Genomic DNA, 57671 nt, shown 5'->3' on the forward strand with positions numbered 1-57671 from the left:
ATCCTGCATAACGCCAGTAAATTGATTCATAGAGCTTTAGATAAAATTGATTGTGGTAGATAAGAGCAGAGCGACCACTGCTACGGGGCGGGAATACGCCTAAAAAAGCCCGCCATGTTGGGGCGGGCTGGGGCTACGAAAGCCTAAATAACCTTACGGGCAAGCTCAGCCTATGGTTATTGGTTATCCTGCTGAGTATCTGCGAGTCAGGGCTTGCAAGGCGGGCTACCAAACCCACGCTCACACCCAAACCAACCTTTTGCCGTATCAAAAAGGCGTCTGGCGGACCGATTGGCGACTTCGTTAGTTTAGAACACCCTCACCATTACCCAGTAATATGCCCAAAGAGCGCATTGCCATTGATATGGACGAAGTCATTGCCGACGCCGTGCAGCGGTTTACGGAATGGTACCACCGTGATTTCAACGTGCTGCTCACCCCCGAGCACCTGCACGGCAAACGCCTGCTCGAGGCCGTCGCGCCGGACCACCGCAAGCCCCTGCGCGAGTACCTCGATACCGTGGGCTTTTTCCAGGATTTGCCCGTAATGCCTGATAGCCAAGCAGTACTGCGCCAAATGGCCGACCGCTACGAGCTGTTCATTGCCACGGCCGCGATGGGATTTCCGTTGTCGTTCGGCGAAAAGTTTGAATGGCTCCGCACCCACTTCGACTTCATCCCGACGAGCCACGTCGTATTCTGCGGCGACAAAAGCATCCTCAACGCCGACTACCTCATCGACGACAACGCCTACAACTTCCGCGATTTTCGCGGGGAAGGCATCTTGTTTACGTCGCACCACAACGTACACGAAACCCAATACCGGCGCGTAAATAACTGGAAAGAAGTTGCCGAGATGTTTTTATAAGTATTTAATAATCAATTATTTACATCCTAATAGCAGCCATCATCCAGAGCGCCGCGCAGGATCTCGCTCGCTTCATTGCATTGCTATTCAGCTAAACACGCGAAATCCTTCGCTGCGCTCTGGATGACAAACGTTTATAATGACAAACGAAGTGGCCAAAACCATTTTCTGAAGAGCAGTACAACCGCCGCTTTCTCCGCTGGCAACAATGCCGGGCCAATTGCGCCCGGCCGGCCTTTCTACTAACTTGCAGCCCCTTCGGGAGCGCCGGCCTGGACTAGCGCTTCGGAGCACCTGAGTTTTCAACCGTTACCACCCGCATTTAGCTACTACATACTATGGGAAGAGCTTTTGAATTCCGCAAAGGCCGTAAGATGAAGCGCTGGGACCGTATGTCCAAGGACTTTACCCGCATCGGCAAGGAAATCGTGATGGCCGTGAAGGAAAACGGCCCCAACCCCGACACCAACGCCCGGCTGCGCACGGCCATGCAGAATGCCAAGGGCGTGAACATGCCCAAAGACCGCGTGGAAGCCGCCATCAAGCGCGCCAGCAGCAAAGAAGAAAAAGACTACGAAGAGGTTGTGTATGAGGGCTATGCGCCCCACGGCATTGCGGTGGTGGTAGAATGCGCCACCGACAACCCCGTGCGCACCGTGTCCAACGTGCGCATGTACTTCAACCGCGGCGGCGGCTCGCTCGGCACGGCCGGCTCCAGCGACTACACGTTCACCCGCAAAGGTGTGTTTAAGCTGGCGGCCGAAGGCCTCGACCGCGACGAGCTGGAACTGGAGCTCATCGACTTTGGCGCCGAAGACGTGTATCTCGACGAGGAAGAAGACGAGCACGGTGCTACCAAGGAAATCATGGTGATCGAAACGGCTTTCACCGATTTCGGCCAGATGCAGAAAGCCTTGGAAGACAAAGGCTTACACCCGCTCAGCGCCACGCTTCAGCGCGTACCCAATACCACTGTCACGCTCTCAGATGAGGAGGTAGAAGAAGTAATGAAGCTCATCGACAAGTTCGAAGAGGACGACGACGTGCAGGCCGTGTACCACACAATGGGCTAGTCGCTATTGCAGCTTTTAAAAGCTATTGAAAGGCGGGCCGCTCCGGTTGGGGCGGCCTATACTTTTTTAGCTATACTCATTTATACTTAAATAAATTATTAATAAGTAATCATGGTTGTTACTTTAAATATTTTAATAAAATCATCATAAAGAATATCATTAAATAAAAATTTGCAAATTAATCCTCTAAATTGGAATTAACCATTTCATTAAAGAATGAAAAATATAAAATTATACGTTTTTGTTACTAGTATATTATTCTATTTGATTGCATTAACCCAAGATGCTTTCTACATTGATAGGGTTGATTACAATGCTTGGTCATCATCACTTGGGCTTCTTTTAATTGGTTGGTTAGGTATTCTGCTAGGAAGCGGGGCAGCATTAACTTGGCTGGCTAATCCCTTATTAATCTTTTCGTGGATCATGCTTTTTAATGATAAAAGAACAGCAATAGTCGCTAGTTCTATAGCCTCTTTATTCGCAATAACTTTTCTTCTATTTGACAAAGTAATCACTAGTGAAGCACCTACATATTCTAACATAACCCATTATCGTTTAGGTTATTGGCTTTGGCTAACAAGTTGCATTACAATGATGGCTGGTTCAATTATAATATATTATTTAGCTAAGCAAAAAGGCAATCCCCACTGATGGCGCGGGGCTCTGTCTGGGTGACTGTACACAATTTTAGAAGTTATAGAAAGGCGGGCCGCTCCAGTTGGGGCGGCCCGCTTTCTGTTGTACACCTGGGCAACTGCACTGAGCTTCTCGCCATCTTGCCTGTGAAAGCCTATTTAAACTTGCGGCCCTTATTTCCTAGTTCATGAAAACCTGCCTTGCCTTCCTAGTGCTTTTGCTTCAGGCCCTTACCGCTTCGGCGCAGCAAACTGAATTAGCAGCGCTGCTCAAAAAAGCAAATGTGCCGGGCATGCAGCTGGTGTACACCAAGGACGGCAAGGCTACCGCGTATACTCTGGGCTTGCGTAAAGCAGGCTCGCCTCAGGTTCTTGACGCCCAGACTATCTTTCAGGCCGCTTCTTTGGGCAAAGTCATGCTGGCTTACACGGCCCTGCGGCTTCACGACAAGGGCCTGCTCGACCTGGATAAGCCCCTGCTGACCTACTACCGCTACCCACGCCTGGCCCAGCAAGCGGACGCCGAAAAAATCACCGCCCGGATGGTACTGGGCCATACTTCGGGCCTGCCGAACTGGGCGCAGAACCCTCTGGAAGCCGGCTGGAAGACCTCTGCACTATCGCTCAAATATGCTCCGAGCGACTGCTGGAATTACTCCGGCGAAGGGTATGTGTTTTTGCAGAAAACCTTGGAACATATCACCGGCAAGTCGTTTGAAGTACTAGCTCAGGAAGAAGTATTTAGGCCCTTGCACTTAGCCCACAGCAGCTACGTGTGGCAAGCTAGTTTCAACGCCAACGCCACCAGCGGCCACAACAGCACGGGCCAGCCCACAGAAATTAAGCGGTTTGCGGAGCCCAATGCAGGCTTCAGTTTGCTCACCACGGCGGCCGACTATAATGCTTTTTTGACGGCCGTAATGACCGGCAAAGGCCTAAAGCCAGCTACCGCCCGGTTGCTGACCACGCCCGCAAATGCCGCGAACCGATGCAGCACACCAGCCACAGCTACCGACCCGTACATCGATTGGGGCTGCGGCCTCGGTCTGGTCATGACCAGCCGTGGCCCAGCGCTGTGGCACTGGGGCGACAACGGCGACTTCAAAGGCTTCTTTCTAGCTTTTCCGGATCGGCGGGAAAGCGTGGTGTTTTTCACCAACAGCGCCAACGGCCTGACCATCACGGACGACGTGCTGCGGCTGTTTTTCGGTCCGGGCGACTACCGGGCCATGCAGTGGCTAGCTGAGGCCAAATAAGCAATAGGTTTCGGAGCCTACGTGGCATAGCTGGCTTTTGGGAAGGGTCGAATTTATAGCTAGGTTTAACACCTTGCTGGCACCGATTCTTTCACCGCGCTTTTCCCACCATTATGCTGAAAAAACTACTGGGCTCTGCCCTGCTCCTCACGCTACTCGGTGGAGCAGCTTGCACCCCACAGACCAAAAGCGAAGCCTCGGCGGTAGCTTCCGAGCCTAGTGTATATTTTGCCGGCGATACCAGCGCGGTGAAAGACGGCGGCGTGCAGGTCATCCCGATTTCGACACCCAAAGGCAAGTTTAACATCTGGACCAAGCGCTTTGGTAACAACCCTAGAATGAAGGTGTTGCTGCTCAATGGCGGGCCCGGTGCCACGCACGAGTATTTCGAGTGCATGGAAAGCTTTCTGCCCAAAGACGGCATCGAGTTTATCTACTACGACCAGCTCGGCTGCGGCCTTTCCGACAACCCCAAGGACACGGCCATGTGGAGCCTGCCGCGCTACGTTGAGGAAGTGGAGCAGGTGCGCAAAGCCCTGAACCTCAACAAAGACAACTTCTACTTGCTCGGCCACTCCTGGGGCGGAATTTTGGCGGCGGAATACGCGCTCAAGTACCAGCAAAACCTAAAAGGTCTCATCATTTCCAACATGATGATGAGCGTGCCCGCCTACGGCAAATACGCCGACAACGTGCTGGCCAAGCAAATGAAGCCGGAAGTGCTGGCCGAAATCCGGCAGATCGAAGCCAAAAACGACTTCGAGAATCCGCGTTATATGGAGCTGCTCATGCCCAACTTCTACGTCGAGCACATCTGCCGCATTCCGCTGGACAAGTGGCCTGAGCCGCTTACGCGCTCACTTGGCAAGATGAACCAGTCGCTGTACGTAACCATGCAGGGACCCAGCGAGTTTGGCGTAGCCGGCAAGCTGCTGCACTGGGATCGCACCAAGGACTTGCCGAAGCTGTCGGTGCCCGTGCTTTCCATCGGCGGCAAATACGACACCATGGACCCCGAGCACATGCGCTGGATTGCCACGCAGGTGCAAAATGGCACTGCGCTTATTTGCCCCAAGGGCAGCCACATGAGCCTCTACGACGACCAGCAAACCTACATGAACGGCCTAACCAAGTTCATTCTGGCCGTGGACAAAGGCGAGAAAAAAGTGGCGCTGTAAGGAATATTAACTGATTAATAATCAAACAATTACACAATACCAGAAAAGACGCACAACTCGGCTTTATTTTCACTGCCATAACGCGCCGCATTCTGCTCCCTGTTTGCTTCTCCGTACCTTGCGGCCCGCTTCGCAGCCTTTGGCTTCGGCGGGCCGCTGCTGTTAGCAGCGGTTGCCAACTTTCTCATTTGCAACATCATGGCTGATACTACCTTAACCCGCCTCAACAAATACATCAGCGAGAGCGGCGTTTGCTCCCGGCGCGAAGCGGACAAATACATTGAGCAGGGAAACGTGCTGGTCAACGGCAAAAAGGCCAAAATCGGCGACCAGGTTTCGAGTAAAGACCGCGTGGTAGTCAATGGCAACCTGATCGAGCCGCGGGCGGCCGAAGACGCGATTTACATTGCTTTCAACAAACCGCCGGGCATCACCAGCACCACCGAAACCAGTGTCAAGGACAACATCATTCGCTACATCAAGCACAGCGAGCGCATCTTCCCCATTGGCCGCCTCGACAAAGATTCGCAGGGGCTGATCCTGCTGACCAGCAACGGCGACATCGTCAACAAAATCCTGCGGGCCGGCAACAAGCACGAGAAAGAATACATCGTGATGGTCGATAAGCCGATCACCAGCCAGTTTATCGAGGGCATGCGCGGCGGGGTGCCGATCATGGGCATCATGACCCAGAAATGTGAGGTGCAAAAGGAAACCAACTACATTTTCCGCATCACCCTGATTCAGGGCATGAACCGCCAGATCCGGCGCATGTGCGAGCATTTCGGCTACGAAGTGGTGCAGCTCGAGCGCATTCGGGTGATGAATATTTCGGTAAAAGGCTTAGGCGTAGGCGATTGGCGCGAACTGACCGAAAAAGAGCTGGCTGACCTCATGGCCATGACCGAACACTCAACCGGCACCAAAGAAGCTTCGCTGCCAAAGCAACGAGTGTCGCGCACGCACGATTTCTGGAAAGACAAGCGCACCCGCCCCGACGAGGAAAACGCCGAAAAACCGGCGCGCAAGTCGGGCAGCCGCGGCGAAAAATCGTCCGGCAAATCGGAAGGAATCTATCCGAAGTCGGCGCGTAAACCGGCCGGCAAGCCGCGGTCGGCAGCGGGCCAAACACCTGCAGGCGAGGGCAAACCCTTTAAAAAGCCCGCAGGCCGCACCGGCAGCCCACGCGCCGCGGGCAGTGCATCCGGCAAATCGGCCGCGCGGCCTCCGCGCAGCCAGCCCCAAACCAAGGGTCGCAGCCGCTCCACCAAGCGCTAGGGCGGCTTATGTTATAAATCTTGCCGTGGAGGGCCGTTTCAAGTGATATTGAAGCGGCCCTTCGCGGTTAGTATCTGGTCGCGCCTCAAAAGCAAATGGAAGCGCAAAACTGATAACTACTACTGCATGAGCACCTTAACTGAAAAACAAAAGATGGTGGCCGGCGAGCTGTATTATGCCAACGACCCGGAACTAGTAGAAGCCCGACGGACAGCCAAGGCCCTTTGCTTCCGCTACAATCAGCAGCCGGTCGATTTAGATAAAGATTTGCTAATCAAGTTGTTGGGATATGAAGCAAACGCTCATATTGAAGCCCCGTTTCGCTGCGATTACGGCTTCAATATCTCCCTCGGCCAGAATTTCTACGCCAACTACAACCTTATTATTCTGGATTGCGCCCCCGTCAGCATTGGCGATAACGTGTTCATCGCGCCCAACGTCGTACTCACCACCGCTGGTCATCCGATAGACGCTGCTACTCGCATTTCGGGGCTGGAATTTGCCCACCCCATCACGATTGGCCACAACGTGTGGCTGGGTGCGGGCGTGATCGTATTGCCCGGCGTCGAGATTGGCGACAACGTGACGATTGGCGCCGGCAGCGTCGTGACGCGCTCGATACCCAGTAATTCGGTAGCCGTCGGGAATCCGTGCCGCGTCATCAAGTCTTTGTAGCTCATCTGGTGACTTAGTCGTGCAGAATTGCCGCCTGAAATGGCGCGAAAGGACTTCTCGTGTATCTTGCGAGCTGCTTACCTTAGCGCCCCTCACCACAACCAGACCTCACTGCCCCGTTATGCTCCGTACCGACTGGACTCTCGACGAAGTAAAAGCTATTTACCACCAGCCCGTGCTGGAACTTGTGGCCCAAGCGGCCGCCGTGCACCGCGAGCACCAAGCCACGGGCGAAGTGCAGGTGTGCACCTTGCTGTCGGTAAAAACCGGCGGCTGCCCCGAAGATTGCGCCTACTGCCCACAGGCAGCTCGCTATCACACTGGCGTTGAGACTCATGCGCTGTTGAAAGACGAAGTAGTGCTGGCCGCCGCCCAGCGCGCCAAAGACTCCGGCTCGACCCGCTTTTGCATGGGCGCTGCTTGGCGCGAAGTGCGCGACAACCGCGATTTCGACCGCGTGCTCAACATGGTGACGCAGGTCAATGATCTGGGTCTGGAAGTGTGCTGCACCCTGGGCATGATCAACGAGTACCAAGCCGAACGCCTCAAGCAAGCCGGCCTCTACGCCTACAACCACAACCTCGACACCAGCGCCGAGCACTACAGCGAAATCATCACGACCCGCACCTACGACGACCGCTTGAATACGCTCGCCAACGTGCGTCAGGCCGGTATTTCGGTGTGCTCCGGTGGCATCATCGGCTTGGGCGAAACCGACCAGGACCGCGTGGCAATGCTGCATACGCTGGCTACGCTGCCCGCCCACCCCGAATCGGTGCCGGTGAACGCGCTGGTGCCCGTTAAAGGCACGCCGCTAGCCGAGCAGCCACGCGTCAGTGTGTGGGAAATGCTGCGCATGATTGCCACGGCTCGCATCCTGATGCCCAAAACTATCGTGCGCCTCTCGGCGGGTCGCCAGGAAATGCCCGTGACGGAGCAGGCCCTGTGCTTCTTGGCGGGCGCCAACTCCATCTTCTCCGGCGAGAAGCTTCTAACCACGCCCAACCCCGACTTCGACGCCGACAAGCAAATGTTTGATTTGCTGGGTCTTACGCCTCGCAAAGCCTTCAAAGACGTGCCGCAAGGCGCTGCCGTACTGAGCAAGGTGGAAGCTTAGAACTTCAGAATCAGAGTATTACCAACGCGAGCTCCCCTTCTTGAAAAAGCAGGGGAGCTTAGTTTTTCGGCTTTATGGCACCTCCTAACCCGTTGCTGAGCCGCCTCGCGCAACACCTCACCAAACGCGAAGCCGAAGGCACCCGCCGCCACTTGACGCTTCCGGCCACCGGCTTAGTTGACTTCAGCTCAAATGATTACTTGGGGTTGGCGAAGTCGGAAACTTTGTCAGAAAAAATAAAATCATATATACTTGATAGTCAATTCCTTACAGGAAGCACTGGTTCTCGTCTGCTAACTGGTAATTCCGCTGCTGCCGAAGCATTGGAAGCGCATTTGGCCGAGTTTCACCGGGCCGAAGCCGCCTTGCTTTTCAACTCGGGCTATGCGGCCAACATGGGCTTCTTTACCGCTGTGCCACGCCGCGGCGATACCATTTTCTACGACGAAGCTTCTCATGCCTCCGTGAAGGACGGCATCAGGGGCAGTTTCGCTACGGCTTATAGCTTCCGCCACAATGACTTAGACGACTTAGCCCGCCGCCTGCCTCGCGCTACCGGTGCAGTATTTGTGGCCGTAGAAGCCCTTTATTCCATGGATGGCGACCAGGCGCCGCTGCGTGAATTAGCAGATTTTTGTCAGCAACACGGATTATATCTCGTTGTAGACGAAGCACATACCAACGGCATCTATGGCCCACGGGGCGAAGGTTTGGTGGCAGCACTAGGGCTGGAAGACCAGGTGTTTGCGCGCGTACTTACCTTTGGGAAGGCCTTGGGCAGTCAGGGTGCGGCTGTGGCCGGCGCGGCTGTGCTGCGCGACTATTTGATCAATTTCTCGCGGCCGTTTATTTACACCACGGCTTTGGCTCCGTTGAGCCTAGCGTCGTTGGCGGCGGCTTATGAGCTGCTGCCCGAGTTGATGGCTGAGCGGCAACGGTTGTTTGAGTTATCTAACTATTTGAAGGACAAGCTCAATTCCGTGCCGCATTTGCGTGTACCAGCTGCGAGCCACGTCATTCATCCGGTGTTTTTTACGCAAGGCAACAGCCCGGCACGCGTCCGGCAGCTGGCTTCCAGCGCCCAAGCAGCCGGCTTCGATGTGCGGCCCATTGTGGCGCCTACCGTGCCCGCCGGCACCGAACGCCTCCGCCTGATCGTGCACAGTTACAATACCACACAGGAAATTGATCAGTTGGCGAGGGTTTTGACTTCAAGCTTAATCAATTGTTAATCAAGCAATTATAATAAACCATCGAATGCCTTATCCCGAACGTCTTTTCGTAACTGGTATCGGCACGGATGTGGGCAAAACGGTGGTTGCCGCCATCCTGACCGAAGCTCTTGGCGCCGATTATTGGAAGCCGGTGCAAGCGGGCCTCACCCCTACCACCGACACCGAAACCGTGCGCGCACTGGTGACGAACCCAGCCACGCGTTTTCACCCCGAAGCCTACCGCCTGCACATGCCGGCCTCACCCCACGCCGCCGCCGCCGCTGAAAGCATCCTGCTCCGGCCCACCGATTTTCGGCTACCCCCAACCCCCAATCATATAGTAATAGAAGGCGCCGGTGGCCTGTTGGTGCCGCTCGCGCCGGGCTTTCTGATGGTAGATTTGCTGGCGCAATTGCAGTTGCAAGCCGTGGTCGTATCGCGTAACTATCTGGGCAGCATCAACCATACGCTGCTCACGCTGGAAGCCTTGCAACGGCGCGGCATTCCGGTGCGCGGCCTTGTGTTCAATGGCGAACCTACTCCGGCCACCGAGGAGTTCATCGAACAGCATACTGGCGTTCCGATTATGCCGCGTGTTCTGCCTGAAGCAGCGGTGACCTCAGAAGTAGTTAGCCAATACGCCACGAGCTTTCGACAGTGGCTCGAAAAGTAGTTCAGGCGCCGTAATCCCCGTTTGCCAAATTAGTATACCACCCACCAACGAGGCCGCGAACTACAAAGTCCGCGCTACCTTTGCCGCATGCCTACCCTTGCCGAACGCGATCACGCCATTTTGTGGCACCCGTATACCCAAATGCAAACCGCAGCCTTGCCCATCCCGATTGTGCGGGGGCAGGGTGCGTGGCTTTACGCCGAAGACGGCACCGCTTACCTCGACGGCATTTCCTCGTGGTGGGTAAACCTGCACGGCCACGCGCACCCGCACATCGCTGAGCGCGTAGCCGAGCAGCTGCGTACCTTGGAGCACGTGCTGTTTGCCGGTTTCACGCACCCCGCCGCTGTCGAACTGGCCGAGAAGTTACTGGCTATTCTTCCTGATAATCAAGGGCGTATCTTCTATTCTGATAACGGCTCGACGGCCGTGGAAGTAGCCCTGAAAATGGCGCTGCAATTCTTCTTCAACCAAGAGCAGCCCCGCCGCACCATCGTGGCGTTCCGCGACAGTTACCACGGCGACACCTTCGGGGCGATGGCCGTGAGCAGCCGCGGGGCTTTCACCGCGCCGTTTGCGCCGCTGCTGTTTGATGTGGCCTTTATCGACGTGCCCGTACCCGGCCGCGAAGCCGACACGCTCGCGCAGCTTGAAGCCATTGCGGCACAGGGCGATGTGGCCGCATTCGTGTTTGAGCCCTTGCTTTTGGGCACGGCCGGCATGCTCACCTACTCGCCCGCCATCCTCGACGAATTGATCCGCTGCTGCCACCGCCACGGCATTCTGGCCATCGCCGATGAGGTAATGACGGGCTTTGGCCGTACTGGGCAACTCTTTGCTAGTCATTATCTTATGGAAAGACCCGACATGGTCTGTCTTTCCAAAGGCCTGACCGGCGGCACCATGGCCCTGGGCGTTACGAGCTGCACGGCGGCGGTGTACGAGGCCTTTCTGAGCGACGACCGGATGAAGACCTTCTTTCACGGCCATTCTTACACTGCCAATCCCATAGCTTGCGCGGCAGGCTTGGCGAGCATGGACTTGCTGCTTTCCACAGATTGTCAAGCCAGCCTAGCTCGTATCGCATTGACGCACAAGCAGTTCGCTCAGGAAATAACCGGCCAGCCCGGCATACGCGACGTGCGGCACTTGGGCACAGTGCTAGCCATCGAATTTGCCGTTGGGGAGCACACCACGTACTTCAGCGGCTTACGCGACCAGCTTTATAATCTGGCGCTGGCGCGGCGCGTGATCCTGCGGCCGCTGGGCAACATCATGTATTTGATGCCGCCTTACTGCACCACCGATGCAGAGCTGGCGCTGCTTTACGACGTCCTCCGCGATATGCACCAACTGGTGCTTACCAACCAATAGCTCCTTGCTTGGCGCGCCTGATTTTTCCTGTTTATGCCTGACGAGCTGATTATTATCCGCGGCAGTGGCAGCACCTCGGCGCTGGGCGCGGGCGCTTCGGTGTATGCGGATGCCGCCCCGGCTTTCAGCAATCAACTGCTGGGCGCTTCTGCCCTGTCGGTGGGTGCGTTGCCCGCTTCGGTGGAAGCGGAACTGGCAGCACTGCGTAAAGAACACAGCGCCTACCGCCAACTCGACCGCACGGTGCTGCTGGCCTTGCTCGCCGCCCGGCAGGCCACTGCGCAGGCGGGCTGGAAATCTAATAACCAAGGAAATAAGCTGGCGGTCAGCATCGGGTCGTCGCGGGGCGCCACGGGCCGGTTGGAGCAGTTTTACGAAGAGTTTTTGGAAGAAGGCAGCGTGCCGCCGGCTACCTCGCCGCTCACGACGCTGGGCAACGTAGCCAGTTGGGTAGCCTTCGATGCGGGCACAACTTCCGGCGCAACTTTGAGTCATTCGAGTACCTGTAGCAGCGCGTTGCAGGCTCTGGGCAATGCCATGGCGTGGCTGCGCGCCGGCATGGCCGATCGCTTTTTGGCCGGCGGCACCGAGGCGCCGCTCACAGCCTTCACGTTGGCCCAAATGCATGCGTTGGGCATTTATTCGCCCTTCGAAGCCCCCGATTCCCCGTGTCGCCCCGGCGCTGGTCGCCCGTCGACGTTTGTGCTGGGCGAAGGCGCGGCGGTGTTTGCGCTGGAGAAAATCAGCCGCAAACAACTGGAGGAAGGCAATTACACAAGCGCTTCATTATCAAATACTTATATTTTAGAAGCTGTTGGCTTCGGGTTTGAAGCGATTGGCAGCAAAACAGGCTTGTCGCCCGAAGGCCATCACTTCCAGAAAGCCATGCGGCAAGCTTTGCAGCAAGCCCCATGCGCTCCTTCCGACATCGACGCCATCGTGTTGCACAGCCCCGGCACGCCCGCCGGCGACGCTTCCGAGCGCCGGGCCATCACGGCAGTTTTCGGGGAAGAAATGCCGGCGCTTACCTCCAACAAATGGCTTATCGGCCACACGCTGGGCGCCTCGGCAGCGCTGAGCCTGCACTATGCCCTGCACATCTTGGCTACGCAGTCGTGGCCCGCACCCGGTTTCGCTACCGACCTTACTCCGGCTCCTTTTCGGCCAGTACGCCGCATCTTAATTAATGCCGCAGGTTTTGGGGGCAATGCGGCCAGTGCCATCGTGTCGGCAGTGCAGATATAGGGCGCGTGCTGCCCAATCAGGGGCCTGCGTGTGGTTAGTTCTTCAACATTACGTTACTTGCTTTAGCGTAACCTAACTACACCTCAGCTCCTATGGTCTTTCGGTCTTCTCTGCTGCTTGCTTCTGCTTGCTTCCTTTCGCTTAGCCTCCACGCCCAAAATACGCCGCCCACCACTCCCGATCCGATGATCAAGAAGATGGTGGAAGACGTGTCGGCCAAAAACCTGGAGGATGATATTCGCAAACTGGTTTCCTTCGGCACGCGCCACACCCTGAGCGATACCAAAGACAAAAAGCGCGGCATCGGAGCGTCCCGCAACTGGGTGGAGCAGGAGTTTAAGAAGTACAGCAAAGCCAGCGGCAACCGCCTGAAAGTCACGCAGGATACCTTCACCATCAAGCCCGACGGCCGGCGCATCAACAAGCCCGTAGTGATGGCCAACGTGATGGCGACCCTGCCCGGCACCGACCCCAACGACACGCGCGTGTTTATCGTGAGCGGGCACATCGATTCGCGCGTTTCGGACGTGATGAACGCCACTGCCGACGCCCCCGGCGCCAACGACGACGGCTCCGGCACGGTAGCCGTAATGGAACTGGCCCGTATTATGTCGCAGCAGAAATACCCCGCGACCATCATTTTTGTGGCTGTGCAGGGCGAAGAACAAGGCCTTTACGGCTCGACGCATTTGGCTCAGCGCGCCAAAAAAGAGGGTTGGAACCTAACGGCCATGCTCAACAACGACATCGTGGGCAACTCCACCGGCCGCGATCCCGAAATCAAAGATGCCAAGCACTTGCGCGTGTTCAGCGAAGGCGTGCCGGCCGCCGAAACTCCCGACGAAGCGAAAGTGCGCCGTGTGCTGAGCAGCGAAAACGATTCGCCTTCTCGCCAGCTCGCTCGCTACACCAGCTTGGCCTGCAAGCAATATGTTGACGGACATGAAGTTGTGGTAGAATATCGCCCCGACCGCTTCCTGCGCGGCGGCGACCACACGCCTTTCAACCAGCAAGGCTTTACGGCGGTGCGCTTCACGGAGATGAACGAAGACTTCACCCACCAGCACCAGGACTTGCGCACCGAAAATAACATCAAATACGGCGACCTACCAGAAGGTGTTGACTATCAATATCTTCGCAAAAACACCGGCGTTAACCTCGCCACGCTGGCCAGCCTCGCTCTTGCTCCTTCGTCGCCGGAGAACGTAGGGGTGCTCACCGCCAACCTTACCAACCGCACCGAGCTGAAATGGGACGCACCCAAAGTGGGCGAAAAACCGGCCGGCTACTACGTGCTCATGCGCGAAACCAACGCTCCGCAGTGGCAGCAGAAGTTCTACGTCACCGACACCAAAGCCGACCTGCCCCACAGCAAGGACAACTTCATTTTCGGCGTAGTGTCAGTAGATGCCGAAGGGCACGAAAGCCTGCCGGTAATTCCGAAGCCGGTGCGGTAACAGCTGTCCGGAACACGGGTACAATAGAATGCAAAAAGGCTGCCCGGTAAGGCAGCCTTTTTGCATTTAACAACAGAAAGCAGCGCTTAAGCAGCCAAACTTAGCTCAGCGGCAACTTGGCGAGCTTGATCGATGGCGTTTTGGCGAATAGCGGGCGTTTCGGCAGCGTTCATAGCCAAGCCTTCAGCCAACACGAGCTGCACGTCGGTAATGCCCAAGAAGGCTAGAAAAGTAGTAAGGTAGCTGGTGGTATGCTCCATAGCTTGGGCAGGACCGCTGCTGTATATGCCACCACGGGCCTCAAACACAATCACTTGCTTTCCACCGGCCAGCCCGACCGGGCCTTCGGAGGTGTAGCGGAAGGTTTTGCCAGCTACGGCAATGGCATCGAGGTACGCCTTCACCATGGGCGGGTAGCCGAAGTTCCACATGGGCAAGGCGAATACCACTGTATCGGCGGCTAAAAACTGCTCAACGAGCACCGTCAGGCCCTGCACTTTACGGCTTTCAACTGGGCTAAGCTCCTGCTGGGTAGCTAGTTTGCCCCAACCACGCAGCACGTCCTCGTCAATTAGCGGCACAAAATCATGGTACAAGTCCAGCTCCTCTACCTGAGCAGATGGGTGAGCAGTTTGGTAGGTATCCAGAAAAGCATCCGCCATTTGCAGTGAAACCGATGCGTCAGCAGCTTTAGGATTGCCTTTTACAAGCAGAACGTTCATATCTCAGTTGTCTTTAAGTCAAGGTTTTATAAAAAGCAGAGAGTCTTCGCGTTTATAGCACCACTGCCTTTATATATGTACATACATAAAATGTATGTACATTAGTTCGTCTGGTTTGATAAACTTTATTCTACTTGACCAGATACTGAATTGGAATGGTTTGGCTGGCTCGCGAGCCACAATACTTTAAGAAAGGCCCTCAGCAGTAAATTTTTCTGCAAAACACTGTAATGAAGCGCCGCTTCAAGCGATTCATCTCCCGGACTTAGCATACAGGATGAACTGCCTGTTTTTATTCATAATAATTTCACTTTCAAGTAGTTAACTATCCTCATGAACTTTCTCGCAATTATCGTCATCATTGTTGTTTTTCTGCTGCTGGGCATTCGCATTGCGCAGGAATACGAACGGGCCATTGTGTTTCGGCTGGGGCGCTTTACGGGCACGCGCGGGCCGGGGCTGTACTGGATTATCCCGATCATCGAGCGGCAACAAACCATCGACATCCGCACGAAAACCGTGGATCTGGAGCAGCAGGAAACCATTACTAAAGACAGCGTAACCATCAAGGTGAACGCCGTGCTGTGGTTTCGGGTGGTAAATCCGGCGGATGCTATCATCAAGGTGGCCAACTTCAACCAGGCAGTTTACCAACTGGCCGTCACGGCGTTACGCAACATCATCGGGCAGCACCAGCTCGACGAAGTATTGCGCGGCCGCCAGCAAATCAACGCTACCCTGCAACAGCTCGTGGATGCAGCCACCGAATCGTGGGGCGTCAAAATTGAGTTGGTGGAGATCAAGGACGTAGAAATTCCGGAATCCATGCAGCGGGCCATGGCGCGCGAAGCCGAAGCCATCCGCGAAAAGCGTGCTCGCCTCATCAAAGCCGAAGCCGAGCTGGAAGCCTCCATCAAGCTAACGCAGGGCGCCCAACAAATGGAAAGCAGCCCCATGGCCCTGGAACTGCGCCGCATGCAGATGATATCGGAAATTGGCATCGACAACAATACCACCACCGTCGTGCTCATCCCGTCGGAATTCAGCCACGCGGCCACGAGCCTGACCAAGCTAGCGAATCAGCAGGCAGGCTGAGCCGGCCGGGCTGCAACTCCCCCTAGATTTCGCGATGGCAAGTAGTAACTAGCTCCGCTTTGGGCCGAGGGCATTCACTCAAATTGTTAAAGCTTATTTATCAAGAAAAATCATGGTTGAAGTATCACGCGAAGGCGAAGAAATCGTCTTCAACGTCAAAGGCTTGCACAAACTATGGGCTTTTAAGAGCCGGTTGCAGATTCCGCGTCAGCACATTCTGGGCGCCCGGAAAGATCCGGAGGCCGTGAAAGGCTGGTGGCACGGCTGGCGCGTTCCGGGCACTCACATTCCCGGCTTACTGACCGCTGGCACCTTTCTGCAAGACGAGAAACGCATCTTCTGGGACGTGCACCACGCTGACAAGACCGTAGTAATCGACCTAGATCACGAGGACTACAATCAGCTTATTATTGAGGTAGAAAACCCCGATGAAGTGGTGGCTCTGCTCTCGGCCGACAGCGCTTCTCACGCATCTTAAACGCTGATTTCGATAAGAGCACCATGCTAAGGCAAAGGGAGTTTCTGCACAAATCTGCGGGCGGGTGCTGGAAATTGCGCCAAGATGTTTTTACTTGCGAACGCAAAGCCCGCGTGGCGGGCTGACGGTCATTTTTGCATATGCGCTTCGCTGTTCCCTTTTCGTCGTTGGTTGCTCCGGGCCTTGCAGGCTGCGGCGTAGCTGCGTCAATGGGAAAGAAGATGGTCAAGGGAAGCAAATGCAAACCCGCGCTCAAACGCACCCCTGCCTGACCGTCGCTTTCGTTTCCAGCTTGCAACCTTGCCTTGCCTGAATCGCGCCGGTCTCACCAGACCGGCGCTTTTTTATTGCCTTTCGTCATTCGTTTTCATCTTTTCTACTCTCATGAAAGTTCTCAAGTTCGGTGGCACCTCAGTTGGCTCAGCGGAGCGTATGCGCGCCGTGGCCGAGTTGATTCAGAGCGACGAGCGCCGCATTGTGGTGCTGTCGGCTATGTCGGGCACCACCAACGCGCTGGTCAACATTGCGCGGCTGCTTTACGATGGCGATACCACGGCTGCCACGTACCAAACCGAGATTCTGCGCCAGCACTACCTGATGGTAGCTCGCGAGTTGCTGCCCAATGAGGCCCACGTCACCGATGCCATCACGCAGGTTGACGCCCGTTTTCGCGCCGTTTTCGACCTGATGCGCGGCCCGCTTACGGCCTCCGGCGAAAAGGTAATTCTGGCCCAGGGCGAACTGCTGTCGACGCTCCTGTTTCATCGTTATGTAACGCAAGTACTTGGTCAGCAAGCTGTTCTGCTGCCCGCGTTGGATTTCATGAAGATTGACCGCGACGAAGAGCCCGACGCAGCATATATCCGCGAGCACCTCGCCCAACAACTTGCACAATACCCTGACAATCAGTTATTTATAACCCAAGGGTATATTTGCCGCAACGCCGATGGAGGCATCGATAACCTCAAGCGCGGCGGCTCCGACTACTCGGCTTCGCTGATTGGGGCAGCAGCCGATGCTTCCGAAATCCAGATCTGGACGGACATCGACGGCTTGCACAACAACGACCCGCGCGTGGTGGAAGGCACTTACCCGATCCGGGAGCTGTCGTTCGACGAGGCGGCGGAGCTAGCGTATTTTGGCGCTAAGATCCTGCACCCCAGCTCAGTACTGCCTGCCCGTCAGCACAACATTCCGGTGCGCTTGCTCAACACCATGCAACCCGAAGCGCCCGGCACGCTCATCTCTTCAAAAACCGGCCCGGAGCCCATCAAGGCAGTGGCCGCAAAAGACGGGTTGGTAGCCATCAACGTCAAGTCGAGCCGCATGCTGCTGGCCCACGGCTTCTTACGCAGCCTATTTGAAGTATTCGAGCGCTACCGCACGCCCATCGACATGATCACGACTTCGGAAGTAGCCGTGTCGCTCACCATCGACGACGCCACGCATCTAGAGGAAATCCTGAACGATTTGCGCGGGTTTGGCACCGTGGAAGTCGATAAGAATCAGACAATTATCTGCTTGGTCGGCAACTTGGTACAGTCGACGCACGGGGCTGCCCGCTTGGCGTTCGGTGCTTTGGAAGACGTGCCGTTGCGCATGATTTCGTACGGCGGCTCGCCCAACAACATCAGCATTCTGGTCAACACCGCCGACAAAACGCGCGCGCTAAAAGCCCTCAATGCGGGCCTTTTCCAGAAAGCATAAGTCTCAAACCTTGGCTTTTAGTCAATACGTAACTATTTGAATATAAGATAGTTATGTAATAATATATTTTAACTGATCCTTGCCCTGTGCCTCTTCAACTGCCGGCGGATATTGCCTCCCGCTCCACTCCTTTTTACCTCTACGACCTGACTTTGCTCCGGCAAACGCTCACGGCTCTGCAAGCTGCTGCCCGCCCGCGTGATTTTCATGTGCATTACGCCCTGAAAGCCAACGCCAACGCCGAAATTCTGGCCCTGATCCGGGAGCACGGCCTCGGCGCCGACTGCGTAAGTGGCGGCGAAGTGCAACGGGCGCTGGACACTGGTTTTGCCCCGCAGGACATTGTGTTTGCCGGCGTGGGCAAGTCGGATGCGGAAATAAACCTGGCACTGGCCGCCGATATCTGGTGCTTCAACGCCGAATCGGTGGAAGAATTGGTGGTGCTGAATGAGCTAGCCGGCGCGCAGAACCGGCGGGCACGAGTGGCCCTGCGCCTCAACCCCAACGTGGACGCGCACACGCACCATTACATCACTACCGGCCTGGAAGCCAACAAGTTCGGCATCAGCGTATCGGAGTTAGCCGCCGTGATTGAGCTACTCAGCACCTTACATAACCTAGAGTTAGTGGGCTTGCACGCGCACATTGGCTCGCAGATCACGAACCTGACCGTGTTTGCGGATCTGAGTCAGAAGCTCAACGAAATCCAGGATTGGCTGTCCGACCGTGGCATCATGCTGCCTCACCTCAACGTGGGCGGTGGCCTTGGCATCGACTATCAGCGGCCGGAGGAAAACCCAATTCCGGATTTTGAAGCGTATTTCCGCATGTTTGAGGAAAACCTCGTGCGGCGGCCGGGTCAGCAAGTGCATGTAGAACTAGGACGGGCCGTGGTAGCACAGTGTGGCACCTTGATCAGCCGCGTTTTGTACGTAAAACGCAGCCAGCAAACCAATTTTGCGATTCTGGATGCCGGCATGACGGAGCTGATCCGTCCCGCGCTCTACGGCAGCTACCACCTGATTCAAAACCTTACCAGCCAGGGCTCCAGGCAGATATACGACGTGGTAGGACCCATCTGCGAGTCGTCGGACACCTTTGGCCGCGAAGTAGCTCTACCCGAAACTAACCGCGGCGACCTTATAGCGCTCCGCTCAGCCGGCGCTTACGGGGAGGTGATGGCTTCTAACTACAACCTGCGCGAGAAGGCGCCGGCCGTGTACGTCGGTTAAGCGCCTGCGACCAACAAAACGGCTATTCATCTCAAAATTAGCACCTTGTGCTTACCATAGAAGGAACGAGAAAGCGTAAGGCATCAGTAATACACCGTCCACTTTCCTAAGTGCTGATGCTGGGTAAAGGAACGCAGCATCCATTGGCGCTCAGGCTTCAGGCTGCCTTTCACCAGCAGCACAGGACGCTGCGCAAACAATTGATTAACAGCATCTTGCTGTTTGGCATCGTGGAGATAAATCAGTGTGTTGCGCCAAACAGCAGAGGGCTCGAACTGGGTTTCGCGGTCGAGGTTGTGGTTGCCATCGTTGAGCGATACCGGGATGCGGCCCGTTTCAAAGGCCAAAGCTGGCAGCAATTCATTGTAGACTAGCACTTTCCTGTTTTCCAGATGCCGTTGTTTTATGAAATAAGCAAGCGGCCGGGCGCCGTTGAAATCCAGCTCGTTCTGTTGCATCAGCGGCTTAACTGAAATCAAGAGGGCAACGGTAAACAACACGCTCGCTACCAATATTCTAGGCGCAATTCGAATCTGGCTCCAGAGCGTGAGCGTGAGGATCATAACCAGAATGCCAGCAGCCGGCCAGATGGCAGAAAACGGACTGGCCTGCAACGGTACGTCCGTGACGGTTACCACCACTGGCAGCATGCACAAGGTTGCCAGCACCGCGCCGTAAAACGCCACGAACCCCACATACCACCGATACAGTACGCCGTCGGTGAGGCGCCCCAGGTAGTAGACGGTAAGCAACGCCACGCCCGGAAAGATTGGCAGCACGTACAGCAGCAGCTTGGATTTCGAGATCGAGAAAAACACCAGCGGCAGCAACACCCAGAAGATGAGCACATTGCGCCACTGCTGCGGCACCGAAGCCCAACGCATCCGGATGGCATAGACCAAAAGCGCAGCGGCCCACGGCAAGCTCGTGGCCGGCGCCAGCACTACATAAAACCACCACGGTTTGGCACGGTTGAAAGTCGCCGCATTGGCAAAACGCTCTACGGTATGCTCAAACAGGAAATAGCGCAGAAATGCCGGATTCTCGATGATCAGATACAAATACCAGCTCAAACCCAGCAGCACAAACAACACAATGCCCACGGCGTGATGGATCGTAAACGGTCGGCGCGTTTGCTTCTGCCGGAAATAAAAGCCAATAACGGCCATCAGCGGCAACACAAAACCCACCGGGCCTTTGGTTAGGAACGCCAGGGCCAGCCCCACCCAAAATAGGTACAGCCCCCAGCGACGACCGTCGTGGTAATAGCGCAGGATGCCGTAGGTAGCAGCCAGTTCCAGCGTGGCCAGGTAAGCGTCAGTTGTAACATTTAGTGCCGAGATGAGCACCACGGGCAGTGTACCGTAGATGATCGCTGCGGCCAAGGCCCGTGCGCGGTCGCCCTGAAACAACAGTTGCCCCAAGCCATACACCAGCAGCACTTGCAGCAGCACAGCCAATACAGGCAGAATGCGTACGCCTTCTGCATTCGGCCCAAACAAGGCCAGCCCGGCAGCAGTGAGCCAATACGTTAGCGGGGGCTTGTGAAAATGCTGGATGCCCAGCAAGCGCGGGTGCAGCCAATCCTGGCCGACCAGCATCTCCCGCCCAATTTCGGCGTAACGGGCCTCGCTGCTTTCCAACGGCCCCCAGCTCCCGATGCCCACCAGAAAGGCGACGCCCAACACCAGTACAAACAACCAAAGCCAAGTACGGGACGTGAGGGGAGCAGGCATAACAACGGGAATCTTAGATGGCCAACGCAAAAGCGGTTGCAATGTTAGCCAAAAACCCGCGGCAAGCCGTCCTTACAACTGCGCCAGACTCCGCTTGTTCTTCTTTAGAAAGTCCTTGGCTTCCTGCAAAACATCCGACTTCGGATCGGCTTTTTCGCGCACCACTTGGTAATAGCGGCTGGCCGTACGCATATCCCGCTCGCGGGCGGCAAGACGCGCCAAATTCAGATTGGAATACACGTAGAACGCTCCTTTCAGCTCGCCGGTGGTTTCGGCAAACACGATGCAGCGCTGGAAATAGTCCTTGGCTTTGGCGTCGTCCTTGTAGTATTTCTGCATAAACGAGCCGAGGAAATACGTGGCATAGCGGCCGCTATTACCCTCATAACCAGGCATTCCCTGATTCAGCTTGTCTAGGATTTCTTTGCTTACCCGCTCGCATTCCCGGTCGCGTCCTTCACGAAAACAAAGCAACGCATACAACCGCTGGAAGTAGCCATTGTCCGGGTACATATCGACTAGCTTTTTGGCGATGGGCAGCGCGTTTTCCGGCTTGTTTTCTTCGTTGAGAAAAATGCGCATCAGAAAAAACTTCGCCTCGTTGCCGGTATAGAAGCCGTTGTCGGCCACGTTCTTGAGCTGCACCAAGCCTAGTTGCCGGTTGCCCTTGGGGAAGAAAAGTAGTACGGGTTTCAGCAGCGGGTAGGTTTCCGAAATCCAGACGGCGTAATAGTTAATAAGCGCTTGCCCGAACATAAATTCTGGACTTAATCCGTTGGCTTCCTGACACTTATTCAAATACGTCAGGGCGTGCTTGGCCCGAAAAGTGGCCTCGGTCCAGTTGCCCCGCTCCGAGCTTAGGCGCGCATTGAAACCGTAGGCTGCAGCCAGAAAGAAGCAGGCTTCGTAGTTTTTGTTGTCGCGCTTGTAGAGCTGCTCGCCTTTGGTGATGGCCGTGTCCATGTAGGCGAAAAAGATCTTGTCGTACTGCTTCGTTTGCAGATTCGTCGGTTGGATCTTCCACCAGGTGCTCAGGCCCAGCAGGAAGTAGGGCATCGGGTGCTGGGGGTAGCGGCGGCGCAGCGAGCGGAACTGCTTTTCGGCCTTGTCGTACTTGAAGTTGTAGAGGTTCTGCACGGCTCCCTCCAACTCCAACTGGATGTCCTTATCCATCAGCAGCCAACCGCTGATATCCACCGCTTCGGGCAGAATGTCCACGTTGTCCACGTCGATGTGCCGCATGGGCATCTCCGTAAGTGTGTCAGCCTGTTGGGCCCACACTGCTAGCGGAAACAAGAAGAATAATAGGATAAATTGTAATTTTCTTATCATAACAACGTCTTTATGCCACTCCATTTACCAACATAACCGGCGCTCCCCGCAACAGGACAAAAATATGAACTTCGCGCCTAATGCAGACGAAAAATTGTCTTTATCCGTCTTACAAAAGCATCACATAAACAATACCAAAATAATAATTACCTGATCATAAAATTGAATTATACTCATTAAGCTCTTTATAAATCTACGTGTGCTCTTCTGATAAGTCCGGTAGGCTTATGGGAAAAGCCTAGAGTTCAGCCGCTTACCGCAATCAATTATCATTGACGCCTTAACTACTGCGCAGTTAGGCGGTTCTAGTGGTACCACCATTTCAATGGGCCATGAAAATTCTGCTTACCGGCGCTACGGGCTACATTGGCCAACGCCTATTGCCGCTGCTCGTAAAAGCCGGCCACGATGTGGTATGCTTGGTGCGCGACGAGCGGCGCTTTGAGCTACCCGAGAGCTTGCGCTCGCGCGTGACAGTGGCCCAAGGTGATTTGCTACAGCCCGACTCGCTCCACGACCTGCCCCTGGACTTGGATGCCGCGTATTACCTCGTGCACTCGATGAGTGGGCACACCAAAAACTTCGTGCGGCTGGAGCAACAGTCGGCGTATAATTTCACGCAGTACCTCAACCGCACAACGGCGCAGCAGGTCATCTACCTCAGTGGCATTGCCAACGACCGCGCCCTGAGCGCGCATCTGCGTTCGCGTAGGGCCGTGGAGAAAGTGCTCAAAAAGGCCGAACGAGCAGCCCTTACCGTGCTGCGAGCCAGTATCATAATCGGCTCAGGATCAGCATCTTTTGAAATTATTCGGGATTTGGTCGAAAAGCTCCCCGTGATGGTGACGCCGCGGTGGCTCAACTCACGCTGCCAGCCCATCGGCGTGCGCGACATCATGTTCTACCTCACGGCAGTGCTCGCCAACCCAGCTTGCTATACTACTTCCTTCGACGTCGGCGGACCGGACGTACTGACCTACAAGCAGATGCTGCAAGGTTTGGCGGCCGTACGCGGCTATCGGCGCTACATTATCACGGTGCCTGTGCTCACGCCGCGGCTGTCGTCGTGGTGGCTGTATCTGGTTACCAGCACCACATTTTCACTAGCTCAGAGCTTGGTAGAAAGCCTGCGCAACGATACCATCGTGGCCCGCAAACGCAGCATTGAGGCCGTGGTGCCGCACGCGTGCATGAGCTACAGCGAAGCATTGAAGCTGGCCTTTTCGCGCATCGAGCAAAACGAAGTGGTGAGCAGTTGGAGCGACGCGCTCAGCAGCGGCGTGATCGAGAAGAACTACATGGACTTCGTGCAAATTCCTCAGAACGGCATGCTCACCGATCGGCAGACGTTGCGCTTCACCCGCGACCCCGACGAAGTGCTGCGCAACATCTGGAGCATTGGCGGCGACAGGGGCTGGTACAAAGTCGATTGGCTTTGGCGCCTGCGTGGGCTGATGGACAAGGCCGTGGGCGGCGTAGGCCTGCGGCGCGGGCGCCGCTCCCCCACCGACTTACGCGCCGGCGACCCCCTGGACTTTTGGCGCGTACTTGTCGCCGACCGCAAAAACCGTCGGCTGCTTCTCTATGCCGAAATGAAATTGCCCGGTGAGGCATGGCTGCAATTTCGCATCATTCCTAACCCCGATGGCACGCACACGCTGGAACAGTTGGCTGCTTTCCGGCCGCAAGGCCTAGCCGGTCGCCTATATTGGTACTCGCTGGTACCGTTCCACTTTGTCATCTTCAAGGGCATGATTGAAAACATCGTCTACTATCCGGTGGCGCCCACGCATCACCCTGTGCTGTCGGCACCTGAATAGTATCTACTTGATGATCAATTAGTTGCAATCAACCCCCAAGCCGCCGCACAAGCCACAAAACGAGGCTCAACAATACGCTTAGCAGCAGCATCGACACCCAGGGCGCGTAGAAGCGGAAGCCGGGCCGCTCCACGCGGATATCGCCGGGCAGGCGGCCAAACCAGCTGAACCAGTTGCCGCCGCCCAGCCACACGATCGCACCCAGCACGACAAGCACGAAACCAGCAATGAGTATCAGCTTTCCGATCTGAGGCGTCATAACAGTAAACAGTTGCGAACCAGCTAATTGTGCTAGTTCCAGAGCTGCGTAAACACAAGCACTATTCCGATCACGACTAGGGCGTATACGAGCAAAGCCAGCCATTCAGCCCGCTGCTTGAAGTCGTAGGGATACTTGTTGCGGGCTTGCTGCTGTACCCAAATGGAGGCAAACGTGCCACCAGCCGCCAAAATTAAACCCGGTGTTTGCGGAATCGCCTGCCGAAACAAGAGCAGCAACGCCACCAGCGGCAGCAAACCGACGAGATACCCCATCAAGCGGGCGGTGAACAGATTGGAAGGCATGGCGCAGGGGCAAAAATCAGGGCGTTGCTGAGACAACAGCGGTGCAAATCGCGAAGTAACATACTATCCGGCCGATAGCTTAATCAGGAATAGGGATCAAAATATAAATAACTGACAATCAATTATTTACAAAGATAAGGTTTGCATGGTTTTCTGCCAGAACAACATTTATTGGACGGGCTGCCAGACTTGTGTGCGACGGAGCTGGTGCAGCAGCGCATATACTTGGCGCAAGCCAAACGTACCGGCTTCGCCCACGTCGTAGATGACTTTTTTCCGCCCGCGATTGTAGGTAACAGTGAGCGTGCTGCGCGGTATGTGATTGAGGGTCAGGCGGTATTCGTTGCGCAAACGTGGAAAGTTGAGGTAGATCAGCAACGACGCGATTTCGTCGTAAGCACGCGGACTGATGGTAGCTGTCAGGTGCTCGGCAGTGATGTTGGCGGGCGCTAGAATAGGCGCTTCTGTGAAGCTATAAGTGGCTTTGCCGTCGGCGCCAATCGTCAGCTCCGATTGCGACGAGGTGTGATACGCAAACGAAGATGTGAATTCGATTTTCTCAATCTGGTACTGGTATTCCTTGCGCGTATATTCAACAAAGCCGCCGAACCGATGCGCCAACAGGAACTCCTGCCGATCACTCAACGAATCTGTGTTGTAAAATGAGTTGGCGTAGTCAACGTACCGGATCAGCGGCAGCACTCCATCGTATACGACTTGCGGCACGGCGCAAGTGCGAAAAAACTGGCGCTCAAACGGCTCGATATAAAACCGGTTATTGCCCGAATCGAGTACACATACCACGTTGCTTTTCGCGTCGGCATCCCGGCCGATCAGCAGCAGATCGGAATAGCCATTGCCGTCGAAATCAGCTTTTTGCCAAGCCTTTGCGCCGGCTTTCTTCAGTTGGGTTTCGCAGCGTTTATCCGTAAACCGCAACGTATCGCTGACGGTGTAAGTATGGTAGTCGCGGCCGCCTACCTGCTGCACGAAACGCGTGATGTCGGCCGCCGAATTTAGGGCGTCAATCTGATTGGGAAAGTGCTCGCGGGCGCTGTCCGCGGGGCGATCGGAAAGCACCAGCTTGCTGGGAGCGCAACTACACAATACAGCAAGAGTAACGGCCCACAACGGTCCAGCAATACGCATAGCAATCAGCTCAGGAAAGCGAAAAAGCGGAGCCGATGGCTGGCTCCGCCCTCCCCAATATACGGCTCGCGCAACTCCTTATTTCTGGTCGAACACGAATTCCACGCGGCCTTCCGGCGATACCGTCAGGGCCGCTTCAAACTTCTGCCCCGTGCGCTGTGAAACAAAGCCCCGAATGGTGCCGGTTTTGCCACGGCGCAGCAGCTGCACGATTTGCGCATCCGTGAGCATGCGCCCGCACAGCTCCAGCGGCACCCGAAACTGGCAATCTTCGCGGAAACGCGAGCAGCCGTACGCCGTTTTGCCCTTGAGCATGGTGCCCAGGCGGCACACCGGACACGGAATTTGCTGGGGTGCTTCGGCCGTGGCGGGTTTGCTTTCGGCGGCGCGCACCAGTTCCAGCGTGTGCTGGGGCGTCAGGCGAACTGCCGCGTCGAACTTCTGGCCCAAGTCGTCGATAAACCCTTTGATGACGGGTGTGCGGCCTTTTGCAAGCAGGGCGTGTATCTGCTTGTCCGTCAGATTTTTACCCTCAAATTGCGTGGGCAGGCGCAACTGACAGCCTTCGCGCCACCGCGAGCAGCCAAACGCCGATTTGCCCTTGAGTACATGGCCTTCGCCACACGCCGGGCAAGTGCCCAAGCTACCCGGCACGGCCGGCGCAGTCGCAGCTTTGGCAGGTGCTTTTGCTAATACCGCCGCGCCTTTCGCGCCGGCGGCGCTCGTGGCGTCGGCCGCGTTGGCCACCGTAATGCCCCGGCCAGACCCGTCTTGCTTTACCTCCAGCACCATTTCGCGCACCAGTCCTTTCAGCTCGCTCAGAAACTGATCGGGGGCTAAGCTGCCGCCCTCAATCTGGCGCAGCTTCCGCTCCCACTGCCCGGTCAGCTCTGCCGATTTCAGCGTGGGGTTACGGATCAGGCCAATCAGCTCGACGCCCGTGGGCGTGGGCACGATGCGCTTTTTGTCGCGTCGAATATAGCCGCGCTTAAACAGCGTTTCGATGATGGCCGCGCGCGTGCTGGGCCGCCCAATGCCATTTTCTTTCATGGCTTGGCGCAGCTCGTCGTCGTCGATGTTGCGACCGGCCGTTTCCATGCCGCGCAGCAACATCGCCTCGGTGTATTCGCGCGGCGGCTGAGTTACTTTTTGGTCGAGGCGCGGCTTGTGCGGGCCGCTTTCGTCTTTCACGAAGTTGGGCAACACGGTATTCACCACGTCATCGTCGCCTTCGGTAGCCGCTTTGGGCGTAGATGGCGCCTGCTGCTTTTCCGGATCGCCGTACACCACGCGCCAGCCCGGATTCAGAATTTGCCGGCCGCGCACCCGGAACGGATACCCCCCGGCTTCTGCCGTCACGGTTGTGTTGCTGACTTCGCAATCGGGATAAAACGCCGCCAGAAAGCGCCGCACGATAATGTCGTACACGCTCGACTCGTTGCCGCCCAAGCCACCCGCGCTCGCGCCCGTCGGGATGATGGCGTGGTGATCGGTAACTTTGTTGTTGTTGAAAACCTTGGTCGATTTACGAATCTTATCGGCCAACAGCGGCTGCGTAAGGCCCTGATAGCCACCTAGTCCGCGCAAAATCCCCGGAATCTTGGCGTACTGGTCGTCGGGCAGAAACGTAGTATCGACACGCGGGTAACTGACCACCTTTTTCTCGTACAGGCTCTGTACCGTCTTGAGCGTATCTTCGGCCGACAGCCCCAGCTGGTTGTTGCACTGCACCTGCAACGAAGTCAGGTCAAACAGCGACGGCGGCGACTCATAAGCTTTCTTGATTTCGACGCCTGTTACGGTAAGCGGCACGTCCTTCACGGCCAGCATGGCGGCGTCGGCTTCCTCTTGGCTCACGAAGTAACCGCGGGCTTTCAGGCGGGCTTTTTCGTCGGGCTCGTCGTCCTCGGCTTTGCCTTTTTTGGGCGGCGCCACGTGGCTGAACAGCGTGCCACGGTACTCAGTGCGCAACACCCAATACGGCTCCGGCTTGAAGTTCTGAATCTCGTGGTAGCGATCGACCAGCAGCGCCAGCGTGGGCGTCTGCACCCGGCCGAGGCTCAGCACTTGGCGCTGCCCGGCGGCGTATTTTAAGGTAAACAAACGCGTTGCGTTCAGTCCCAACAGCCAGTCGCCCACGGCGCGGCTCTTGCCGGCTTGGTACAGCCGATCAAACTCCGCCCCGTCGCGCAGATTTGCAAACCCCTGACGGATAGCCTCTTCCGTAAGCGACGAAATCCAGAGGCGTTTGAAAGGTTTGCGGTATTTGGCTTCCGTCAGCACCCAGCGCTGGATCACTTCGCCTTCCTGCCCAGCGTCGCCGCAGTTGATGACTTCTTCGGCGTTGGCCAGCAGATTTTTGATCACGTTGAACTGCCGCACCACGCCGTCGTCGCGGCGCATGAGCTTGATGCCGAAGTTGTCGGGCATCATGGGCAAGTCGTGGATGCTCCAGCGCTTCCACTCGGCACGGTAGTCCTCGGGCTCTTTGAGCTGGCAGAAGTGCCCAAAGGTCCAGGTGACTTGGTAGCCGTTGCCTTCGTAATAGCCGTCCATGCGGCGGTTGGCACCGAGCACGTTGGCAATTTCGCGGGCTACGCTAGGCTTTTCGGCAATACAGACTTTCAAATCGCTGGTTCTCGCTGAATTTGTTGATTTCGCCGAGGCCAAGGCTTCAGCGACTAAACAACAAAGATACGGCGAGAAAAAGTCGATTTATACGCCCGCTTATCCGCTGGTTATACGGCCTGCGCGTGGCTCTACCCAATCATTCCACAGTCAGCACGATCTTGCCGGCCGCCCCGCCCTTTTCGCTGTAGCGGTGCGCCTCGGCCGTTTCGGCCAGCGGGAATGTTTTATCGATGACGGGCTTGAGGACGTCTGTTCGCAACCAATTGGCAATGAGCGACATATCAGCACCACGGTTTTTGGCCATGAAAGCCAGCATTTTCTTGTTGGAGAGCGAAGCGGCCAGCATCCCGAGCGCCACATCTTTGGGGTTAGGGGCCGTCGTGACGTAGCGGCCGCCATTGCGCAGGCTGGCCTTGCTGTCGATGAAATTGGTTTTGCCCACAGCATCAAAAATGATGTCGTAGCGGCTGGCGTCCTTCGTAAAGTCGTGCTCTTTGTGGTTGATGACGCGGTCGGCGCCGAGGCTGCGTACCAGCTCCACGTTGTCGGGGCCGCACACGCCCGTGATTTCGCCCGCGCCTAGCGCTCGTGCCAGCTGCACGCCCATCGAGCCCACGCCACCCGAGGCTCCATTGATCAGCACCCGATCGCCGGAGAGCAGCTTGGCGTGGTTGTGCAACGCTTGCAAAGCCGTGAGGGCTGCCAACGGCACAGCCGCCGCCTGCTCAAACGACAGATTATCAGGAATAAACGCCAGCACTGTTGCGTCCACGGCGGCATACTCGGCGTTGGCCCCACCGATGCCGATGGGCATGCCGAACACGCGATCACCGATTCGAAAGCGCGTAACCTCGTCGCCGATGGCAGCCACTGCGCCGGCAATGTCGCGGCCCGGAATCTTTGGGAAGATGCGGTCCGTCATCATCTTGGCTGAGCCGTCGCGCACTTTCCAATCAACGGGATTGACGCTACTCGCTCGCACGCGCACCAACACCTGATCGCTTTTGATTTTGGGAGTGGGCTGCTCGCCAAATTGCAGCACTTCGGCTGGGCCGTACTCGGTATAGTAAATCGCTTTCATGGCAACAAGAAGTTAGCGCCGCGTTTCTTAACCGTGCGGCGACAGATAGTGGATACGCGGATCGCCTAGTCCCGTTTCAAGCTGATACACAAGCATTTATCCTTACGCGTAATCAATTGATTATCAAATTATTACAAACAAAAACCTCCGCAACCAAGGGCTGCGGAGGTTTTACTCTCACCAAAACCAAGAGGGATCTTTAGCCGACCTTACGCATGAGCTGATCTTGCTCCTCGGCAGACTTAATGGCTTTTGCCTTTTTCTTTTCGGCCGTTCCTTCCGGTGTTTCCTCCGGCTGGGTAGCGGGTTCCGGCTGAGCAGCAGCATCCGACTGCGCGGAGGCTTCAGTGCCGTAGATGTGGACAAACTCTTCGAGCATGTCGGTTTTCACTTCCAGGTTGTGCAGCACGCCGTCGTGGATGTCGTAGACGAGGCCGTGCAGACGCGGCGGGTTTTCGCTGCGCATGGCGTTCTGGATGATGTTGGTCTTGGCCAGGTTACGCACCTGCTCGATCACGTTGAGATCGACGAGGCGGCGCAGGCGATTTTTCTCATCGCTGATGCGCAGCAACTCGGTTTCGTGCAGGCGAATTACATCCCGAATGTTAGTCAGCCAGTTGTCAATCAGGCCATACTGTTTATTGGAAGCCGCGGCTGCTACGCCGCCGCAACCGTAGTGGCCGACGATCATAATATCTTGTACGCCAAGCACTTCCACGGCATATTGCAGCACCGAAAGCAGGTTCATATCGGAGTTGACGACGAGGTTGGCGATGTTGCGGTGCACAAACATTTCGCCGGGGCCAGTGCCCGTGATGGCGCTGGCAGGCACCCGCGAGTCGGAGCACCCGATGAAAAGGTAGCGCGGCTTCTGACCGGTGGCCAAGCGGTTGAAATAGTCCGGATCTTGGGCCATTTTTTCTTCAACCCATTTACGGTTATTAGCCAGAATTTCTTCCATGTTCAGTTATCGGTAAGCAGTGTTTTTTGAGAAGATTGCCTTTTTATAAATACCTCACTATAAGATATTTATAATGAGGCCCAAATTAATGCCCCAGTACGGCTACCTGCGGAATCGCGCGCAGCTCCAAGTTGATGCCGCGCTCGTCTGCCGTTTGGCGGAAGTTTTCAATAGCCTCTAGCACATCGTAGTCGATGGAAACCGAATCGGAGCCATCGAGGATGACGTGGGTACCGGCTTTGAAACGATCCAGGGTAGTAATAATACTGGCTTTGTTAAGGAAAGATACGTGTTCGCTGAGCTTTAGGTGAATGGTATTGTGCTCACGCACCGGCTCGCGGTGAAAGAAAAAGGCCGATTCGAGGTTGGCTTTCAGGATAAAGAAAACGCCAACGGCCAAGCCAACGCACACGCCCTTGAGTAAGTCGGTGAACAAAATGGCGACCACCGTCACGATGAAGGGCATAAACTGCTCCCAGCCCAGTTTCCATTGGGTGCGGTACAGGGCGGGCTTGGTCAGCTTGAAGCCTACCATCAGCAGCACGGCCGCCAGCGCCGAAAGCGGAATGAGGTTGAGGAAGGGCGCCAGAAACAAGATGCTCATCAACAGCAGCAGCCCGTGGATAAAGGCCGACATCTTGGTTTGGGCACCGGCATTGATGTTGGCCGAGCTGCGCACGATCACGGCCGTCATGGGCAAGCCACCAACCAGGGCCGCCACGATGTTGCCGACGCCTTGCGCCTTCAGCTCGCGGTTGGGAGCCGTGTGACGCTTGTGCGGGTCCAGCTTATCCACGGCTTCCACGCTCAGCAGGCTTTCCAAGGAAGCCACAATGGCAATGGTGAACGCGACGCCGTACGTAATAGGTTTGGTCAGGGCGCTCCAATCGGGAAAAGTTAGCTCCCCGATCAGGCCCATCAGCGACGATACCACGGGCAGTTTTACCAAGTGATCGGGGTTGATGCGCAGGGCAGGCGAAGCCGAGCTGAGGGCCACGTTCATCCCGATGGAAATCAACACCACCAGCAAGGCTGCGGGCACCTTCCGGATGGCGGTCAGGCGTTGCATGGGCTTGCTCTCCCACGCCAGCAGGATGCCTATCGACACCAAGCCAATCAAGGTTGAGCCCAAGCTAATGGCCTTGAAAGCCGTACCGATGGCCGAAAACGTGTTCTGCCCATTAAACTGAAAGAAATCCATGTCCTCGAAGTAGTCGGTATCGGCCCCGAGGAAGTGTGGTATTTGCTTGAGAATCAGGATCAGACCGATGGCGGCCAACATGCCTTTAATTACCGACGAGGGAAAATACATCCCGATGATGCCGGCTCGCAGAAACCCAAGCGCCAGCTGAATCAGGCCGGCGATGACGGTAGCGGCGAGCAACGCCTGGAAAGAGCCTAAGGTATTGATAGCGGTCAGTACAATGACGGTGAGGCCGGCCGCCGGCCCGCTCACGCTCAGCTGCGATCCGCTAAGCCACGACACCAGCACGCCGCCTACTATGCCCGTAATCACTCCGGACAGCAGCGGCGCACCCGATGCGAGCGAGATGCCCAGACACAACGGAAGCGCTACCAAAAACACGACGAGCCCCGCGGGCGCGTCTTTCGAAATTGTTTTTAGATAATTAGCAGTCGGAGCCGAATCGACCGCGGAAGACTGCTTAACATTTTTGGCGGGAGCGGTTTGGATCATGGTCTTGCAGATAGCAACAAGGATTTGCCATTCCGACAGGAATAGAGTTTACCAGTATTGTGCTACAAGTGTAGGAGTGCCCGGTTAAGACCGCGTTAAAAGAGAATTAAAAGGGTATTAAAACCATAAAAGGTGCCCTTATGCGCGCAGGGCGGGCATTCGGAGGCTCACTTTTGTGCCCGCTCCCAACTGGCTTTCTACCTGAATTGCACCGCTGTGCAGCGACATGATTTTGGCCGTCAGGGGCAGGCCGATGCCGTGGCCGGGCACGTCGCGCACGGTTTCGGCCCGGAAGAATGGCACAAAGACCTGTTGGCGATCGGCCTCGCTCATGCCCATGCCGTGGTCGCTGACTTCTAGCTGCACGTAGTCGCGCAGGCTGGTGAGCACGGCCGTTACGGGCTGCTGGCTGTCTTTGGAAAACTTGCAGGCATTTTCCATCACATTGAGCACCGCCGACAGCAGGAGCGCCTCGTTGCCCAGTACTGTATAAGGAGCGTTTTCCCGACCCGGAGCCGGATCGCCAAACTCCAGGTCGATGCGGCAGGTGGGGTGGCGGCGCTGCACTTCCTCGTGCGCCTGCAACAACAGCTCGTCGAAGCGGACGGGCTTAAGGGGCACCTGCGATGGGTCGTCGGAGGCCCGCGCGATTTGCAGCAGCCCGTTGGTGAGGGCCGTGAGCATCCGGGCCGCGTCGAGGGTACTTTGCAGCACCCTGCGGTATTCGGCCGGGCTCCGCTCTTGCAGCAGCGCGACTTCCAGTTCGCCCATCAGGGCCGTGAGCGGAGTTCGCAACTCATGCGAAGCATCGCGCACGAAAGTGCGCTGGCCGGCAAAGGCCGTTTCGAGGCGGTTGAGAAGGCTGTTGAAGCGTTGGGCCAGCAACGATACTTCGTCTTGCCCATCGGCCTGCGAAAGACGCCGGTGCAAATCGGAAGCCGTAATACTATCTACCTCACGCACAACACGTTGCATAGGCCGCAGGGCTAAGCCGGCGAAGAACCACCCCCCGATGCCTACTATAATAAAGGAGATGAGCAGGCCGCTGAGCAAAATGACGCGCAGGTTGCGCAGCTTTTCGCGGCTGTCGATGTCGACCGACGACGCTACTACCACGAAGTCGCCGCGCCGTGCATCGCGGTACAGCAGCCCCACCGATTGGCGGAAGTCGTCGGACAACTGCACTTCGCGGCCGCTGGCCCTTACTTGGCGTAATAATAAGGAAGGAACTGGCTGCTGACTCTTCTGCCCTTCCCAGAACACCAGCTTGTTGTGCGCGTCGTACACGCGGGCTTCTTCTTCGGGCAAGGTGCGATAAAACTGCGCCAAGTAGCGCCGATACGAAGCCCGGCTGGCCTCGTCGCGGTTGGTGCCGTCGAGGTAGACGTGCGCCACGATGCGCGCACGCGCAAACAGATTGTCGGTGAACGACTCGCGCCGCGAGTGCGCCGTGACGAAGTAAATCACCAACGAGAATAGCATCAGCGTGAACGCCAGAATCGCGGCAAACTGCAGTGCTAAACGGGTGCGAATGGTCATAAAAGCGGAACTGCGGCTAGTGGCCAATGCGGCCTAAAGAAATGTACTTTCATAACTCGTTATATATCAATTAATTATGAAATAAGGCTTTTGCACTCAATCTTCTTTCATAACGTAGCCCATGCCCACGAGCGTGTGAATGAGTTTGGGCGAGAAGTCTTTGTCCACCTTTTTGCGGAGGAAGTTGATGTACACGTCGATAACGTTTGAACCCGTATCAAACGAGGTCTCCCAGACGTGTTCTAAGATGTCCACGCGCGAGACCACCCGGCCTTGGTTGCGCAGCAAATATTCGAGCAGGGCAAATTCGCGGGCCGTCAGCTGAATGGTTTGCCCGGCCCGCTGCACCGACTTGCGGGCCGGGTCCAGCACGAGGTCGGCCAGCCGCATGGAAGCTTCGGTGGCCGGCGCCTCCTGCCGCCGCCGGGCCAGCGCCCGGATGCGGGCCAATAACTCCTGAAACGCAAACGGCTTGACCAGGTAATCGTCGGCGCCGGCATCGAGCCCCCGAATTTTATCGTCGGTTTCGCCGAGCGCCGTGAGCATTAGAATGGGTACGCTGCTGTTCTGCGCCCGGATGCGGCGGCAGACTTCCAGGCCGCTCATGCCGGGCAGCAATTGGTCGAGGATAATAAGATCGTATCCATTTACCAGCCCCAACCGTAAGCCGAGCAATCCGTCCGAAGCTATGTCGACATTGTACGTTTGTTCCGTTAGTCCTTTCTGGAGAAAGGCTGCCACCTTGGGTTCGTCTTCTACCAATAAAATTTTCATGCTCAAGTATACGAAGCCCCACAGTAAGCCGTGCGAAAACGGCTGTGAGGCCCCATTTGACGGATTCTGAAACCCCGTGAGTTAGAGGACAATGCAAATGCGGTTTGGCATAATTTTGTTATTAAGTGCAAGTTTATGGCAAAATATTTTAATTATTTCTTGTCATTGCGAAAATCATCCAATACTTTTATGGAAAAGTACTAGCTCAAATCCGCTCGCATCTTTTGCTTTCAAACTTTTCGATAGTTGCCTTTTTTCACACCCTTCCTGATCTGTCACGCCCCCTACTCCACCGTTAATTTCCTCAAGCATGTCTCACTACCGACTACTGATTTTCCTATTGCTCGCATCCTTTACTTCCTGCATTCCCAGCAAAGACATCAGCTACCTGCAAGGCCAGAAATACTCGCTCAACAAGGCTTCGGAGGTGAGCAACCAGCGGCCTGAGTACCACTTGCAGGCCAATGACATCCTGAATATTGCGGTACAAAGCGCCCAACCCGAATTGTCCCGCGTGTTTAGCCTCACCGAATCGACGAGCCCCTTTGGCACCAGCGATCCGGGGGCTACGTACCTCAACGGTTATGTAATTGACAACAATGGCAACATCACACTTCCTACGGCAGGCAAGCTTCCGGTACAGGGCCTCACCTTGTTGCAGGCGCAGGATGTAGTGCAGAAGGCGGTTAACAATTACATGCGCGGCACCACCGTCATCGTGAAGTTGGTAAACTTTAAGATAACTGTTTTGGGTGAAGTACGTAATCCGGGCGCTTACTACATCCAGAACCCCTCCACCAACCTGCTCCAGGGCTTGGGCTTGGCCGGCGACCTTACCACGTTAGGCAACCGCCGCAACGTAAAGCTGATCCGCCAGACGCCTACCGGCTCCGAAGTAACGCTCATCGACTTGACCCGCGCCGACCTCTTAACATCTAATTATTACTATCTTCTACCCAACGATGTACTCTACGTGGAGCCAAGCAAAGCAGTGACCCAACGCGGCAATTTGACTAACTTGGGGATTGTCTTTTCGGGTATCACCACCATCGTATTGCTCCTGAACTACTTCGGGGTCAAATAAACATCACCTTGCAATTACTACTCAGCTACGCATATGAAGACGCATGATAGAGCTGATGAGCTGAACGTCAATACGTTGCTCTTTAAGTTCCAGAGATATTGGTATTTGTTTGTGGGGGCTGTGGGCTTGGCGCTGGCTTTTGCCTACTTCAAAATCCAGACTACCCAGCCTACTTATAGCTTCCACTCGACTATTCTGCTCGCCGACCGGGCTACACCGGGTTCGCGGGGCACCCAGGAGCTGCTCACGATGGATGGCCAAGGCAAGGAAACCAAGGTGGAAGACGAGATCGGCCTCCTGACTTCCACCTCCATCATGGAGCAAAGCCTGCGTAAGCTCGATTTTTCGGTATCGTATTATCTGATTCCAAACTCCTGGCTCAATAAGCTTGGCAATTTGCAAATCCGTGAGCAGTACGAAGATGCGGCTTATCGCGTACGCGTCGACACGCTGCATCCCCAAGTAAGCGGGGTGCAATTTTTCGTCGAGCAGCTTCCCAACGGCTCCTACCACGTGCATGGCAAGGGCGAGAACGCCAGCGTCATTGAAGTGCCCACGGGCAAAACCGTGAACCTGCTGCCCGAATTTGAGTTTGACAAAGAAGTGAAGCCGGGCGAATCGGTGGTGCTGCCCAACCTGTCCTTCACCGTCAATCCGGCTCCTGGCGTATTGCCCAGCACCATCACGAACACGATCACAAGCGGCAACCAGTACTTCTTTACGATCAACAGCCTCAAAAACTTAGCGGCTGAGTATCAGTCGAAAATCACGGTAAAGCCTCGGGAGCGCTACTCACGCGTCCTTGACTTGTATACCAAAGGCAGCGTAGCCAGCCGGGAGCTGCAGTTTCTGAACACCTTGATGGAGACGTACATCAAGAACGACTTGATCGAGAAAAACCGCGACGGCCGCAAAACGTTGGAGTTCATCAACAGCCAGATTGCACACGTTGGCGACTCCCTGCGTCGCTCCGAGGAAGCGTTGGCTTCGTTTCGGGCCCACAACGGCATTGTGGACGAAGGCACCCAGTCGAACTCAGGCATTCAGAAGCTAAGCGATCTGGAATCGCAGCGCGCTCAACTGATCGTTACACGCCGTTCATATGCCCAGGTACTCGACGCGCTCCGCTCCGACCCTGATGGGACCGGCGGCTCGTGGGCCAGCGCTAGCATCGACAACCAAGTGCTTAATAGTCAGCTCACTGAACTCTCGACGCTGATCAACCAGCGCGCAGGCTACTCAGTCAATGCCAATTCGGATAACCCCGTGGTGCAGGTGCTGGAAGGCAAAATCCAGAGCCGCCGCCAAGCTATTCTGCGCAGCATTGCCGGGCAGATTCGCTCGACAGACGCCTCGCTCGACGACCTGACCCGCCGCATCGCTACGGTGCAGGGCAACATCAACCGTATGCCGGAAAACGAGCGCCAGATGGCGCGTCTGCGCAATATATCGGGCATCAACGATCGTAACTACACCTTCCTGATGCAGAAGCAATCGGAGGCTTCGATGCTGCTCGCTACCAACGTGAGCGACAAGAAGATAGTAGACCGCGCTCAAATCATGAGTTCCGTGCCGGATAGCCCCAACAAAAACCAGATCTACCTGATTGCCCTGTTGGCTGGCCTGATTCTGCCAGCTGGTTTTGTGGTACTCCGCGAGCGGACGAAGCAAACGGTGCAAAGCGCCGACGAAATTCGTAACGCAACCAACGCGCCCTTCCTAGGCATTATTGCGGCTGCACCCAAGCCGGTACACATCGTCCGTCGCGACCTGCCGAAATCGGCCGTTACCGAATCGTTCCGGACGGTTCGCGTCAACCTGCAATACGTAGCCACCGGCCCCAGCTCCCGGATCATCGGCTTTACGTCATCCGTATCGGGCGAAGATAAAACCTTCTGCTGCACCAACTTAGCTGCCGAACTAGCTATGTCGGGCCGGCGCACAGTGCTGATTGAAACGGATATGCGCAAGCCAACGCTGGCTGGGTATTTTGGCTTCAATCCCGACAACGCGGGCCTTTCGACGTACCTGAGCGGCGAGTGCACCTTGGCCGAGGCAATGCAGAAGACGGAGTTCCCTAATCTGACGGTCATCACGTCGGGACCGATTCCTTACAATGCGCTTGAACTGCTGGAAGACCCGCGCTTTGGGCAGATGATCACGGGCCTGAGCGAAGAGTATGATTATGTCATCATCGACACGCCGCCTATTGGCTTGGTTTCGGAGTACACCGTGATTCGGCAACACGTTGGCGTAACGGTTTTTGTGGTGCGTCATGCCTACACAAACCGCGAGATGCTGGGCACCATCAACGAGATGCGTCAGTACCACGGCGACACGCCGGTGTATGTGCTGCTCAATGGCGTGAACTACTCAGCCACTTACGAATACCGCTACAAAAAGCAGTCGGCTTACTACGCGTAAGCTTTTCGGCCGCTCTCCCTACCACGCCATCTGCTCATTCATACTGGTCTTTTGATGGACATCGTAACCAGCCTTTGCGTTGACGAAGCTCACGAGCCAGCGTCGTTTTACCCCCAACTACGCGATGTAAGCGCCGACAAGCGGCGCCGGGTTTATTGGCAGTGCACCGTTGTATTCTTTTCTACTTCGGTGCGCTGCAATCCGGATGCCCGGCACTTGCTCTATACCAACGACGCTGCCCCCGCCACTTGGGACGGCGTAGACCACCGCGAATTCCTATCGAGTATCGGGGTGGAAATCAGGCAGTTGAGTTTTCAGACGTTCTGCCCGCCGCAGCGCTTTTCCAAGGAGTTTCGCAATGCCTTCTACAAGCTAGATGTGCTACAGGAACTGGCGAAGCCCACGGCGGCCGACCACAGCCTGCTGCTCGATTCGGACTGCGTATGGACGCGGCCCGATCCGAAGCTGATCAGTCTGGTGCAAAGCGACGCCTTGCTCCTGCTCGACGCCGAACCGGAGTCGACCCCGGACACCAAGATTCACGGCCTCAGTCGCCGCGATATGGGAAACCTGTATCGCGAACTTGATCCCAATTACCCCGTGGAAGCGCCTCTGCATTTTGGGGGCGAGATCATCGGGGGGAGCCGGGCCCGTTTGGGCGAAGTGGTGGAGCAGCTACGGGCTATTCAGGACCAAGTGCTCGTTGAATATCCCGCTGGCCCGCCGCGCTTTAGCAGTGGGCGCACCCTCTTCGACGGCGACGAATACCTGACCAGCTTCGTGTGCAACCGCCTGCCGCGGCCCTGGACCGACACGAGTCCTTTCATCCGCCGGATCTGGACGTCGTACCGCAACACCAACGTGCGGCGCTCCGATGTGCAGCTCACGATCTGGCATTTGCCCAACGAAAAGATGCAAGGCTTGCCCGTGCTCTGTCGGCAGATGCTGCGCCGCGATTCTGCTTTTTGGCGGCTGGCCCCCACTAATTTGGCAGGCTATTTGGGCCGTTATCTGGGCGTTCCAAACCCCGTCTGGAGTCCACAACGCCTGCTGACATTGGCGAATAAGCTTCCGCGCTTAGTCGTTATCGCCAAAAGAATGCTTACCCGACCCGCGACCACCGTTTAACATAAATATCTGATAATCAGATATTTATGTTAAAGTAGCCATTATTTTATTTTTATTATTTACTGATTCCGCTCGCTTCGGATCGGTTTTTGGCGCTCTAGTTTTCTGCTCTCGGTAAGCAGCTTCGCACTGCTTATTGCTACACCTGAGATTCTTTCACGATGTCTGATTCATCCTCTATACCGGCTAGCACCTTACGCGGCTTGCGCTGGAGCATGATTGCGACGGGTGCTATTGCCGTATTGCAATTCGTGTACTCGGCGGTCATGTCGCGCCTGCTTACGCCCGCCGATTTTGGCTTGATGGGGATGGCAATGGTGGTCATTAGCTTCGGCAGCTATTTTGCCCAAATGGGTCTGGAGCAAGCGCTTATCCAGCGTCAGGATCTACAGCCCGTTCACGTGCGAGCTACGTTCACGGTAGCGCTTGTGCTGGGCCTTGCCGCAACTGGGATTGTATGGTTGGGCGCCCCACTCATTAAGCATCTTTTCTCGGAGCCAGGCGTGGTGGAAGTACTGCGGGCTATGTCCTTTACTTTCCTGTTCACAAGCCTAGGCGCCACTTCGCTCAGCCTGCTACGGCGGCAGCTGGCCTTCGATCTGCTGGCGCGGATCGAGTTGGGCAGCTTCTTGTTTGGTTATGGTGTAGTAGGCTTGGGCATGGCTTGGGCTGGCTACGGGATTTGGAGTCTGGTTGGGGCCACACTCACTAACCAACTCCTGACGGCCGTGGTGGCGTGGCTTTATGTTCGCCATAGTCTGAGTCCGCCAATTCGCTGGGAACACTACCAGCCGCTCCTGCATTTTGGGGGCGCTGTTTCGGCAGTTAGCATCCTCGAATTTGTAGGCAGTAACCTCGACCGTGTCGGAATTGGCCGCTTGCTGGGCACGTGGTCGCTGGGCCTGTACAACCGCACCCTGATGCTGGTGCATTTACCGTTATATCATCTTAGCAACAGTATTTCGCGGGTTTTGCTGCCTTCGTACAGCAGCCTACAAAATGATTTGCCTAAGCTGCGCCAACTCTACCTGACGGCTATTACGCTGTCGGTGTGGATACTGCTGCCATTGGCCGCCGGTATTTCTGCCGCTGCTGAGCCTATCGTGCGCGTAGCGCTGGGGCCGCAGTGGGATGCTGCTATTCCGTTGTTGGGCTTACTGGCTTTGGTGGTGGGTTTCAACCTGCTTACCATGTACAGCGGCGCGCTCTGCGAGGCCTTGGCCAAGCTTAAGTTTAAAGTGGCGTTGCAGAGTTGCCTGATTGTGGTGATGGGCGCAGGCCTCTGGGTATCATCGCATTATGGCCTGACTGCTATGGTCTTGACCATTCTGGCGGTAGAAGTGGTGCGCAACTTAGCATATCAGTTAGCCATTCGGCGGTATTTGTCGATTTCCATTGCTGAGCTTTGGAGCTGCTACTGGCCGGCCCTGTTTACAGGCTTGCTGGTTGCAATCGTGCTGGGCAGTGTACGCCTTGGTTTGGCCGCATTGCACGCGGGCGCTCTGCTACAGCTGCTGATCTTGCTACCATTGGGTGCGGTAGCGCTGTTCGGGCAATTGCTCATGCCTTGGAACCGCTTCGTTCGGATGCGCTTTTACCACGAGATCCGGGAACACCTACGGCCCGGCCCGCTTCGCGACCGCCTCATCAACTTGCTGGCTCCGTCGCCGGTTGGCCGTCGCCCCAAAGGTTGGGTGGCAGCGAATGTCCGGAGCGTATTAGTCAAGAGATTTAGCCGTACGCTACTCGGACCGGTGGCCGGTAGCCTACCTGCTTCTGCGGCCCGTTCGCTGGTCGAAATTTCCGGCTGGGACAGCCTGCAACCGCATGTTTCAGCCATTGAGGAGTTGGAAGAGCCGCAAGTTGTTTACTACGATTTTCCGATTTATTACCCCACGTATTTCCGGCGGCACAAAGCATTTGGTGCGCGCTTTGCCTACTCGTTGCGTGATGTGTGCGTGTCGCCTTATTCAGGCCTCACCTGGATCCCGGCCGCCAACGTGACCTTGGCCGAAAGCATTGGCTCGGTGCGCCGATTGGCGGGTTGGGGCAATAATACTCCCGAGCTGCTGCTGCCCCTGCAACCATTGGTCGCTTCCGGGCCTGTTGTGGTTTGTCCGCCCAGCCCTTTTTTCCATTGGCTTACCGAAATTCTGCCTAACACGTTGGAGGCCAAGCGCCGCTGGCCTGATGCCAAGCTATTGTTGCCACCTGCGGCGGCTTGCCCTGCTTACATGGGTCAGGCGTTGGCGTTGGCTTTTGGTCCCGATTGGGAACAACAGACCGTGCGGGCTGACGGGGCTGTACGAGTGCCGCAGCTGCAACTACTGCCCGTAGAGTCCGATGCAGGCTTTGTACATCCGTCGGCTATTCATGAGTTGCGACAGACTTTTCTGTCACCGTTGCCTGAAGAAGACATTCCCGGTCGTCGACACGTATATATATCCCGGCGGTTGGCCACTGCCCGGCAACTAGCCGATGAGGCGCAGTTGGAAGAGGCGCTGAATGACCTTGGTGTGGAAATCGTATACAACGAAAACCTCGATTTTTCGGAACAAGTACAATGCTATGCTGGAGCCCAAACCATCATTGCCCTACACGGAGCCGGTCTTACCCACATGGTGTGGGCCAATCCAGGTTTGGACGTACTAGAGATATTTCCCAACGGCTACTTCAACGACTGCTACGCTCGTCTGGCAACCGCATTAGGGCATAATTACCAATACATTGCAGCCGGCACTTCGCAACAAGCAGTTGTTGGTGGCGCGCTTCCGCTCAAAGAAATCATAGGCCGCGTCGAGCAGCTGATAGTCTCCCCTTCTTCATCTATTCTTCAACCCGCTTAACTACATTATCTATTGTCAATTTTTACTATGACTTCTCCCTCCCAACCATCCTTTGCTGTGTTTGTGAGCAGTACCGATAGTTACTCTGACTGTTGGGAGCCCTTTTTTATCCTTTTTGCCGATTACTGGCCTGACTACAAAGGCACGATTTATTTGAATACCGAAACCAAGGATTTCAAATTTCCCGGCCTTAACATCATATGCACGCAGGTAGCCCGCTTCGCTGGCACCAACACCATTGTAAGTGGCAAGCGCATCAAGCTTGCTTTACAACACGTTGTAAAAGAAGAAGTTATACTTTATCTAAACGAAGACATCTTCTTGCATGATCGGGTTCGCAGCGACGTTATGAATGAGCTTGTGGCCTGTATGCACGACCACAACTTGCTTTACATCGGTGTTACGGACCATGCCAACCATGGACCCTTCCGCCCTAGCCCCTACCCGTTGCTCTGGGAAATCGACAGCTCCGACCCGTATGTGTTCAGCGCCATGCCTTCGCTATGGAACGTGAAGCGGATGGGCCGGTATTTCCGGGCGCACGAAGACCCTTGGCAGACCGAATATTATATCGCCCGCCGCATCCGGAAGGCCAACGACAAAACCTACACCATCGACCGGACGCAGTTTGACTATCCGGCGCATGCCATCTTGCCCTTTGCTCCGACTACTGGCGTTTACCGCGGTACGTGGGTGGCCGATGTAGTAGTGGATTTGTTTGCCCAGCACGGCATTCGGGTCGACTACTCGCAACGGGGCTTCTTCGATCCGGCCGTATCATATCCCCCGCCGTTCCGGCCTTTGTGGCGAAAGGCCGTTTCTGTAGTGCGGTCCATGATCTAACCGGAGTTAGCTTACCCTTATGAAAATCGGACTTGCCACTCCTATCGACATCCCCGCGCTGCATCAGTACCTCGATCTGCCGGAGGGAGTTGCCCAGCCTACTGGCTTGGGGGGGAGTGCCATTACGCCTCTGGTAACCGGGTTACTCGCCGCCGGGCACGCCGTTTCGATCTATACTCTGGACCTCAAGCTTAGGCAGCCGGTGGTGTTGCGGGGGCCACAATTGACTATCTACGTAGGCCACTTCCGCAACAAAGCCCGTTATCGGTGCTTCGATTTGTTTAAAAAAGAAGCCGATCAGATTCGGGATTTCATCATTCAGGACAATCCTGAGATTGTGCACGCCCATTGGGCTTACGAGTTTGCGCGGGGGGCTTTGGCTAGCGGGTGGCCGCACTTGGTTACGCTCCACGACGATCCGTGGCTGGTATTGCGCTACCAGCGGGATCTGTACCGGGTGTTTCGGCTGATGCTGAAGTTACTGGTTCTGAGCCGGGGACGCAATTTTACGGCTGTGTCGCCTTATCTGGCCAAGGCGTTGGAAACTGCTAAGCGTAAGCCAATTGTCGTTCCGAATGCCGTGCTTCAAGCGCCCGGCGGGCCGCGTTCTTTTCCGGCCCAGCCGCCCTATCGCATCATTTCCTTGCTTACGGGCTGGTCGGAGCGCAAAAATGCCGATACGGCTCTGCTGGCTTTTCAGGAATTGCGGCGCCGCTTGGGTTCTAAAGTCGAATACTGGGTATTTGGCGACGAATACGGTCCCGGAGGCCAAGCCCAGCGCTGGGCCGAAGCCAATGCCGCCACCGACGGCGTGCATTTTGCGGGCCTTAAGTCACACACCGATATCCTGAACCTGCTGCCCGATTTCGACATTCTGCTGCACCCAGCTCGCGAAGAATCCTTCGGCATGACGCTGGTCGAAGCCATGCAAGCGGGCCTGCCCGTGGTGGCCGGCGAAACGTCGGGAGCGGTGCCGTGGGTGCTCGACGAAGGCCGCTGTGGTGTGCTGGTCGATGTAAATTCTCCTACTGCCATGGCCGATGCGCTTTACGATCTGCTGACGCAACCATCTCGTTACGAGGCGCTTAGCACCTACTCCTCTGTTGCGGTTTCGCAGCGATTTTCTATTCCTGCCGTTACGGCGGCTTATGAGGCTGCTTATCGACAAGTACTTGCAGGTCAACCCCTTACACAGACCGCGCCTCAAGTCGATCTGGCTACCAGCAGTTAGGCACGTACTCTATGAAAATTAATTTTCGCTTTCTCTATATAGTCGGCATACTGGCAGCGCTGTATTCCGATGTTCTGTTTTCGGACCTTCTTAGCGGTGCAGCCTCTGAGGATAGCTCAGCCTACGGACTTCAGCTCTATACCCGCATTTTAGTCGGCGGCAGCATTCTGGTAAGCGTGCTGCTGTACCGCTACATGCGGGGCATTACGCTTTGGGTATTTTGGGGGGCTACAACCATTACGGCCTTGCTGGTCTGCGAATCGTTGCTTCGCTATGGGGTGCCTATGATTTATCCCCACGTATTCCAGAAAGCGATGGTATTGTACATCCTGACTGCTTCCTACGCCTTCTACAACCGGTTTGGGCGCATTACCATGGGCGACATTTCCACGTTGATCTGGATCGGATTTGTGCTTAACCTGGGGTTGGTCAACTACAAAGCGGTTTCCATTGGGGCATTTCTCAACCACGACCGGGGCATTGTAGCGTCCTCGGCGCTGCTGCTGGTCACGCCTCTGCTTTACCACTTCAACACGTACTTCACGACGCGAGCTGCCAAGCATTTGCTGCTGTTTTTTATGGCAGCGGGCGCCATCTTCTTCTTTCAGCACCGGACGGTGTGGGTAGTGAGCGCTGCTGCGCTGGGAGTCAACTTCCTGCTATTGCTACGGGTGGCGCCACAGCGCATCAGCCTCTCGAAGCTAACCCCGATGCTCGGCATTCCGGTGGTGCTGATGATGCTGGCAACAACCTTTATCTTGGTCAGTTACCCCGAGGTGCTGGACAAGGTATCGGAGAACATGTCGGACATCGAAAACTCGTCGAGTCAAGGTACTGGCTTGTGGCGGCGGGAGCAGTTCCGCTCGTACTGGCCCTTCGTGGTCAGCCATCCGGTTGCCGGCATGCGGTTTGAAGGTTTCGAACTGCCCATTCAGTTTTACGATCCCGAGCAGGAAAACGGCGGCACCGTATTCGAAGACGGTTACGGCCACTTTTTCCACAGTTTCTACCTAGATGTACTTTTCTACCTTGGCGGTATCGGCCTGATTGTCTTCATCTTGCCTCACTTGAGCGTTGCTCTTCGGCTGGTGCGTCGCCCCCCGGTATCGCCGGAAGCTCTGGCTTGGTCGACCCTCATTGTCTCCACGTTGATCTATGGCTACTCTTACCCTTTGCCTTTGAGCACCTACGGGCTAATTGGGTTTGGGCTTTTGCGCATCAGAGTCCTTGAAGACGATCCGGAGCACTTGCACGAGGCATTGCCCACTAACGCCCCTTCTGCCACCGCTCCTTCCGATCTTTCGGTTCCTCAGCACGCCTAGCTATGATTACCGTTGCCCCTTCTGCCGCCCCTCCAACCACCGCTCCCCGCGTAGCGATATTGTTTGTGGTATTCAATCGTACGGATGTTACGACCCGCGTACTGGATTCTATTCGGGCTGCGCGGCCACCCCGCCTGTACGTAGCCGCCGACGGCCCCCGCGCCGGTCGGCCCGCCGAAGCCGAAGCCTGTGCAACTGTACGCCAGCAAATTCTGGATGGCGTCGACTGGCCCTGCGAAGTGCACACCTTGTTTCGGGATGAAAACCTGGGCTGCCGGCAGGCCGTGAGCGGAGCCATCGATTGGTTTTTCAGCCACGAAGAGGCAGGCATTATTCTGGAAGACGACTGCCTGCCGGAACCCTCTTTTTATACATATTGCGAGGAGATGCTGCATCATTATCGCGACGATACCCGCGTGATGCACATCAACGGCACCAACTACCTCCGTGGCTGGCACCGTGATCCCGATTACTCATACTATTTTTCCAACTACTCAGCAATTTGGGGCTGGGCTACTTGGCGCCGAGCTTGGCAGCATTACGATGTAACCACGCGGCTACTTCCGGAGCTGGAAGGCAAGCATTATTTCTGGCGGCGCTTTTTCAACTCACTGGAAGCCAGAATGTTGCTTAAGCCACTGTGGGCAACCCACGCACGCACCCTCGACACTTGGGATTACCAATGGTCGTTTGCCGTGCTGGTACAATCGGGGCTGTGCATCACGCCGGCAGTCAACCTGATCAGCAACATTGGTTTTGGGGGCGGCGCCACGCATACGCACAATGCCGCGCATCCTTTGGCCGAGCTCCCTGTAAGAGCGCTTGCTCAGCCGTATCGGCATCCGTCGTTCGTCCTGCGCGACACGATTTCAGATTACCGTCAACTGCGGGGCACTCTCCGCGACAAAGTAGTTGCGCGACTTCGTAATGTGGCACCCTTTCTGGCATAGATTTACAACTTCCTTATTATTAGCAGTTTATAAGAAGTAAAATCCATAGCCTTCCGCTAACCTCTTTCAAAGCATAATACATTACAGGAGTAGGGGCAGTTTTTAATATACAATAATCTGATAATCAATAGTTTACACAGCTACTGCTTTTTTTGGTTTCATGGCGCACTCTCAACACAACCCTAAAGTTTTGCATGTACTTCACGCGTTGCGTTTTAGCGGCGCCGAAGTAATGCTGCGCCTTGCTGCACCCACTGTAAATGCGCAGGGCTATGAGCAGCACATGCTCGCCGACGGTTCGGAGGTAGGCGACTACGCCGATACGCTGGCGGCAGCGGGCTTCAGGGTGCACCATCGGCCCTTCAAAAACTATTCGATCGGACATTTATGGCAGCTGTACCGCTTTCTGCGGCAGCAAAAATTCACAGTTGTACACAATCATACCGAGCAGAATTTCTTCTGGTATTTGCTGGTAGCACGCCTGGCAGGTGTGCCGCATCTGGTTTCGACGGTGCACAATGCATTTGCTTTCAAAGGACAGGTCAGGATGCGGCGCGGGCTATACCGTTGGATTGCCCGGCAATTGGGTGCACGGTTTACAGCCATTGGGCCTTCGGTGGCACAGGTAGAAGAAATCACTTACTACAATCCGACCACCTTGGTGCCTAACTGGCTTGATGAGAGCTACTTCGTACCCGCCCGAAATGCCGAAGAGCGGACTGCGGCGCGCCGTCATTATCAAGTACCTGACGGGACCGTTGTACTTATTTCGGTTGGGGGTTGCTCAGCCATCAAAAATCACGGCGCCATTCTCGAAGCACTTGCTGCACTACGTTCGAGGGTTTCGAGCCCTCTGCTTTACCTCCATGTAGGCGAAGGGCAAACGCATCTTGCCGAACAAAAGCAGGCCCAAGAACTTGGCCTTAGCGATATTGTACGCTTCGTAGGCCAATTGCACGATGTGCGCACGGCACTACTAGCGGCCGATATTTACGTCATGCCTTCTATGTTCGAAGGGCTTAGCATTTCGCTACTCGAAGCGCTGAGCTGCGGCATGGCTGCTGCCGTGTACGACAATTATGGCCTGCGCGATCTTGTACAAGACGGCCAAACCGGCCGGTGCGTACCGCCAAACCCCCAGGCACTAACCGAGGCTCTGTACGAGCTGATTGAGTCGCCAGAATTACGTATTAAGTACGGAGCAGCCGCTCGGCAGTTTATTCAAAAGCACTACTCAATGCGTGATTCCCTTTCCAAATTGCTCCGGCTTTACGGTACCGCTGATCCTAAACTTCAGGAGGAAGCCCAGCCTAGCGCTCCGCCGACAGCCCCCATTGCTAGTAGCTAGCTGCTGGCCCATTTATTTTTTGTCCCTGCCTACTATGTTATACATCGTCATTCCAGTTTTCAACCGGCTTAAGTATACCCGTGCCTGCCTCGATTCGCTACGCAAACAAACCAACCCGAATTTTCGGGTGGTAATCGTAGACGATGGCTCAACGGATGGTACTGCTACTGTTCTCGCAGCCGATTACCCGGAAGTGACTGTGCTGCCTGGTACGGGCTCTTTGTTTTGGACGGCTGGCGTAAATCTGGGGCTTCGCTACGCGCTAGAGCAAGGCGCCACGTGGTGTATGACCATGAACAACGATGTGGTGGCTTACCCAGATTTTGTGGCGCGCATGATGGAGGCTGCCGAAAGCCGTCCGCCGGCGCTTTACGGCGCATTCGAGTTGGATGCCAGCACCCAAGAGCCGATTTATGGCGGCGGCTGGCTCGATTGGCGCACCGGCAGCTTCCGCAACTTGCTCCATGAGTTAACGCCCGAGCAACGCCGCGGCTTGCACCGCACCCAAAACCTGCCCGGCCGTGGCCTGCTCATTCCGCGGGAAGTGTTTGATCGGATTGGGATGTTTGCCGAGAAAGTTCTCCCGCATTATTACGCCGATTACGATTTTACCCACCAAGCCCGGCTGGCCGGCTTTGAGGTCTATCTTAACTTCGATGCCCATTTGGGCACCTATCCTGAAGAAAGCGGCGACACCCAAAACCGCCAGCGAAAGAGCCTGCGCAATTACTACAACCACCTGTTCAGTATCCGAGGTGGTGCCAACTTGCGCGACTTCACACGATTTGCGCGCCGCAACTGCCCACCACGTTACCTACCGTTATTCTTAGTTAATGGCTACGCACGCCGCATTGTAGGCTATTTTCTGCGTTAATCGTTGTAAACGACCGCTTTAGTACAGGCACTTACACCCCAACCGCGTCCACGAAAAGCAGCTTCCCCTCTCTAATACAGGGAGGGGAAGCTGCTTTTTTATTTACCCTAAGTCTTTGGATGTGGTAGCGAGCCTGTACCAAGAGCTTGCTGCCTCTGGTATTAGTTCAGATTGTTTTGCTGGCGAATACCAGGGTTTTCCCAAGCCACCTCAAGCGTTGGCGAAACGATATATAGAGCCGTGATATTAAAAAAGTTAAAACCGAGTTAAAAGGTCTGTCACGTCACCAACGACAAAACGAACAAACATACTATTCGGTCAATTTGAACGTTTGGAGCATCTTCAAAAATTATACTCCATCTCATTATAATAAAAGTACAAAAACATAATATCTACTTTAATTTAATATATCCGTGATAGGCTATAACATAATTTTGAACGTGTATTAGAATAGTTAAATAAATACCATCATTTAGAGCGTTTAAAATTTATTTTGCCACATTATTGTTATAATCTTCAATAGTTCATATTATTGACAAACGGTTCAAGAATATAACATTTAGACTTTCCAGTCCAAGTATTACTTCTTAGCTTTGTCCTCGAAGTTCAATTGCACAGTTGGCAAGAAGAGAAGTAAGCATTTGAAATAACCTAGAAATTTTGAGCAGAAGCACTGACTACCGGAATGTAGCCCGGCCGGCTACATTCCCATCGTTCCGAACCCAAACTCTAAAAGTACAATTGCGCCCCCTAATGAAGAAGTTAGTATCCCAACTCCCCCACTACGGGTCAGTAATGGCAATGCTGCTCATCCTGCTGATGGGTCCTGTAGCACAACAAGCCCATTCGCAGTCGCCGAACGTGACGTACAGTGGTCCTATCACCATCACGAAAGGTGGCACCTACAGTGGAAACTGGGAAAGCCAAGACTCCAAAACGGCAGCCGTTAAAATTGAAACGAGTGAGCCAGTAATCATCGAAAATTCGGTGATTCGGAGCCGCGGTCATCTGGTGATGTCGATGTTAAACGGCGACGTGACCATTCGGAACACCCGGGGGTACGGCCTCACTCCTAATGTCAGCGGCTACAGCCCTGGTCGTTTTTTCGAGTCGGCTAAAGTGAAGAATGTTCGTCTGGAACATAACTATATGGAGCAGACGGCTGGTATTTACATCGCTGGCTACGCCGGCGACCGCAGCACCAACCAATCCGTTAAGGTTCTTTACAACCAAGCGCGTAACATCGACGGTCGTTTCCCCGGCACGACGCGCGGCGCATTTGCACAGTTTATCCAGCTCAATAGCGCCCAGGGCGTACGAGGCATGGAGATCGGTTGGAACGAGGTTATCAACACGGCTAACAATAGCTTTGTTGAGGATAACATCAACATTTTCAAATCGAACGGCACTTCCGACAGCCCCCTGTTGATTCATGATAACTTGATTCAGGGCAGCTATCCGGTAGTAGCCACTGACCCTGGCCATACCGGCGGCGGCATCATGCTCGGCGACGGCAACCCAACCTCGCTTGTGGATGCCAGCGGCTTCATCAAATGCTACAGCAATCAGATTATCGGCACGACCCACTACGGCGTGGCCGTTGCGAACGGCCATGACATTGAAGTATTTGACAACCGCGTAGTATCAGGTGGTTACTTGGCTAACGGTCAGTATTTGCAGTCGTCAAACGTGGGTATGTTCTCGGTTAACAGCGTCGATAACAACGTCAACGTCAGCGATACCTTCTTCAACATCTCGTTCCACGACAACCAAGTTGGCTATGTTAAGACCTCTGTGTACAATGGTCGTAACGACTTCTGGTTCAGAAACATACATACCAACGTAAACAACAAGGGAATAACAGGCACCATCTCCCTCCAGACCGAGAAGGATGAGTATGCCTCATGGTTAACCAAGGTTAGCAACAAAGCCATTACGTTAGGCCCATTGGCCGCTAATACGGTTGCTCAAGCCCCTGCAAACCAAGCGCCGACGGTGGCGCTGACCCCGACCGTGTCGGGCACGACGGTGAGCCTGTCGGCCAAAGCCGCCGACGCCGACGGCACGGTGGCCAAAGTCGAGTTCTTCCAAAACGGCACCAAGCTGGGCGAAACCACCACGGCGCCCTACGCCTTCACCTGGGCCAACGCCCCGGCCGGCACCTACAGCTTCACGGCCCGCGCTACCGACAACGCCGGCGCCGCCACTACCTCCGCCGCCGTGTCCGCCCAAGTTGCGGCCCCCGCTCCTACTCTCGTAGCACTACGCGCAGCTGACAACCCGAGCAATATAGTTAACGGGTTGGCCTACAGCTACCACGAAGGTACCTGGACCGGTTTGCCCGACTTCAACAGCCAAGCCATCGTGAAGCAAGGCACCGTGTCAACGTTCGATCTGAGCCCGCGCAACCGCAACGACAACTTCGGCTTCCGTTACACAGGCTATATCGAAGTACCCACCGACGGCGAGTACACCTTCTACACCTCCTCCGACGACGGCAGCCAGCTCTTCATCGGCAGCCAGTTGGTAGTTGACAACAACGGTATTCACGCTGCCCAAGAGCGCGGCGGCGCCATCGGCCTGAAAGCCGGCAAGCACGCCCTGACCGTGACCTTCTTCGAGAACAGTGGTGAGGAAACTCTGGCTGTGAGCTACCAAGGTCCGGGGGTAAGCAAGCAAACGGTACCCGCTTCGGCCTTATTCCGTGCCGCAACAGCTACACCTGCCCCAACCCCAACTCCTGCTCCTGTTAACCAAGCGCCGACGGTGGCGCTGACCCCGACCGTGTCGGGCACGACGGTGAGCCTGTCGGCCAAAGCCGCCGACGCCGACGGCACGGTGGCCAAAGTCGAGTTCTTCCAAAACGGCACCAAGCTGGGCGAAACCACCACGGCGCCCTACGCCTTCACCTGGGCCAACGCCCCGGCCGGCACCTACAGCTTCACGGCCCGCGCTACCGACAACGCCGGCGCCGCCACCACCTCCGCCGCCGTCTCCGCCCAAGTAGCAGCCCCTATTGCTGTGATTACCAACAAGTTCTACCGGGCTCTTAACCTGGGTGGCAGCGCTCTCACGATCGACGGCAACAAGTGGGAAGCTGGCTCAGGAGCTGCCAACGTACAACTGACCGGTGGTTTTTTCTCGGCTCAAAATGTACCCCTGACGCCCTCTACCGACGCTGCTCGCGCTCAAATGATTCGCTCCTCACTTTGGTCTAAAAACCCAGTGGTTCAGATGAGCAGCGTACCGAATGGCACCTACGACGTGTATGTATATGTATGGGAAGACAACTTCTCGCAGACGTTCAGCATGATGATCAACGGACAAACGGTAGCTAACTACACGAGCGGCTCAGCTGGTAAGTGGAGCAAACTTGGCCCTTTCGCAACGAATGTTACCAACGGTGTGATCCGCATCACGACCACCGGTGGTGATGCCAACCTCTCGGGTGTGGAAGTTATTACAAAAGCCTCTACCTCAGGCCTCACCACCACCGACATTAAAACTGCTGGCGTAACTGCCTCTGCCACGGCTTATCCAAACCCATTCGTGAATAAGGTCACGGTAGCTACCGATGTAAAGGCTGCTGAAACCATGGGCGTCACCCTGATTAATCAGATGGGCCGGGAAGTGTACCGCACTTCGCTCGCAGTCAACAGCGGACTTGCGCAGAACTCACTGGATCTTAGCAGTGTAGATCTGCCTACCGGTCAATACTACCTCCGGTTCACTTCGGGAAGTATGACGGGTAAGACCATCAAGCTGGTTAAATAAACCGTTCGATGCCTTCGGGCCATCAGTTGGACTTAAGAGCAACGAAAAAGCCTGGCGTAGTATACGTCAGGCTTTTTCGTTGCTCTTCCTCTTGTAAGTGAACACTTGTGAAACAGTAAGCGCTTCTTCTTTATAATAGATAATGAACAAAGAAAGCTTTTAATTTTCATTCATTTATTTGCACTATTACCTAATAAAAGTATATTTGTTACTAAGATAATTATAAATACACCTGTCCCTTTCATGAAAAAGGCATTAATAACTGGCATAACCGGCCAGGATGGATCTTATTTGGCCGAATTGCTTCTCGAAAAGGGATACGAAGTGCACGGTATCAAGCGCCGGTCGTCCTTATTTAACACCGACCGTATAGATCATCTCTACCAAGACCAACACGAAAGCGATGTGCGCTTTAAGCTGCATTTTGGTGACTTGTCGGACTCGACAAACATGATTCGGATTGTGCAGGAAGTGCAGCCCGACGAGATCTACAACCTGGGTGCGATGTCGCACGTGAAGGTGTCGTTCGACGCGCCCGAATACACAGCCGACGCCGACGGCGTAGGTACGCTACGCCTGTTGGAAGCAGTTCGGATTCTGGGGCTTACGAAGAAGACCAAAATCTACCAGGCCTCGACTTCCGAGCTGTATGGCTTGGTGCAGCAGGTGCCCCAATCGGAAACCACGCCCTTCTACCCGCGCTCGCCCTACGCGGTGGCCAAGCTTTATGGGTATTGGATCACAGTTAACTACCGAGAAGCGTATGGTATGTATGCCTGCAACGGCATCCTGTTCAACCACGAGTCACCACGCCGGGGCGAAACCTTCGTGACGCGCAAAATCACACGGGCGGCAGCTCGCATCGCGCTGGGGCTACAACAACAATTGTTTTTGGGCAATCTAGATGCTCAGCGCGATTGGGGTCACGCCAAAGACTATGTAGAAGCCATGTGGCGAATGTTACAGCAGGAAACGCCCGAAGACTTTGTCATCGCTACCGGCGTCACGACTACGGTGCGTGAATTTGTGCGCTTGGCTTTCGCCGAATTGGGAATAGAACTAGGCTTTCGCGGTGAAGGTGTCGAAGAAACCGGCTATGTAATAGCCTGTGCCAACCCAGAGTTTGCTCTCTTACCCGGCCAGATCCTTGTAGCCATCGACCCCGCCTATTATCGTCCAACGGAGGTAGAGTTGCTCATCGGTGACCCAACCAAGGCTAAAACCCAATTAGGTTGGGAGCCAAGCTATGACTTGGCCGCATTAGTTCAGGAAATGGTCCAGGCCGATTTGGCTCTATTCCGCCGCGATGCGTACCTGCTCGAAGCGGGGCACGCGGTACTTCTTCACGACGAGTAACCGTCGTTCCCTTCCTCTCCGCCCTCACTCACAGTTGTCATTACGAATGGAAATTTCCGCAAAGATTTATGTTGCCGGCCATCGGGGAATGGTAGGCTCGGCGTTGTTACGCCGGCTGCAAGCTGGCGGCTACACGAATATTATCACCCGTACTTCCGACGAACTGGACTTACGCAACCAAGCAGCAGTCGCTGATTTCTTCGCGGCCGAACGACCCGAATACGTATTCCTGACCGCAGCCCGCGTAGGTGGCATCAATGCCAACAATACGTACCCAGCCGAGTTTCTTTACGATAACCTCTTGATAGAGAGCAATGTAATTCATCAAAGTTACCTCCACGGCGTTCAGAAGCTTTTGTTCTTAGGTTCTTCGTGCATCTACCCGAAGTTGGCGCCGCAGCCCATTCGGGAAGAATATCTGCTCACGGGCCTGCTGGAGCCCACTAACGAACCTTATGCCGTAGCCAAAATTGCGGGCATTAAGCTTTGCCAAGCATACCGTAAGCAATATGGTTGCTCCTTCATTGCAGCTATGCCGACCAATCTGTATGGGCCCAACGACAACTACCATCTTCAGAACTCGCATGTGCTGCCGGCCCTGCTCCGCAAGTTCCACACGGCTGTCGAGCAAGAGGCATCCACTGTAGAGGTCTGGGGCACGGGCACCCCGCGGCGCGAATTTTTGCACGTTGATGACCTGGCCGATGCATGCCTGCACCTGATGCTGCACTACAACGGCAGCGACGCCATTAACATCGGGACGGGCGAGGATATTTCTATCGGCGACTTAGCGCGGCTTATCCAGCGCATCACAGGATTTCGAGGCAAAGTGCGGTTCAACGCACTCATGCCCGATGGCACCCCTCGTAAGCTTTTGGATGTCAGCCGGTTGAATGCGCTAGGTTGGCGCGCCTCCATTCCGCTGCAAGAAGGCATCAAATCAGTTTATGCCCTGACAGAATGGGCAGAACAGCTCGTAAACGCTTAAGCGCTCGCCTATTGAGCAGTACATAGACGCTTAATCTCCAGCTAAAAACCGTCGGGCTTCCACCAATACTATTTGGTGGAAGCCCGACGGTTTTTAGCTGGAGATTAAGCGTGTTAAAGTTAGCAACACAAAATCGCAAGTTTACAAATAATTGATTATCAACTAGTTATGAGTCCGGTAAACCGGCTTCACTGGCCGCCCTTCCAGATATACCTCAACCCCGTCGGTGAGAGCCCGGCGGTAAACCCCCAGCGCCTCGTGAATGCGCTCAACCGTCAGATCAACGTCGGCGGGCTTGTGCGCGTAGCTGATGATAAGCGACGGTAGCAGCAAGCCACGGCGCAGGGTTTCCTGTAAGAACAGCGTCCGGAAGGGCTGAGAAGGCTTGCCTTCTGCGTCGCGCGTTCCGTATACCAAGCTGCAGGCTGGCCCAAATACCCGAAAATAATCTTCTACCTGCTGGTCGCGGGCGGCCTGTTCGAGACCCAGTCGCAGCCGTTCGCCTTGCTCATACATGTGCGCGATAACGGGTTCGCGCCGGTAGGTTTCGAGTACGGCCTGCATGGCAGCCAAGGCATGCGATTCGGCGCCGTAAGTAGTTGACAGTAAGAACACTCGCTCACGATCGTGGAGCAATCCACCGAGTTCCATCAGGTCGCGGCGTCCAGTGAGAGCCGCAATGCTGAACCCGTTCCCCAGTGCTTTTCCAAACGTGCTCAAGTCGGGCCGAACGCCGTGTACGGCCTGTGCGCCGCCTACGTGCCAGCGCAACCCAGTGATGATTTCGTCAAAAATCAGCACCGTGCCTTCGCGGTCGCAGAGCTGTCGTAAGCCGGCCAGAAAGCCCGGCACGGGCGGCACGTCTTTTTCAACTTCCAATATCAAGGCCGCTATCTGCCGGGGATGTTGCAAAAACAGCGCCTCGACGCTGCTCAAGTCGTTGTAGCGGAAGGATAGGGTGAGTTCGCGCACGGCATTGGGCACCCCGGCCCGCACCGGGGTGCTCCCCATAAACCAGTCGTCGGTAGAGAAAAATGGATGATCGGCACAGATGGCAATAAGATCACGGCCCGTAGCGGCCCGCGCCAGTTTGATGGCGGCCGTCGTAACATCGGAGCCGTTTTTCGCAAACTTCACCATCTCACCAGCCTGCACCGTGCGCAGGAAATCCTCGGCGGCTTCTAACTCGAGGACCGTCGGGCGGCCCAGATTAACGCCGTCGAGCATCGCTTTTTGCGCAGCTTGTACTACTGGTGCATAGGCATGCCCCAAGGTTACGGAGCGCAGGCCCATGCCGTACTCAACGTACTCATTTCCATCAACATCCCATACCCGGCAGCCTTGCCCCCGCACCAGATAAGGTGGCATAAACTCCGGAAACTGGTCATCGCCTTTGGCATAGGTATGGCTGCCGCCGGGAATGGCCGCGTGAAAGCGCGCCTGCAACGCCTGCGACTGGGTGAAAGCACGAGTAGTACCGGATTCGGCCGCTATACCAGCAGCAGAAGACTCAGATAAAGAAGAAGCGGACATGGCAACGCAGATAAAAAGCAAGCCGGCCTTCACCAGCTCTGGTCAGTTCAGGAAAAAGGAGGCGGCTCGGACAGCGCCGATGCCTTTTCCGCCAGCAAGCCGGCGGCAAGCAGCTGGGCAGCAGCTTCGCGTATCACATTGAAGGACAAGCCACTACACTCAGCAATAGCAATCAGGTCGTGCGTGCCGTCGGCTTGGTTGAGCACCCATAACAACGCCATTTCGGCTTCACGAGGGCTAGCCTGGCTTTTGATGGCTTGGTACAGCCCCCGACGGCCAAGTTGCGGCTCCCCATACGGGCTGAGGTTCTGGTAATATTGATTGCCTTCCAAAACCTCTATTACACGCTCATACAAAGCCAACGAGCCGACGAGTTGGGCGGGTTGCACAAACTCGCAGTCATCGGCAGAAGTATGGTACTCCGGAAACTCCCCGAAAGGCGTTCGCGATAGACAGCCTACCGGCAAGTTGAAGCCCGGCGAACAATATTGGCGCTCGTCGTAGCCATACGGAATGAAGTCGCGCAGTTCGTGTGCGTATCCGCCCGTGCGCAGTACGTGTGCTACCACCCGGTCGATGTCGGCGTTGCCGCGTCGCGAACGCTTGTAAGTGAACGCGCCGTCGCCGCCGAGCAGCGTTGCCACCAAGCCGTGCCGGATGCGCGCCAACCCATCGGGCGTTTGCCGGCTTAGCCACGTAATCGCCCCGATGGTGCCAGGGCCAAATACAAAGCGATACGAAAGACGATGCGGACGCTCACTTAGTTGCCGCGCTAGTTCGGCCACCACCACCATGCCCGAAAGGTTGTCGTTGGCAAGTGACGGGTGGCAGCAGTGACACGAAATCAAGACTTCGTCTTCGACTTCGCCAGGTACCAGCAGTTCGCCATACGTTAGCGAGCCGTTGGGGTCGAGCGTAGCATCGATGCACACTTCGTATTCGGCTTCATTCAGCGTTTGTAACTGATTGTGCGACAAGCAGAAGCCCCAGTTCGGATTGTAATAGGAAGTGCGGTACGGAATCAGATCGGGTTGCGCGGGGAGCGAAAACAGATGCTCGCGCAGTTCGGCAATCGGCACCCAGCCCTGTTTGGGCGTGCTGTAGTTCAGTACGTGCAGGTTATGATTTCGAAAATCGATAACGCGCTCACCAGCAGCATTTTTTATCCAGGCTTCCCGCACGTTCCATTCAGGGGGCACCGTCCAGTCCAGAGCGGGCGTACCGCTGGGCACTTCGTGGACCACCATATTCGGGAGCTGCTCGCGCAAAATGGCCAGCGTTTGCCGTACGCCGTTGCCCGTAATGCTCCGACAGATGGGGTATAGTCGCAGCAACAAAGCATGCAACAACGTACCCAAATCTGCAGGCGCAGCAGCGGGAACAACACTGGAAACAGGAGTAAATTCC

Annotated in this window: 46 protein-coding genes (2 of these 46 running past the window's edge); 31 read left to right on the forward strand and 15 right to left on the reverse strand. The window is 55.6% G+C overall.

Annotated elements, in window-relative coordinates:
• A protein-coding gene (locus tag FHG12_RS01480) for a Gfo/Idh/MocA family protein (RefSeq protein ID WP_139513876.1) crosses the window boundary here: on the reverse strand, positions 1–30 show its 5' portion. The gene continues 1374 nt to the left of window position 1, outside the view; 30 of the gene's 1404 nt are visible here — the first part of the coding sequence; it begins with the start codon at positions 28–30; its stop codon lies off the left edge, out of view.
• A gap of 307 nt (positions 31–337) precedes the next feature.
• On the opposite strand from FHG12_RS01480, the gene FHG12_RS01485 reads away from it, so the two are divergent.
• From FHG12_RS01485 to FHG12_RS01545, 13 genes are all read left to right on the forward strand, one after another.
• Positions 338–868, forward strand: a complete 531-nt coding sequence (locus tag FHG12_RS01485) for a 5' nucleotidase, NT5C type (protein WP_230471255.1) — start codon at positions 338–340, stop codon at positions 866–868.
• Between the two features lie 338 nt (positions 869–1206).
• Positions 1207–1941, forward strand: coding sequence for a YebC/PmpR family DNA-binding transcriptional regulator (locus tag FHG12_RS01490; RefSeq protein ID WP_139513878.1), 735 nt, complete (start codon positions 1207–1209; stop codon positions 1939–1941).
• Positions 1942–2157: 216 nt separating this feature from the next.
• Positions 2158–2595 (forward strand): hypothetical protein, encoded by a 438-nt coding sequence (locus tag FHG12_RS01495; RefSeq protein WP_139513880.1) that lies wholly within the window; start codon positions 2158–2160, stop codon positions 2593–2595.
• Positions 2596–2767: 172 nt separating this feature from the next.
• A complete protein-coding gene (locus FHG12_RS01500) occupies positions 2768–3835 on the forward strand; it encodes a serine hydrolase domain-containing protein (RefSeq protein WP_139513882.1) in 1068 nt (355 codons plus the stop codon).
• Between the two features lie 113 nt (positions 3836–3948).
• Positions 3949–5013, forward strand: coding sequence for a proline iminopeptidase-family hydrolase (locus tag FHG12_RS01505; protein WP_139513884.1), 1065 nt, complete (start codon positions 3949–3951; stop codon positions 5011–5013).
• A gap of 198 nt (positions 5014–5211) precedes the next feature.
• The gene (gene rluF, locus FHG12_RS01510) at positions 5212–6291 is read left to right on the forward strand and encodes a 23S rRNA pseudouridine(2604) synthase RluF (RefSeq protein ID WP_139513886.1); all 1080 of its coding nucleotides are present in this window, start codon (positions 5212–5214) and stop codon (positions 6289–6291) included.
• A 126-nt stretch (positions 6292–6417) separates the two neighbouring features.
• Positions 6418–6966, forward strand: coding sequence for a sugar O-acetyltransferase (locus tag FHG12_RS01515; protein ID WP_139513888.1), 549 nt, complete (start codon positions 6418–6420; stop codon positions 6964–6966).
• A 121-nt stretch (positions 6967–7087) separates the two neighbouring features.
• On the forward strand, positions 7088–8083 hold the full coding sequence (bioB, locus tag FHG12_RS01520; RefSeq protein WP_139513890.1) for a biotin synthase BioB: 996 nt from the start codon (positions 7088–7090) through the stop codon (positions 8081–8083).
• A 74-nt stretch (positions 8084–8157) separates the two neighbouring features.
• Complete coding sequence (locus FHG12_RS01525; protein ID WP_139513892.1) at positions 8158–9315, forward strand: aminotransferase class I/II-fold pyridoxal phosphate-dependent enzyme; 1158 nt, start codon at positions 8158–8160, stop codon at positions 9313–9315.
• Between the two features lie 25 nt (positions 9316–9340).
• The gene (gene bioD, locus FHG12_RS01530) at positions 9341–9970 is read left to right on the forward strand and encodes a dethiobiotin synthase (RefSeq protein ID WP_139513894.1); all 630 of its coding nucleotides are present in this window, start codon (positions 9341–9343) and stop codon (positions 9968–9970) included.
• 87 nt (positions 9971–10057) lie between these two features.
• Positions 10058–11344 carry an adenosylmethionine--8-amino-7-oxononanoate transaminase gene (gene bioA, locus FHG12_RS01535; protein ID WP_139513896.1) on the forward strand — a complete coding sequence of 429 codons (1287 nt, stop codon included), beginning with the start codon at positions 10058–10060 and terminating at the stop codon, positions 11342–11344.
• 33 nt (positions 11345–11377) lie between these two features.
• On the forward strand, positions 11378–12589 hold the full coding sequence (locus tag FHG12_RS01540; RefSeq protein WP_139513898.1) for a beta-ketoacyl synthase N-terminal-like domain-containing protein: 1212 nt from the start codon (positions 11378–11380) through the stop codon (positions 12587–12589).
• A 92-nt stretch (positions 12590–12681) separates the two neighbouring features.
• Complete coding sequence (locus tag FHG12_RS01545) at positions 12682–14046, forward strand: M28 family metallopeptidase (protein ID WP_139513900.1); 1365 nt, start codon at positions 12682–12684, stop codon at positions 14044–14046.
• A gap of 86 nt (positions 14047–14132) precedes the next feature.
• On the opposite strand, the gene FHG12_RS01550 is transcribed toward FHG12_RS01545, so the two are convergent.
• A complete protein-coding gene (locus FHG12_RS01550; protein WP_139513901.1) occupies positions 14133–14768 on the reverse strand; it encodes an FMN-dependent NADH-azoreductase in 636 nt (211 codons plus the stop codon).
• Positions 14769–15101: 333 nt separating this feature from the next.
• Here FHG12_RS01550 and FHG12_RS01555 point away from each other — a divergent pair, with 333 nt between their 5' ends.
• The 4 genes from FHG12_RS01555 to lysA all read left to right on the forward strand — a co-directional run bounded on the left by FHG12_RS01555 (position 15102) and on the right by lysA (position 19280).
• Positions 15102–15863, forward strand: coding sequence for a slipin family protein (locus FHG12_RS01555; RefSeq protein ID WP_139513904.1), 762 nt, complete (start codon positions 15102–15104; stop codon positions 15861–15863).
• 112 nt (positions 15864–15975) lie between these two features.
• A complete protein-coding gene (locus FHG12_RS01560; protein ID WP_139513906.1) occupies positions 15976–16341 on the forward strand; it encodes a hypothetical protein in 366 nt (121 codons plus the stop codon).
• Positions 16342–16725: 384 nt separating this feature from the next.
• Positions 16726–18048, forward strand: a complete 1323-nt coding sequence (locus FHG12_RS01565; protein ID WP_139513908.1) for an aspartate kinase — start codon at positions 16726–16728, stop codon at positions 18046–18048.
• Positions 18049–18134: 86 nt separating this feature from the next.
• Positions 18135–19280 carry a diaminopimelate decarboxylase gene (gene lysA, locus FHG12_RS01570; RefSeq protein WP_139513910.1) on the forward strand — a complete coding sequence of 382 codons (1146 nt, stop codon included), beginning with the start codon at positions 18135–18137 and terminating at the stop codon, positions 19278–19280.
• 83 nt (positions 19281–19363) lie between these two features.
• On the opposite strand, the gene FHG12_RS01575 is transcribed toward lysA, so the two are convergent.
• Positions 19364–21016 carry an ArnT family glycosyltransferase gene (locus FHG12_RS01575; RefSeq protein ID WP_139513912.1) on the reverse strand — a complete coding sequence of 551 codons (1653 nt, stop codon included), beginning with the start codon at positions 21014–21016 and terminating at the stop codon, positions 19364–19366.
• Between the two features lie 72 nt (positions 21017–21088).
• A complete protein-coding gene (locus tag FHG12_RS01580; RefSeq protein WP_174805784.1) occupies positions 21089–22312 on the reverse strand; it encodes a tol-pal system protein YbgF in 1224 nt (407 codons plus the stop codon).
• A 368-nt stretch (positions 22313–22680) separates the two neighbouring features.
• Here FHG12_RS01580 and FHG12_RS01585 point away from each other — a divergent pair, with 368 nt between their 5' ends.
• Entirely contained in the window at positions 22681–24168 is a 1488-nt protein-coding gene (locus FHG12_RS01585) for an SDR family oxidoreductase (protein WP_139513914.1), read from the forward strand.
• A 28-nt stretch (positions 24169–24196) separates the two neighbouring features.
• Here FHG12_RS01585 and FHG12_RS01590 read toward each other — a convergent pair whose 3' ends face one another.
• The 9 genes from FHG12_RS01590 to FHG12_RS01630 form a co-directional block, all read right to left on the reverse strand.
• Positions 24197–24427, reverse strand: a complete 231-nt coding sequence (locus tag FHG12_RS01590) for a DUF2905 domain-containing protein (RefSeq protein ID WP_139513916.1) — start codon at positions 24425–24427, stop codon at positions 24197–24199.
• A 32-nt stretch (positions 24428–24459) separates the two neighbouring features.
• Entirely contained in the window at positions 24460–24732 is a 273-nt protein-coding gene (locus tag FHG12_RS01595) for a hypothetical protein (protein ID WP_139513918.1), read from the reverse strand.
• Positions 24733–24900: 168 nt separating this feature from the next.
• A complete protein-coding gene (locus tag FHG12_RS01600; RefSeq protein WP_139513920.1) occupies positions 24901–25881 on the reverse strand; it encodes a DUF6438 domain-containing protein in 981 nt (326 codons plus the stop codon).
• 78 nt (positions 25882–25959) lie between these two features.
• Complete coding sequence (locus FHG12_RS01605) at positions 25960–28509, reverse strand: type IA DNA topoisomerase (protein WP_139513922.1); 2550 nt, start codon at positions 28507–28509, stop codon at positions 25960–25962.
• Positions 28510–28648: 139 nt separating this feature from the next.
• Complete coding sequence (locus FHG12_RS01610; RefSeq protein WP_139513924.1) at positions 28649–29593, reverse strand: NAD(P)-dependent alcohol dehydrogenase; 945 nt, start codon at positions 29591–29593, stop codon at positions 28649–28651.
• Between the two features lie 199 nt (positions 29594–29792).
• Positions 29793–30554, reverse strand: coding sequence for a carbonic anhydrase (locus FHG12_RS01615; RefSeq protein WP_139513926.1), 762 nt, complete (start codon positions 30552–30554; stop codon positions 29793–29795).
• 85 nt (positions 30555–30639) lie between these two features.
• Positions 30640–32250: a SulP family inorganic anion transporter gene (locus tag FHG12_RS01620; RefSeq protein WP_139513928.1), complete on the reverse strand. Its 1611-nt coding sequence runs from the start codon at positions 32248–32250 to the stop codon at positions 30640–30642.
• Between the two features lie 138 nt (positions 32251–32388).
• Positions 32389–33789: a sensor histidine kinase gene (locus FHG12_RS01625; RefSeq protein WP_139513930.1), complete on the reverse strand. Its 1401-nt coding sequence runs from the start codon at positions 33787–33789 to the stop codon at positions 32389–32391.
• Positions 33790–33885: 96 nt separating this feature from the next.
• Complete coding sequence (locus FHG12_RS01630; protein WP_139513932.1) at positions 33886–34563, reverse strand: response regulator; 678 nt, start codon at positions 34561–34563, stop codon at positions 33886–33888.
• A gap of 310 nt (positions 34564–34873) precedes the next feature.
• Here FHG12_RS01630 and FHG12_RS01635 point away from each other — a divergent pair, with 310 nt between their 5' ends.
• The 13 genes from FHG12_RS01635 (at position 34874) to FHG12_RS01695 (ending at position 54731) form a co-directional block, all read left to right on the forward strand.
• Complete coding sequence (locus tag FHG12_RS01635) at positions 34874–35647, forward strand: polysaccharide biosynthesis/export family protein (RefSeq protein WP_139513934.1); 774 nt, start codon at positions 34874–34876, stop codon at positions 35645–35647.
• Positions 35648–35680: 33 nt separating this feature from the next.
• Positions 35681–38071 (forward strand): exopolysaccharide transport family protein, encoded by a 2391-nt coding sequence (locus tag FHG12_RS01640; protein WP_139513936.1) that lies wholly within the window; start codon positions 35681–35683, stop codon positions 38069–38071.
• Between the two features lie 54 nt (positions 38072–38125).
• Positions 38126–39199 (forward strand): hypothetical protein, encoded by a 1074-nt coding sequence (locus FHG12_RS01645; RefSeq protein ID WP_139513938.1) that lies wholly within the window; start codon positions 38126–38128, stop codon positions 39197–39199.
• Positions 39200–39360: 161 nt separating this feature from the next.
• Positions 39361–42045 (forward strand): oligosaccharide flippase family protein, encoded by a 2685-nt coding sequence (locus FHG12_RS01650; RefSeq protein WP_139513940.1) that lies wholly within the window; start codon positions 39361–39363, stop codon positions 42043–42045.
• Between the two features lie 27 nt (positions 42046–42072).
• Positions 42073–42888 carry a hypothetical protein gene (locus FHG12_RS01655; protein WP_139513943.1) on the forward strand — a complete coding sequence of 272 codons (816 nt, stop codon included), beginning with the start codon at positions 42073–42075 and terminating at the stop codon, positions 42886–42888.
• Positions 42889–42907: 19 nt separating this feature from the next.
• Positions 42908–44119, forward strand: coding sequence for a glycosyltransferase family 4 protein (locus FHG12_RS01660; protein ID WP_139513945.1), 1212 nt, complete (start codon positions 42908–42910; stop codon positions 44117–44119).
• Positions 44120–44130: 11 nt separating this feature from the next.
• Positions 44131–45441, forward strand: a complete 1311-nt coding sequence (locus FHG12_RS01665; RefSeq protein WP_139513946.1) for an O-antigen ligase family protein — start codon at positions 44131–44133, stop codon at positions 45439–45441.
• A 2-nt stretch (positions 45442–45443) separates the two neighbouring features.
• A complete protein-coding gene (locus FHG12_RS01670; RefSeq protein WP_139513947.1) occupies positions 45444–46391 on the forward strand; it encodes a glycosyltransferase family 2 protein in 948 nt (315 codons plus the stop codon).
• 190 nt (positions 46392–46581) lie between these two features.
• Positions 46582–47739 carry a glycosyltransferase gene (locus FHG12_RS01675; RefSeq protein ID WP_165699271.1) on the forward strand — a complete coding sequence of 386 codons (1158 nt, stop codon included), beginning with the start codon at positions 46582–46584 and terminating at the stop codon, positions 47737–47739.
• A gap of 34 nt (positions 47740–47773) precedes the next feature.
• Positions 47774–48613, forward strand: a complete 840-nt coding sequence (locus FHG12_RS01680; RefSeq protein ID WP_139513949.1) for a glycosyltransferase family 2 protein — start codon at positions 47774–47776, stop codon at positions 48611–48613.
• A gap of 753 nt (positions 48614–49366) precedes the next feature.
• On the forward strand, positions 49367–52387 hold the full coding sequence (locus FHG12_RS01685) for an Ig-like domain-containing protein (protein ID WP_139513950.1): 3021 nt from the start codon (positions 49367–49369) through the stop codon (positions 52385–52387).
• A gap of 243 nt (positions 52388–52630) precedes the next feature.
• Positions 52631–53743: a GDP-mannose 4,6-dehydratase gene (gmd, locus tag FHG12_RS01690; RefSeq protein ID WP_139513952.1), complete on the forward strand. Its 1113-nt coding sequence runs from the start codon at positions 52631–52633 to the stop codon at positions 53741–53743.
• A 46-nt stretch (positions 53744–53789) separates the two neighbouring features.
• Positions 53790–54731 carry a GDP-L-fucose synthase family protein gene (locus FHG12_RS01695; protein ID WP_139513954.1) on the forward strand — a complete coding sequence of 314 codons (942 nt, stop codon included), beginning with the start codon at positions 53790–53792 and terminating at the stop codon, positions 54729–54731.
• Between the two features lie 162 nt (positions 54732–54893).
• Here FHG12_RS01695 and FHG12_RS01700 read toward each other — a convergent pair whose 3' ends face one another.
• Both FHG12_RS01700 and FHG12_RS01705 read right to left on the reverse strand, forming a co-directional pair.
• Positions 54894–56264, reverse strand: a complete 1371-nt coding sequence (locus tag FHG12_RS01700; protein ID WP_139513955.1) for a glutamate-1-semialdehyde 2,1-aminomutase — start codon at positions 56262–56264, stop codon at positions 54894–54896.
• Between the two features lie 47 nt (positions 56265–56311).
• Positions 56312–57671: the 3' portion of a DUF4910 domain-containing protein gene (locus FHG12_RS01705; RefSeq protein WP_139513957.1), read on the reverse strand. The gene runs 23 nt beyond the window's last position; 1360 of the gene's 1383 nt are visible here — the last part of the coding sequence; the start codon falls outside the window, past its right edge — the gene reads right to left on this strand; the stop codon is at positions 56312–56314.

The organism is Hymenobacter jejuensis, from assembly GCF_006337165.1.
Classification (GTDB): Bacteria; Bacteroidota; Bacteroidia; order Cytophagales; family Hymenobacteraceae; genus Hymenobacter; species Hymenobacter jejuensis.

Excerpts from the sequence above, each read along its gene's own strand:
- FHG12_RS01540 (WP_139513898.1), top strand. The coding sequence starts at position 11,378 with ATGCCTGACGAGCTGATTATTATCCGCGGCAGTGGCAGCACCTCGGCG.
- FHG12_RS01620 (WP_139513928.1), bottom strand. The coding sequence starts at position 32,250 with ATGATCCAAACCGCTCCCGCCAAAAATGTTAAGCAGTCTTCCGCGGTC.
- FHG12_RS01695 (WP_139513954.1), top strand. The coding sequence starts at position 53,790 with ATGGAAATTTCCGCAAAGATTTATGTTGCCGGCCATCGGGGAATGGTA.
- FHG12_RS01700 (WP_139513955.1), bottom strand. The coding sequence starts at position 56,264 with ATGTCCGCTTCTTCTTTATCTGAGTCTTCTGCTGCTGGTATAGCGGCC.
- FHG12_RS01565 (WP_139513908.1), top strand. The coding sequence starts at position 16,726 with ATGAAAGTTCTCAAGTTCGGTGGCACCTCAGTTGGCTCAGCGGAGCGT.
- FHG12_RS01600 (WP_139513920.1), bottom strand. The coding sequence starts at position 25,881 with ATGCGTATTGCTGGACCGTTGTGGGCCGTTACTCTTGCTGTATTGTGT.
- bioD (WP_139513894.1), top strand. The coding sequence starts at position 9,341 with ATGCCTTATCCCGAACGTCTTTTCGTAACTGGTATCGGCACGGATGTG.
- rluF (WP_139513886.1), top strand. The coding sequence starts at position 5,212 with ATGGCTGATACTACCTTAACCCGCCTCAACAAATACATCAGCGAGAGC.
- FHG12_RS01685 (WP_139513950.1), top strand. The coding sequence starts at position 49,367 with ATGAAGAAGTTAGTATCCCAACTCCCCCACTACGGGTCAGTAATGGCA.
- FHG12_RS01490 (WP_139513878.1), top strand. The coding sequence starts at position 1,207 with ATGGGAAGAGCTTTTGAATTCCGCAAAGGCCGTAAGATGAAGCGCTGG.
- FHG12_RS01485 (WP_230471255.1), top strand. The coding sequence starts at position 338 with ATGCCCAAAGAGCGCATTGCCATTGATATGGACGAAGTCATTGCCGAC.
- FHG12_RS01515 (WP_139513888.1), top strand. The coding sequence starts at position 6,418 with ATGAGCACCTTAACTGAAAAACAAAAGATGGTGGCCGGCGAGCTGTAT.
- bioA (WP_139513896.1), top strand. The coding sequence starts at position 10,058 with ATGCCTACCCTTGCCGAACGCGATCACGCCATTTTGTGGCACCCGTAT.
- FHG12_RS01610 (WP_139513924.1), bottom strand. The coding sequence starts at position 29,593 with ATGAAAGCGATTTACTATACCGAGTACGGCCCAGCCGAAGTGCTGCAA.
- FHG12_RS01525 (WP_139513892.1), top strand. The coding sequence starts at position 8,158 with ATGGCACCTCCTAACCCGTTGCTGAGCCGCCTCGCGCAACACCTCACC.
- FHG12_RS01630 (WP_139513932.1), bottom strand. The coding sequence starts at position 34,563 with ATGAAAATTTTATTGGTAGAAGACGAACCCAAGGTGGCAGCCTTTCTC.
- FHG12_RS01645 (WP_139513938.1), top strand. The coding sequence starts at position 38,126 with ATGGACATCGTAACCAGCCTTTGCGTTGACGAAGCTCACGAGCCAGCG.
- FHG12_RS01670 (WP_139513947.1), top strand. The coding sequence starts at position 45,444 with ATGATTACCGTTGCCCCTTCTGCCGCCCCTCCAACCACCGCTCCCCGC.
- FHG12_RS01615 (WP_139513926.1), bottom strand. The coding sequence starts at position 30,554 with ATGGAAGAAATTCTGGCTAATAACCGTAAATGGGTTGAAGAAAAAATG.
- FHG12_RS01555 (WP_139513904.1), top strand. The coding sequence starts at position 15,102 with ATGAACTTTCTCGCAATTATCGTCATCATTGTTGTTTTTCTGCTGCTG.
- FHG12_RS01500 (WP_139513882.1), top strand. The coding sequence starts at position 2,768 with ATGAAAACCTGCCTTGCCTTCCTAGTGCTTTTGCTTCAGGCCCTTACC.
- FHG12_RS01680 (WP_139513949.1), top strand. The coding sequence starts at position 47,774 with ATGTTATACATCGTCATTCCAGTTTTCAACCGGCTTAAGTATACCCGT.
- FHG12_RS01550 (WP_139513901.1), bottom strand. The coding sequence starts at position 14,768 with ATGAACGTTCTGCTTGTAAAAGGCAATCCTAAAGCTGCTGACGCATCG.
- FHG12_RS01660 (WP_139513945.1), top strand. The coding sequence starts at position 42,908 with ATGAAAATCGGACTTGCCACTCCTATCGACATCCCCGCGCTGCATCAG.
- FHG12_RS01655 (WP_139513943.1), top strand. The coding sequence starts at position 42,073 with ATGACTTCTCCCTCCCAACCATCCTTTGCTGTGTTTGTGAGCAGTACC.
- gmd (WP_139513952.1), top strand. The coding sequence starts at position 52,631 with ATGAAAAAGGCATTAATAACTGGCATAACCGGCCAGGATGGATCTTAT.
- FHG12_RS01560 (WP_139513906.1), top strand. The coding sequence starts at position 15,976 with ATGGTTGAAGTATCACGCGAAGGCGAAGAAATCGTCTTCAACGTCAAA.
- FHG12_RS01495 (WP_139513880.1), top strand. The coding sequence starts at position 2,158 with ATGAAAAATATAAAATTATACGTTTTTGTTACTAGTATATTATTCTAT.
- FHG12_RS01595 (WP_139513918.1), bottom strand. The coding sequence starts at position 24,732 with ATGCCTTCCAATCTGTTCACCGCCCGCTTGATGGGGTATCTCGTCGGT.
- FHG12_RS01505 (WP_139513884.1), top strand. The coding sequence starts at position 3,949 with ATGCTGAAAAAACTACTGGGCTCTGCCCTGCTCCTCACGCTACTCGGT.
- FHG12_RS01585 (WP_139513914.1), top strand. The coding sequence starts at position 22,681 with ATGAAAATTCTGCTTACCGGCGCTACGGGCTACATTGGCCAACGCCTA.
- FHG12_RS01545 (WP_139513900.1), top strand. The coding sequence starts at position 12,682 with ATGGTCTTTCGGTCTTCTCTGCTGCTTGCTTCTGCTTGCTTCCTTTCG.
- FHG12_RS01625 (WP_139513930.1), bottom strand. The coding sequence starts at position 33,789 with ATGACCATTCGCACCCGTTTAGCACTGCAGTTTGCCGCGATTCTGGCG.
- FHG12_RS01665 (WP_139513946.1), top strand. The coding sequence starts at position 44,131 with ATGAAAATTAATTTTCGCTTTCTCTATATAGTCGGCATACTGGCAGCG.
- bioB (WP_139513890.1), top strand. The coding sequence starts at position 7,088 with ATGCTCCGTACCGACTGGACTCTCGACGAAGTAAAAGCTATTTACCAC.
- FHG12_RS01635 (WP_139513934.1), top strand. The coding sequence starts at position 34,874 with ATGTCTCACTACCGACTACTGATTTTCCTATTGCTCGCATCCTTTACT.
- FHG12_RS01590 (WP_139513916.1), bottom strand. The coding sequence starts at position 24,427 with ATGACGCCTCAGATCGGAAAGCTGATACTCATTGCTGGTTTCGTGCTT.
- FHG12_RS01575 (WP_139513912.1), bottom strand. The coding sequence starts at position 21,016 with ATGCCTGCTCCCCTCACGTCCCGTACTTGGCTTTGGTTGTTTGTACTG.
- FHG12_RS01640 (WP_139513936.1), top strand. The coding sequence starts at position 35,681 with ATGAAGACGCATGATAGAGCTGATGAGCTGAACGTCAATACGTTGCTC.
- FHG12_RS01650 (WP_139513940.1), top strand. The coding sequence starts at position 39,361 with ATGTCTGATTCATCCTCTATACCGGCTAGCACCTTACGCGGCTTGCGC.